General features: G+C 65.6%; 48 protein-coding genes and 1 tRNA gene. 11 read left to right on the top strand and 38 right to left on the bottom strand.

All coding sequences use genetic code 11. The features are described 5' to 3' along the window. Positions 1 to 355: 355 nt before the first annotated feature. Positions 356 to 1,513, top strand: coding sequence for an MFS transporter (locus tag DM373_RS22400; RefSeq protein WP_110995660.1), 1,158 nt, complete (start codon positions 356 to 358; stop codon positions 1,511 to 1,513). Between the two features lie 105 nt (positions 1,514 to 1,618). On the opposite strand, the gene DM373_RS22395 is transcribed toward DM373_RS22400, so the two are convergent. The 3 genes from DM373_RS22395 to DM373_RS22385 all read right to left on the bottom strand — a co-directional run bounded on the left by DM373_RS22395 (position 1,619) and on the right by DM373_RS22385 (position 5,648). Then, entirely contained in the window at positions 1,619 to 4,093 is a 2,475-nt protein-coding gene (locus DM373_RS22395; protein WP_110995659.1) for a TonB-dependent siderophore receptor, read from the bottom strand. A 96-nt stretch (positions 4,094 to 4,189) separates the two neighbouring features. Beyond that, the gene (locus tag DM373_RS22390; RefSeq protein ID WP_110995658.1) at positions 4,190 to 5,146 is read right to left on the bottom strand and encodes a FecR domain-containing protein; all 957 of its coding nucleotides are present in this window, start codon (positions 5,144 to 5,146) and stop codon (positions 4,190 to 4,192) included. After that, the gene (locus DM373_RS22385; protein WP_110995657.1) at positions 5,133 to 5,648 is read right to left on the bottom strand and encodes a sigma-70 family RNA polymerase sigma factor; all 516 of its coding nucleotides are present in this window, start codon (positions 5,646 to 5,648) and stop codon (positions 5,133 to 5,135) included. Before DM373_RS22385 ends, DM373_RS22390 begins: the two co-directional genes overlap by 14 nt. Before the next feature lie 166 nt (positions 5,649 to 5,814). Between DM373_RS22385 and DM373_RS22380 the strand changes: the two genes are divergently transcribed. From DM373_RS22380 to DM373_RS22370, 3 genes are all read left to right on the top strand, one after another. Then, complete coding sequence (locus DM373_RS22380; RefSeq protein WP_110995656.1) at positions 5,815 to 6,441, top strand: DNA-3-methyladenine glycosylase family protein; 627 nt, start codon at positions 5,815 to 5,817, stop codon at positions 6,439 to 6,441. A 132-nt stretch (positions 6,442 to 6,573) separates the two neighbouring features. Next, positions 6,574 to 7,632 (top strand): bifunctional DNA-binding transcriptional regulator/O6-methylguanine-DNA methyltransferase Ada, encoded by a 1,059-nt coding sequence (ada, locus tag DM373_RS22375; RefSeq protein WP_110995655.1) that lies wholly within the window; start codon positions 6,574 to 6,576, stop codon positions 7,630 to 7,632. A 54-nt stretch (positions 7,633 to 7,686) separates the two neighbouring features. Then, entirely contained in the window at positions 7,687 to 10,089 is a 2,403-nt protein-coding gene (locus DM373_RS22370; RefSeq protein WP_110995654.1) for a DUF3772 domain-containing protein, read from the top strand. Positions 10,090 to 10,149: 60 nt separating this feature from the next. Here the strand turns inward: DM373_RS22370 and DM373_RS22365 are convergent, their stop codons facing one another. From DM373_RS22365 to DM373_RS22335, 6 genes are all read right to left on the bottom strand, one after another. Continuing rightward, positions 10,150 to 11,367, bottom strand: a complete 1,218-nt coding sequence (locus DM373_RS22365) for a DUF3422 domain-containing protein (protein WP_110995653.1) — start codon at positions 11,365 to 11,367, stop codon at positions 10,150 to 10,152. Between the two features lie 111 nt (positions 11,368 to 11,478). Beyond that, positions 11,479 to 12,615, bottom strand: a complete 1,137-nt coding sequence (fic, locus tag DM373_RS22360; protein WP_110995652.1) for a protein adenylyltransferase Fic — start codon at positions 12,613 to 12,615, stop codon at positions 11,479 to 11,481. 187 nt (positions 12,616 to 12,802) lie between these two features. Further along, positions 12,803 to 13,054, bottom strand: coding sequence for a hypothetical protein (locus DM373_RS22355; RefSeq protein ID WP_110995651.1), 252 nt, complete (start codon positions 13,052 to 13,054; stop codon positions 12,803 to 12,805). Between the two features lie 774 nt (positions 13,055 to 13,828). Beyond that, positions 13,829 to 15,259 carry an aldehyde dehydrogenase family protein gene (locus DM373_RS22345; RefSeq protein ID WP_110995650.1) on the bottom strand — a complete coding sequence of 477 codons (1,431 nt, stop codon included), beginning with the start codon at positions 15,257 to 15,259 and terminating at the stop codon, positions 13,829 to 13,831. A gap of 13 nt (positions 15,260 to 15,272) precedes the next feature. Further along, a complete protein-coding gene (locus DM373_RS22340; RefSeq protein ID WP_110995649.1) occupies positions 15,273 to 16,772 on the bottom strand; it encodes a purine-cytosine permease family protein in 1,500 nt (499 codons plus the stop codon). Between the two features lie 86 nt (positions 16,773 to 16,858). Further along, positions 16,859 to 17,248, bottom strand: a complete 390-nt coding sequence (locus DM373_RS22335; protein ID WP_110995648.1) for a YybH family protein — start codon at positions 17,246 to 17,248, stop codon at positions 16,859 to 16,861. Between the two features lie 307 nt (positions 17,249 to 17,555). Here DM373_RS22335 and DM373_RS29520 point away from each other — a divergent pair, with 307 nt between their 5' ends. The 7 genes from DM373_RS29520 to DM373_RS22305 all read left to right on the top strand — a co-directional run bounded on the left by DM373_RS29520 (position 17,556) and on the right by DM373_RS22305 (position 23,606). Beyond that, positions 17,556 to 17,753: a Fic family protein gene (locus DM373_RS29520; protein ID WP_341866395.1), complete on the top strand. Its 198-nt coding sequence runs from the start codon at positions 17,556 to 17,558 to the stop codon at positions 17,751 to 17,753. 174 nt (positions 17,754 to 17,927) lie between these two features. Next, on the top strand, positions 17,928 to 18,617 hold the full coding sequence (locus DM373_RS22330; protein ID WP_110995647.1) for a hydrolase: 690 nt from the start codon (positions 17,928 to 17,930) through the stop codon (positions 18,615 to 18,617). Positions 18,618 to 18,653: 36 nt separating this feature from the next. Continuing rightward, entirely contained in the window at positions 18,654 to 19,274 is a 621-nt protein-coding gene (ycaC, locus tag DM373_RS22325) for an isochorismate family cysteine hydrolase YcaC (protein ID WP_062572799.1), read from the top strand. A gap of 60 nt (positions 19,275 to 19,334) precedes the next feature. Then, positions 19,335 to 21,491 carry an FUSC family protein gene (locus tag DM373_RS22320; protein WP_110995646.1) on the top strand — a complete coding sequence of 719 codons (2,157 nt, stop codon included), beginning with the start codon at positions 19,335 to 19,337 and terminating at the stop codon, positions 21,489 to 21,491. Next, on the top strand, positions 21,481 to 21,687 hold the full coding sequence (locus DM373_RS22315; protein ID WP_110995645.1) for a DUF1656 domain-containing protein: 207 nt from the start codon (positions 21,481 to 21,483) through the stop codon (positions 21,685 to 21,687). The genes DM373_RS22320 and DM373_RS22315 overlap by 11 nt, the downstream gene beginning before the upstream one ends. Positions 21,688 to 21,696: 9 nt before the next feature. Next, positions 21,697 to 22,641, top strand: a complete 945-nt coding sequence (locus DM373_RS22310) for an HlyD family secretion protein (RefSeq protein WP_110995662.1) — start codon at positions 21,697 to 21,699, stop codon at positions 22,639 to 22,641. Positions 22,642 to 22,679: 38 nt separating this feature from the next. Then, on the top strand, positions 22,680 to 23,606 hold the full coding sequence (locus DM373_RS22305; RefSeq protein ID WP_110995644.1) for a LysR substrate-binding domain-containing protein: 927 nt from the start codon (positions 22,680 to 22,682) through the stop codon (positions 23,604 to 23,606). Here the strand turns inward: DM373_RS22305 and DM373_RS22300 are convergent. From DM373_RS22300 to DM373_RS22165, 29 genes are all read right to left on the bottom strand, one after another. Further along, on the bottom strand, positions 23,584 to 24,753 hold the full coding sequence (locus DM373_RS22300) for an MFS transporter (protein WP_157966877.1): 1,170 nt from the start codon (positions 24,751 to 24,753) through the stop codon (positions 23,584 to 23,586). The two genes, DM373_RS22305 and DM373_RS22300, sit on opposite strands and share 23 nt — an antisense overlap. Before the next feature lie 236 nt (positions 24,754 to 24,989). After that, the gene (locus tag DM373_RS22295) at positions 24,990 to 25,280 is read right to left on the bottom strand and encodes a cupin domain-containing protein (RefSeq protein WP_110995642.1); all 291 of its coding nucleotides are present in this window, start codon (positions 25,278 to 25,280) and stop codon (positions 24,990 to 24,992) included. Positions 25,281 to 25,356: 76 nt separating this feature from the next. After that, entirely contained in the window at positions 25,357 to 26,313 is a 957-nt protein-coding gene (locus tag DM373_RS22290; protein WP_110995641.1) for a LysR family transcriptional regulator, read from the bottom strand. A gap of 114 nt (positions 26,314 to 26,427) precedes the next feature. Then, positions 26,428 to 27,783: an FAD-dependent oxidoreductase gene (locus DM373_RS22285; RefSeq protein WP_110995640.1), complete on the bottom strand. Its 1,356-nt coding sequence runs from the start codon at positions 27,781 to 27,783 to the stop codon at positions 26,428 to 26,430. Positions 27,784 to 27,803: 20 nt separating this feature from the next. Further along, positions 27,804 to 28,859 carry a Rieske 2Fe-2S domain-containing protein gene (locus DM373_RS22280; RefSeq protein ID WP_110995639.1) on the bottom strand — a complete coding sequence of 352 codons (1,056 nt, stop codon included), beginning with the start codon at positions 28,857 to 28,859 and terminating at the stop codon, positions 27,804 to 27,806. A 143-nt stretch (positions 28,860 to 29,002) separates the two neighbouring features. Further along, positions 29,003 to 29,974: a hypothetical protein gene (locus DM373_RS22275; protein ID WP_110995638.1), complete on the bottom strand. Its 972-nt coding sequence runs from the start codon at positions 29,972 to 29,974 to the stop codon at positions 29,003 to 29,005. After that, the gene (locus tag DM373_RS22270) at positions 29,947 to 30,648 is read right to left on the bottom strand and encodes a hypothetical protein (RefSeq protein WP_110995637.1); all 702 of its coding nucleotides are present in this window, start codon (positions 30,646 to 30,648) and stop codon (positions 29,947 to 29,949) included. Before DM373_RS22270 ends, DM373_RS22275 begins: the two co-directional genes overlap by 28 nt. After that, on the bottom strand, positions 30,645 to 31,184 hold the full coding sequence (locus DM373_RS22265; RefSeq protein ID WP_110995636.1) for a baseplate complex protein: 540 nt from the start codon (positions 31,182 to 31,184) through the stop codon (positions 30,645 to 30,647). The genes DM373_RS22270 and DM373_RS22265 overlap by 4 nt, the downstream gene beginning before the upstream one ends. After that, positions 31,181 to 32,104: a hypothetical protein gene (locus tag DM373_RS22260; protein WP_110995661.1), complete on the bottom strand. Its 924-nt coding sequence runs from the start codon at positions 32,102 to 32,104 to the stop codon at positions 31,181 to 31,183. The genes DM373_RS22265 and DM373_RS22260 overlap by 4 nt, the downstream gene beginning before the upstream one ends. Beyond that, entirely contained in the window at positions 32,101 to 32,811 is a 711-nt protein-coding gene (locus DM373_RS22255; RefSeq protein ID WP_110995635.1) for a DUF4376 domain-containing protein, read from the bottom strand. The genes DM373_RS22260 and DM373_RS22255 overlap by 4 nt, the downstream gene beginning before the upstream one ends. Before the next feature lie 8 nt (positions 32,812 to 32,819). After that, complete coding sequence (locus DM373_RS22250; RefSeq protein WP_110995634.1) at positions 32,820 to 34,874, bottom strand: phage tail-collar fiber domain-containing protein; 2,055 nt, start codon at positions 34,872 to 34,874, stop codon at positions 32,820 to 32,822. Positions 34,875 to 34,882: 8 nt separating this feature from the next. Beyond that, positions 34,883 to 35,407, bottom strand: a complete 525-nt coding sequence (locus tag DM373_RS22245; RefSeq protein ID WP_110995633.1) for a phage tail protein — start codon at positions 35,405 to 35,407, stop codon at positions 34,883 to 34,885. Further along, entirely contained in the window at positions 35,404 to 36,576 is a 1,173-nt protein-coding gene (locus DM373_RS22240) for a baseplate J/gp47 family protein (protein ID WP_110995632.1), read from the bottom strand. The genes DM373_RS22245 and DM373_RS22240 overlap by 4 nt, the downstream gene beginning before the upstream one ends. Beyond that, positions 36,573 to 36,890: a DUF2590 family protein gene (locus DM373_RS22235; protein ID WP_110995631.1), complete on the bottom strand. Its 318-nt coding sequence runs from the start codon at positions 36,888 to 36,890 to the stop codon at positions 36,573 to 36,575. The genes DM373_RS22240 and DM373_RS22235 overlap by 4 nt, the downstream gene beginning before the upstream one ends. Further along, positions 36,890 to 38,998 carry a phage tail tape measure protein gene (locus DM373_RS22230; protein ID WP_110995630.1) on the bottom strand — a complete coding sequence of 703 codons (2,109 nt, stop codon included), beginning with the start codon at positions 38,996 to 38,998 and terminating at the stop codon, positions 36,890 to 36,892. The genes DM373_RS22235 and DM373_RS22230 overlap by 1 nt, the downstream gene beginning before the upstream one ends. Positions 38,999 to 39,004: 6 nt before the next feature. Next, positions 39,005 to 39,151: a DUF6890 family protein gene (locus DM373_RS29790; protein WP_425272606.1), complete on the bottom strand. Its 147-nt coding sequence runs from the start codon at positions 39,149 to 39,151 to the stop codon at positions 39,005 to 39,007. Positions 39,152 to 39,171: 20 nt separating this feature from the next. Beyond that, positions 39,172 to 39,459, bottom strand: coding sequence for a putative phage tail assembly chaperone (locus tag DM373_RS22225; protein WP_110995629.1), 288 nt, complete (start codon positions 39,457 to 39,459; stop codon positions 39,172 to 39,174). A gap of 51 nt (positions 39,460 to 39,510) precedes the next feature. Beyond that, on the bottom strand, positions 39,511 to 39,717 hold the full coding sequence (locus DM373_RS22220; protein ID WP_110995628.1) for a TraR/DksA C4-type zinc finger protein: 207 nt from the start codon (positions 39,715 to 39,717) through the stop codon (positions 39,511 to 39,513). After that, the gene (locus DM373_RS22215; protein WP_110995627.1) at positions 39,717 to 40,166 is read right to left on the bottom strand and encodes a phage protein; all 450 of its coding nucleotides are present in this window, start codon (positions 40,164 to 40,166) and stop codon (positions 39,717 to 39,719) included. The genes DM373_RS22220 and DM373_RS22215 overlap by 1 nt, the downstream gene beginning before the upstream one ends. 3 nt (positions 40,167 to 40,169) lie before the next feature. Further along, the gene (locus DM373_RS22210) at positions 40,170 to 41,285 is read right to left on the bottom strand and encodes a DUF2586 domain-containing protein (protein ID WP_110995626.1); all 1,116 of its coding nucleotides are present in this window, start codon (positions 41,283 to 41,285) and stop codon (positions 40,170 to 40,172) included. 96 nt (positions 41,286 to 41,381) lie between these two features. Further along, the gene (locus tag DM373_RS22205) at positions 41,382 to 41,858 is read right to left on the bottom strand and encodes a phage tail protein (protein WP_110995625.1); all 477 of its coding nucleotides are present in this window, start codon (positions 41,856 to 41,858) and stop codon (positions 41,382 to 41,384) included. 604 nt (positions 41,859 to 42,462) lie between these two features. After that, positions 42,463 to 43,563 (bottom strand): redox-regulated ATPase YchF, encoded by a 1,101-nt coding sequence (ychF, locus tag DM373_RS22200; RefSeq protein ID WP_110995624.1) that lies wholly within the window; start codon positions 43,561 to 43,563, stop codon positions 42,463 to 42,465. Positions 43,564 to 43,586: 23 nt separating this feature from the next. Continuing rightward, entirely contained in the window at positions 43,587 to 44,171 is a 585-nt protein-coding gene (gene pth / locus DM373_RS22195; protein WP_110995623.1) for an aminoacyl-tRNA hydrolase, read from the bottom strand. Between the two features lie 81 nt (positions 44,172 to 44,252). Further along, positions 44,253 to 44,846, bottom strand: coding sequence for a 50S ribosomal protein L25/general stress protein Ctc (locus tag DM373_RS22190; protein ID WP_110995622.1), 594 nt, complete (start codon positions 44,844 to 44,846; stop codon positions 44,253 to 44,255). A 120-nt stretch (positions 44,847 to 44,966) separates the two neighbouring features. Next, entirely contained in the window at positions 44,967 to 45,908 is a 942-nt protein-coding gene (locus DM373_RS22185) for a ribose-phosphate pyrophosphokinase (protein WP_099773531.1), read from the bottom strand. 47 nt (positions 45,909 to 45,955) lie between these two features. Further along, a tRNA-Gln gene (locus tag DM373_RS22180) sits at positions 45,956 to 46,030 on the bottom strand. 20 nt (positions 46,031 to 46,050) lie between these two features. Beyond that, on the bottom strand, positions 46,051 to 46,911 hold the full coding sequence (gene ispE / locus DM373_RS22175) for a 4-(cytidine 5'-diphospho)-2-C-methyl-D-erythritol kinase (RefSeq protein WP_110995621.1): 861 nt from the start codon (positions 46,909 to 46,911) through the stop codon (positions 46,051 to 46,053). A 5-nt stretch (positions 46,912 to 46,916) separates the two neighbouring features. Next, positions 46,917 to 47,534 carry a lipoprotein insertase outer membrane protein LolB gene (gene lolB, locus DM373_RS22170; RefSeq protein ID WP_110995620.1) on the bottom strand — a complete coding sequence of 206 codons (618 nt, stop codon included), beginning with the start codon at positions 47,532 to 47,534 and terminating at the stop codon, positions 46,917 to 46,919. A 2-nt stretch (positions 47,535 to 47,536) separates the two neighbouring features. Next, complete coding sequence (locus DM373_RS22165) at positions 47,537 to 49,261, bottom strand: tetratricopeptide repeat protein (protein WP_110995619.1); 1,725 nt, start codon at positions 49,259 to 49,261, stop codon at positions 47,537 to 47,539. Positions 49,262 to 49,911: the final 650 nt, after the last annotated feature.

Raw genomic sequence — 49,911 nt, 5'->3', positions numbered from 1 at the left:
CGATGCGACTTGCCCCGCGATTGACGGAACGCCCACCCCTGGCCTAGAGTGCCGCCTCCATTCTTCCACCTGCGTAGTTCAAGCAATGCGCCGTACCGATGTCTTCAGTTCCCCCCGCCAGCCTGTCGTCCCGACAGCGCGCCGCGCGTGGCCGAGCGACACGGTGCTCAAGCGTCGGCGCAGCGTGCTGTTTGCCTTCACCTTCTCGCCACACCTTGCCCTGAACTGATTCACGCCCCTGCGTTGCGCGCCTTACCCGGCGTGACGGCGGGCGTTTGCGTTCGATCATTTTTCAGTGGATTCAACTGCCGGCCAGGGCCAGAGCACCTGTGTGTCGGCGGGCAAGGAGTGGTACATGAACATGCGTTTGTTGGCGGGCCTGTTGTTCGCCGTGTCGGTGGTGGGTTTCAGCCTTGGGGCGAGCCTGCCGCTGGTGTCGTTGCGCCTGCACGAGGCCGGGGCGGGAACCCTGGAGATCGGCATCATTTCGGCGATCCCCGCGGCGGGCATGATGCTCTCGGCGTTCATGGTCGATGCCTGCTGCAAGCACCTGACCCGGCGCACCATCTACCTGCTCAGCTTCAGCCTGTGCACCCTGAGCATCGCCCTGCTGGAGTGGGCCTTCGACTCGATGCTGTGGCTGGCGCTGCTGCGCCTGGGCCTGGGCATCGGCATGGGCATCGCGATCATCCTCGGCGAGTCGTGGGTCAACGAGCTGTGCCCGGACCACAACCGCGGCAAGATCATGGCCCTGTACGCCACCAGCTTCACCGGCTTCCAGGTGCTGGGCCCGGCGCTGCTGGCGCTGCTCGGCGCCGACAGCCCGTGGCTCACCTACATCGTCACCGCCTGCTATGGCCTGGCCCTGCTGTGCATCCTGTTCACCGTGCCCAACGACCATGTCGAACACGAGGAAGGCGAGAAGAGCTTCGGCCTGGCCGGCTTCTTCCGCGTCGCCCCGGCGCTGTGCATGGCGGTGCTGTTCTTCTCGTTCTTCGATGCCGTGGTGCTGTCGTTGCTGCCGGTGTATGCCACCAGCCATGGTTTTGCCGTGGGCGTGGCGGCACTGATGGTGACCGTGGTGTTCGCCGGCGACATGATTTTCCAGTTGCCCCTGGGCTGGCTGGCCGACCGGGTCGAGCGTACCGGGCTGCACCTGGTGTGCGGGCTGGTGGCGATGAGTATCGGCATCGGCCTGCCGTGGCTGCTGCAGATGACCTGGCTGCTGTGGCCGCTGCTGGTGGTGCTGGGCGCCGTGGCGGGGGGCATCTATACCTTGGCGTTGGTGCTGATCGGGCAGCGCTTCAAAGGGCAGGACCTGGTCACGGCCAATGCCAGTGTCGGCTTGCTGTGGGGCGTGGGTAGCCTGGTCGGGCCGCTGGTCAGTGGCGCGGCGATGGATGTGGCGCCCCATGGGTTGCCAATGGCGCTGGCGCTGATGGCCGGGCTGTTCGTGTGTTTTGCCCGGCAGGCGTACCGGCGGGTGGGGCGGTTGGAGGCAGTGGCGGACTGATCCTCTTGTGCTGGCCTCTTCGCGGCTGAAGCCGCTCCCACAGGACATGCGCAGGCCCTGTGGGAGCGGCTTCAGCCGCGAATACGATCGCTCAGGCAGTGCAAGTCAGAACGTGCCGCGCAAGGTCACCGACACATTGCGCGGATCACCCCAGTAGTACCCGGTCGGCGTCGGTGCCACCTGGCGATAGTACTTTTTGTCGAACAGGTTGTTGGCGTTCAACTGCAGCGAATAGTTGTCGTTGAAGCGGTAGTTGACCATCGCGTTGTACACCGCATAGCCCGACTGCGAGGCCTCGGCGGTGCCGCTGCGGTTGTAGATGTCGCTTTGCGCCTGCACCCCGCCACCCACGGTCCAGGCCTGCAGCTCGCCCGGCAGGCGGTAGCTGGTGAACAGGCGCAACAGGCGCTTGGGGTCGGTGGTGCGGATCGGGTTGCCGTTGTTGCCCGTGGTGTCCTTCAGGTATTCGGTGGTGTTGTAGGTGTAGCCGCCGCTGAGGTTCCAGCCTGGCAGCACTTCGCCGGAGATTTCCAGCTCGAAGCCCTGGCTGCGGTTCTTGCCCGCGGCCACCTTGCAGTAGCCGCTGGTGTAGTTGGGCAGGCACGGGTTGGGGCCGCTGATGTCGTCCAGCGCGTTGCCCACCTGATAGATGCGGAAGAACGCCAGCGAGGTGTTCAGGCGCCCGTCGTAGAACTCGCCCTTGATCCCGGTCTCGTAGGCTTCGCCGGTCACAGGTTCGAGCACCGAGCCTGCGGCGTCGGTGTTGGTCTGCGGGTTGAAGATCTCGGTGTAGCTGGCGTAGGTGCTGAAGTTGTCGTTCAGGTCGTAGATCAGCGCGGCGTACGGCACGATCTTGTTGTCGACGCTGAATTTGCCATTGGCCTTGGTGTTGTTTTCCTGCTCGTAGTCATACCAGTTGGCGCGCGCGCCGATGATCGCGGTGAGCGGATCGGCCAGGGAGATGCGCCAGGTGGCGTAGGCCCCTTCCTGGGTGGTGCGGGTGCGCACCGGGTGGGCGGTGATGTTGATGTCCGGGTTGGCCAGGCTGGTTTTCGGGTCCCAGGTGCGGATGTCGAACACCCCGGAGGTCACGAAGTTGGTGGCCGAGGCATAGGAGTCGTTGCGGATGCGCTCCACGCCGAGCATCAGCTCGTGGCTGCGGCCGAGCAGGTCGAACGGGCCGTTGAGCGTGGCGCTGAGGTTGTTCTGCAGGCTCTCGCCGCCATCGCCCTCGGTGACCTGGTAGTTCATCAGGTAAGGGTTGCGGCTGGGGTTGGCGGCCCCGGTGGCGCGGGTGAAGTAGGTCTGCTTGAAGCCGTTGTCGTCCAGCTCGAAGTGGGTGCGCTGGGCCATCAGCTTGAGGGTCCAGTCGTTGTCGAAGCGGTGCTCGAGCTCGGCGAACGTCTGCAGGTTGCTGCGGTTCCAGCGGTTCCAGTCGGCGCCCAGGTAGGTGCTGCGGCCGAACGGCAATGGCGAGCCATCGTAGTCGGCGGGCAGGTTGCCCCAGGCGCCAGTGGCGTCGAGCTGGGTCCATTCAAGGCCGGTGGTCAGGGTGGTGCTGTCGTTCAGGTCGAACGCCATCACCCCGTACAGCACGTCCTTGCGCTCCTGGCGCGATTGCTGGAAGTGGTCTTTCTCGTCATGCACCGCGATCACCCGGCCGCGCACGTTGCCGGTCTCGGTCAGCGGCCCGGAGATATCGGCGACGTAGCGCTGGGCATCCCAGGTGCCCAGGGTGACGCTGCCTTCGCCCTGGAATTCGTAGGTAGGGCGCTTGCGCACCAGGTTGACGGTGCCCGACGGGTTGCCGGCGCCACGCAGCATGCCGGTGGCGCCCCGCAAGATCTCGGCGCGGTCGATGATCGCCGAGTCGCTCTGGATGAACGAACCGCCGCCACTGCTCTGCACCACGGTTGCGCCGTCGTACTGGATGGCGTCGATTGCGTAGCCGCGGGCGAAGTACTGCACCCGCTCGCTGTCGGTGAGGTTGACCACCACGCCCGGGGTCTGTTCCAGCAGGTTGGTGAGGTTGGTGATGTTCTGGTCGTCGATACGCTGGCGGGTGACCACGGTGACCGACTGTGGGGTGTGGCGGATGCTCTGTGGGGCCTTGCCGATGGTCACCGCGCCGGTGGTGTAGGAGCCGCTGTGCTCGGTGGTTTCACCCAGGCGGTCGCTGGAGATGCTGGTGGCGCCCAGCTGCAAGGCATCACCGGCGTCCAGCGCCGGGATCAGCAGGAAACTCTGCTCGCTTTGCTGCTGCATCTGTACGTCGCTGCCATGCAGCAGGATCTGCAGGGCCTGGGCGTTGTCATAGTGGCCGCGCACGCCGTTGGTGGTCCTGCCCTTCAGGCCGTCGGCGTCGAACGACAGGTTCAGCCCGCCCTGGCGCGCCATCTGGTCCAGCGCGACGGCCAGCGGACCGGCCGGGATGTTCCAGTCGCGCTGTTGGCTCTGGCTTGCCGGCGCGGCGCTGGCCTGTGCCGGCAGCAGGCCGACGGTGGCCAGGCCAAGGCCAAAGGCGGCGCCGCGCATGGCGTTGCGCAGGGTGTCGTTGCGGGGGGCACACGGGCGAATCATGAAGCGCTCCTGAAGGTTGTGAAGACCACTTTGCGGGCTTTGTTCCTTCAGGCCGGACGAGAATGAGATTTCACCTCATTTATTTTCACGATTTTTTCACGCGGCATCGATGCTCACCCAGTAACGCGTGCGGTAGTCGATGCGCACCGGCAGGTTGCGCGCGATCAGCAGCAGAATCTGATCGGTATCGGCCAGCTGGTAGGTACCGGACACCTTCAGCCCGGCCACCGCCGGCGCGCAGCGCAGCAGGCCCGGGCGGTAGCGCGACAGTTCGTCGACGAACTCGCCCAGTGGCATCTGCTGCACGCTGAGCACGCCATCGGTCCAGCCCCACGGGTCACCGTGCAGCGTGGCCGGTTGATAGCCCCCCGTCGCCAGCACCTGCACCACCTCACCGGGCTTGACCTGATGGGCTGCGGCAGAGGCGGGGAACAGCGTCACGTCGCCCCGCCGTACTGCCAGCAGCAGGCCCCGGGTGTTCTCGCGCAGCAGCAGTTGGCCGCCCTGGGTGGCCAGGGCGGCGAAGGGGGTGGCGATGCGGAACGGGCGATTGTCGCTGGCATTGCTGTCCAGGCTCACCTCGCCACGTATCAGTGTCAGCTGGCGCAGATCGGCGCTGTAGCGCAGGTCGATGGCGCTGGCGGTGTTGAGGCGGATGCGGCTGCCGTCACTGCCCTGCAGCTCGCGGCGCTGACCCGTTGCGGTGCTGCTGTCGGCCAGCAGTGCCGGTAGCCCCAGCGGCTCGCGCGCCACCCAGCCCAGCGTGCCACCCAGCGCCAGTACCGACAGCAGCTTCAGCTGGTCGCGTCGGTTCATGCGTTGACGTTCGCTGCCCTCCAGGGTACGACGGCTCAACTCCACGGGCAGGCTGGCCAGTTCGTCACTCAGTTCGCTGACCCGTTGCCAGGCCTCGGCATGTTGCGGGTGGCTGGCCAGCCACAGCTGGAACTGTTGCCTGGTACGCGGGCCGGGGCTGTCGTAGCGCAGCTTCACCAGCCAGTCGATGGCCTGGTCGACCTGGGCCTGGGTGGGCTGTTGGTCAGAGGTCGGCATAGCGCAACCGATAGCAGACGCCCAGGGCCTTGGCCAGGTCGCGTTCGACCGTGGCCCGCGACACGTCCAGGCGCAGGGCGATCTGGGCCAGGGGCAGGCCGTCGAGCTGGGCCATGAGGAAGGCCTGGCGCGCGCGGGGCTTGAGGCTGTGCAGGGCGCTGTCGAGGCGTTCGAGGGTGTCGAGGATGACCAGGCGCTGCTCTTCGCTGGGCGCTTGCAGTTCCGGCAGGTTGGCCAGGCTTTCGAGGTAGGCTTTTTCCAGGGCGCGGCGGCGGAACTGGTCGATCATCAGGCCACGGGCAATGCTGCTCAAGTAGGCACGCGGCGCTTTCAGCGGTGAAGCCTGGCGCGCCTTGAGCAGGCGCACGAAGGTGTCCTGGGCGAGGTCGGCGGCGTTGTCCCGGCAACCGGTGCGGGCGCTGAGCCAACCGCGCAACCAACGATGGTGGGTGCGATAGAGCAGATCGACTTCGGCCGGTTGCAGCGTGTCAGGGATCTGCATCGTCTGGAGAGCCTTGCCCGGTTAATGTGATTGTGAATTGTTCTCAATTCTATGCGGGCGACACGGTCAGATCAACGGTATACCAAGGATTCGAAGCGCAAGATTGAGCGTTTCGCCGATGAACGGTTGCGCTAGGCTGAAGCTTTCAGCCTGTTCGAGCTACCCGATGATCCTTGCAGACCTTACGCCCCAGGCCTTCGCTGCCGCCGCCGAGCACCTGGCCGGGCAGGATGCGGATTGGGCGCGGCATATTGCCGTGACCGGCCCGTGCCTGCATGCCGCCACCCCGGGGCGTGAACCCTACGAAACGCTGGTGCGGGCAATTGCCTACCAGCAGCTGCATGCGCGGGCGGCGGAAGCGATTCTTGGGCGATTGCTGGCGCTGTTTCCCGGGCAGTGCTTTCCAGCGCCCGAGCAGTTGCTGCGGGTCACGCCGGAGGCGATGCGTGCCTGTGGGTTTTCCGCCAGCAAGACCGCGACCCTGCAGGGCATTGCCCAGGCCAGCCTGGGCGGCATCGTGCCCAGCCGCGACGAAGCATTGACCCTGGCCGATGATGCACTGATCGAGCGCCTGGTAACGCTGCGCGGCGTGGGGCGCTGGACGGTGGAGATGCTGCTGATCTACAGCCTGGAGCGCTCGGATATCCTGCCGGTGGATGACTTTGGCGTGCGCGAAGGGTATCGGCGGATGAAGGGCCTGGAGAAGGCGCCGACGCCTGCGCGGATGCGGGCCCTGGGAGACGTGTGGAGCCCATACCGGACGGTGGCGGCCTGGTATCTGTGGCGCGCATGACCAGGCAAGACGCATCGGCGCGTGGGAGCGGGCTTGCCCCGCGATGGGGCCGGTGTAATCACCGCAAGAATCGGAGTTCGGCGCTCTGCCTGTCCAGGCAAGGTAACTGCAGCGAATCAAAGGAGCGACGCCATGACCCTCGTCCCCAGCTACACCACCGACGCCGAGCGCTGGCACGCCGTGCAAACCCGCGACAGTGCAGCCACCGGCCATTTCGTCTACGCCGTGCGCACCACTGGCGTGTACTGCCAGCCGGCCTGCTCGTCGCGCCTGGCCAAACGCCAGAACGTCGAGTTCTTCAATGACGCCCATCAAGCCGAGGCGGCCGGTTACCGTGCCTGCAAGCGTTGTGCGGGAGGCACCCAAGCGGTACGACGCAGCGAAGTGGTGGCCCGCGCCTGCCGCCTGATCGAAGCCAGCGACACGGCACCTAACCTCGACCAACTGGGCGCTGACCTGAACCTCAGCCCCTTCCACTTGCACCGCCTGTTCAAGGCCGAAACCGGCCTTACCCCCAAGGCCTATGCCTCAGCCTTTCGCGCCCGGCGCCTGCGCGAGGGGCTGGAGGCTGCCGGCAGTGTCACCGAGGCCATCTATGACGCCGGCTACAACTCCAACAGCCGCTTCTATGAAAGTGCCGCCGAGCGCCTGGGCATGCGCCCCCGTGAGTACCGGGCCGGCGGGCAGGGCGCGACCATCCGCTTTGCCCTCGCCCAGTGTTCACTGGGGGCGATCCTGGTGGCGCAGAGCGAGCGCGGTATCTGCGCGATCCTGTTGGGCGATGAACCCGAGCCGTTGCTTCAGGACCTGCAGGACAAATTCCCCAACGCCCAGCTGATCGGTGGCGACGACGCCTTCGAGCGCCTGGTCGCCGAGGTGATCGGTTTTGTCGAAGCCCCGGCGCTGGGCCTGGCGCTGCCATTGGATGTGCAGGGCACGGCGTTCCAGGAGCGGGTCTGGCAGGCCTTGCGCGAAGTGCCGGCGGGCAGCCGGGTCAGCTACACCGACATCGCCGAGCGCATCGGCGCACCCAAGGCCGTGCGCGCCGTGGCCCAGGCCTGCGCGGCCAACACGATCGCGGTGGCCATCCCTTGCCACCGCGTGGTGCGCCGCGATGGCGACCTCAGCGGTTACCGCTGGGGGGTGGAACGCAAACGCCAGCTGCTGGCCCGAGAAACGGCACCCTCCTGAGCGGCCGGACCGCGTAGAATTCACGCCCTGTCGAGTTGTATAGAGGAACATTCGATGAGGCGTGTCAGCCTTGACCGATTTTATGTGGGGGTTCTGGCCCTGCTACTGTGGGTGGCCGTACCCGCCTGGGCTGCCACAGTCACCCCGGTGTCGCGGCTGGCCGTGGCCGAGCAGCAGGTGCTGGACGAGAACGCTGGCCTGGAAGAGCTGAGCGAACGGCTCGACCAGATCCGCCAGGGCGTCACCAGCAACGCCAACGACGACTTGCTCGCGCAGTTGCGCCAGTCGGCCCTGCAGGTGCAGCGACAGGCCGATGTACTGGTCACCGCGCGTACCGCCGATGTGCAGCGCCTGGACGACCAGCTCAACGTGCTCGGCCCGCCGATGCCGGAAGAGGCCGAGAGCCTGACCCGCCAGCGCAAGCAACTGAACGATGAGAAGAACGCGGTGCTTGCCGAGCAGAAGGACACCATCGCGCTGGCCCAGTCGGCCCGTGACCTGTCCACGCAGATCGTCAACCTGCGCCGCAGCCTGTTCAACTCGCAGATCACCAGCCGCGCCGCCAGCCCGCTGAGCCCGGCGTTCTGGTCGAGCCTGATCCGTCCCACCGACGACGACGTGGCCCGCCTGCGCGACCTGCGCGCAGAGGCCGCCGATGCCATGGCCAGCGCGTTCAGCGCCGAGCACCGCTGGTTGTTCATCAGCGCCCTGGTGGCCGCCGTGCTGGTCTGGACCCTGGTGCGCCGGGTGCTCGAGCGGTTGCTGGCTGACGCCATGGTGCGCTGGCTGCCCGTAGGCCGGCTGCGCCGCAGCGCCCTGGCCGTGAGCGTCAGCCTGGCGACCCTGGGCACCATCTCCGGCTCGGTGTCGTTGTTGCGCTGGGCCCTGGAAAGCAGCGCCGAGCTGGGCACCGACCTGGCCAGCCTGACCAACCATGTCCTCGCCCTGGTGGTGTTCAGCGCCTTCATCTCGGGCCTGGGCCGCGCCATGCTGATGCTGCAGCGCCCGTCGTGGCGCCTGCCGCCGATTGCCGACGAAGTGGCCAGCGCCCTGGGCTGGTTCCCCAAGGTGCTGGCCCTGACGCTGATGGTGATGCTCACCATGGAGCGCATCAACAGCGTGATCGGTACCAGCCTGGCGCTGACCCTGGCCACCAACGGCCTGACCGCGCTGGTGGTGTCGCTGCTGTTCGTGGCTGCGCTGGTGTGCTACCGCCGCGCCCGTCGCCAGCACGGCCTGGAACGCCCCAAAGGCCTGACCGGGCTGATCCCGTTCGTGATCGTGGTGTGGGTGGTGGCGATCCTGCTGGCGCTGGTGGCCGGCTACCTGACGTTGGCCTACTTCCTCACGGCCAAACTGCTGTGGATCAGCGTGGTCACCGTGTGCGCCTACTTGCTGGTCACGGTGTTCGGCGATCTCTGCGAAACCTTGCTTTCGCCGCGCCAGCCCGGTGGCCTGGCGCTGGCTTCGGCGTTGGGCCTGCAACAGCGCCACCAGGCCCAGGCCAGCACCATCCTGGCCGGTATCGGCCGCACTGTGCTGCTGTTCGCCGCCGCCTTGCTGGTCTTCATGCCTTCGGGCACCAGCCCGGGCGAGCTGCTGCTGAGCCTGGCCGACTGGGACGGCACCGGCGGCAAGGTGCTCGGCAACCTGAACATCGTGCCTCAGGACATCCTGATGGCCGTGGCCATCTTCATCGGTGGCTGGTTTGCCATTCGCGTGGTCAAGCGCTGGCTCAGCGATCGCCTGCTGCCCGAAACCGACATGGACGCCGGCATGCGTGCGTCCCTGGTGACCCTGGTGGGTTACCTGGGCTTCCTGTTCCTGGCCATGCTGGTGATGTCCACCCTGCACATCAACCTGACCAGCCTGACCTGGGTGGTCAGTGCGCTGTCGGTAGGTATCGGTTTCGGCCTGCAGCAGATCGTGCAGAACTTCATCTCCGGCCTGATCCTGCTGACCGAGCGCCCGGTGAAAGTGGGCGACTGGGTCAGCCTGGCGGGTGTGGAGGGTGATATCCGCCGCATCAACGTGCGCGCCACCGAGATCCAGATGTCCGACCGTTCGACGGTGATCGTGCCCAACTCGCAGTTCATTTCGCAGAACGTGCGCAACGTGACCATGGCCAATGCCCTCGGGGTGGTCGGCATCACCCTCACGCTGCCACTGGAGACCGACCCGGCCAAGGTGCGCGAAGTGTTGCTGGCGGCCTACCACGAGCATGAGTCGATTCTCGATGCGCCGGCCAGTTCGGTGACGTTCAAGGACCTGACCAGCAGTGGCATGGTGATTGGCGTAAGCGGTTACGTGGCCTCGCCGCGGCAGGTCTCGGGCACCCGCAGCGACTTGCTGTTCACCATCCTCGGGCGCTTGCGCGATGAAGGCATCCCCTTGTCCTCGCAGCAGACCATGGTGCTGGTGCAGGACAATGGCCGGCCGGCCGACGAGCCGGCGTAACGATCATCGCGGGGCAGGTCGCATCGGCGCACCGATGCGACTTGCCCCGCGATGGGGTGTTCAGTGCTGCTTGGCGCGCCTGATGCGCAGCAAGATCACCAGCAACACCAGCAGCACCGGCGGCGCCATCCCCAGCAACGCCTCCCGCGCCGCCAGCCCCGCGCCCAGCACATTCAGCCCGCCATACAGCAGCTTGAACAGGTTCAGCAGGTAGTAGGTGATCGCAATGATCGACAAGCCTTCCACCGCCCGCTGGATCTTCACCTGGGCATCGGCCCGGGCATTGAGGCTTTGCAGGATCCCGGCACTCTGTTCTTCCATCTCCACCTGCACCCGCGCCTGCAACAGGTCGCCGAGGTTGGCCACGTTCTTCGCCAGTTGCTCCAGGCGCTGCTCGGTGGCCGCGCAGTAGCGCACGGTCGGCTTGAAGCGCCGCTCGATGAACACCCCCAGACGCTGGCAGTCGCCCACATGGCTTTCGCGCAATTCGCCCAGGCGCTCGAACACCAGTTGCGCATAGGCCTGGGTGGCGCCGAAGCGGTGGCGGGTCTTCACCGTGCGGCTGACCACCTGGCGCGACAGCAGGGCGATGGCTTCGAGCAACGCCTTGGAGTCGTGCCCGGCGGCGCTGGCGCCGCGTTCGGACAGGCTCACCAGGGTCTTGTCGAAGGCGTCCAGATCGTGGCTCAGAGTTTTCGCCGTGTCCAGGGTCAGCGAGGCCATCATGCGGTAGGTCTCGATCTCCAGCAGGCGGCGGATCATGCGGCCCTGGCGGTAGGCGTTGAGGCGGCGGTTGATGAACAGGAAACGGTTGGTGCCGTCGGCGGTCAGGCGAAAGTCGCTCCACACCGCAGCATCGCCGCCGCCGACGCAGGAGCCGCAAGGGTCCTTGAAACCGTAGCGGGTGAGGTCCAGGCCCTGTTCATCGCGCACCAGCACCTGCACCGCGTTGATCACCTGCGCTGCCTGCGGGGCGATGGCCTTGGCCAGCGCTTCTGGCAGCACCTGCCAGTCGCTGTCGCTGTTGGCGCAGGGCACGACCAGGGTCAGGGTGAAGAACTCGGTATGCCGTTCCCATTTGAACGGATGGCCGTCGAGTTGGGTGATGCCCTGGGCCGCGTACGGGTCGGGCGCTTCGGGGCAGCAGCGTTGCAGCAGCGACTGGCAGGCCGCGTCGCCGCCGAGCAGGGCGAGGTGGAAGACATGGGCCGGGCCGTCGAAATACAGCGACGGGCGGGCGTGCAGTTCGTTGTGCAGGGTGGTGCGTTGAGGGTGCATGGAAGGCTGGCCTGGTGTTGTGGTTATGGGGCTACCAGGGAGTGGGACTTTGCGGGGCGGGGGGAAAGTCACGGGGGCGCGTTGGTTTCGTCGCGATAACCGGCCTGGGCGCTATATCGAGTCAACTTGACCGTATGGAATGAGTTCGTTGCTGTCTCGGATCAACAGCTGCATCAACTTGGGATGAATGAACAGTTTTTCCCGGCCAACCTGGATTTCCCGCAGTACACCGATGCCGACAAGTTCTTGAAGGTGGCGAGAGGCGGCCTGACGCTGAGCAATCTGTTTCTCTACGATATTGCCGATTCGACAGTAAGGTTGCTCGAAGATCACATCCACCAACTCGCGTGAGTAGAGCTTGGGCAGCTGTTCACGGACAAATCGAGCGGTGTGCTCAGAAAGCGAGCGAATGGCATTGATCTTGGCGCAGGTCCATCGGGCGGTTTGCTCGATGGCATTGAGCATGAACACGATCCAAGGTTCCCACGCCTGGTGCTGCGTGACCTCAAGCAGAAGACGATAATAGTCACCGCGGTTGGCAATGATGAAGCGGCTGAGATAGAGAATAGGGAGATTGAGCAACCCTTGTTCAATCAGGAAGAGAATATTGAGCACTCGTCCGGTGCGGCCATTCCCGTCCGAGAACGGGTGAATGGCTTCGAACTGATAGTGTGCGACTGCCAGGCGTACCAAGGGGTCAAGGTCTGTTTCGTTATGCAGAAAGCGCTCCCAGTTGGAGAGCAGCTCTCGCAGGTGTGACTCCCCTTCAGGTGGCGTGTAGATGATTTCTCCGGTGCGATCATTGGCAAGCTGAACGCCGGGCACCTTACGGATATCCATGTCGATGCCTTTGAGCGTGCGGCAGATTTCCACCGCCGTATTGGTCGAGAGCGGACGCTCGCTGAGCGACTGGAAGCCCCGATACAAGGCGGTCCGATATCGCAGTGCTTCCTTGGTGGCTGCATCCGCATGGCCGTCATTGGACTGGGCGTGCTGAAAAAGCAGATCGGTGGTTGTGACAATACTTTCGATCTCGGAACTGTCTTTGGCCTCCAGAAGCGGAATCGTGTTGATCAGCATCGTTTGGTTGGGGATCAGTTCTGCTGCTTGCTTCAACTCCCCTAAGGCCGTGCGTGCCTCAATGCAGTGCTTGAGCACTGTCCGGGTTTCAAGCTCTATAGCCGGTGGCAGAGCAGGTATCTGGTTGAAAGGTTTTGTAGCCTGCCACCCTTGATTGGACGTGTTCATGAGTAAACGCCTGACGGCAGAAAACATGTCGTCATTTTTGCTTTTTTGCGACACGTATTGTCAACATGTCGCTGGCAACGACATGTGTACGAAACATGTTTCTGGCGGCGGGCGTCGCGCAAGCCAAACTTAAGGTGGCGCAAAAGGGCTGCACAGCAGCCCCACCACTCAATTGCCAACCTCCAATTCAGCAGGTGCGCTTCATCACATGCTCCGCCAGCGCCCGCCCCATCTGCACGTTGTGCGCCGCATTCACCAGCATCCCCAGCCCGGGTTCCCCGGCCAGGGCGCAGCAGTACTCGTCGAGGGTGTCTTCGACGCCGCGCATAAGCTGGATCGCGTGAAGCAGCGCTTCGGCTGGGGGCATGTCGTCGTTGATGGTGAAGAAAGGGCGGGCGAGCGGTTTGGCGGGTGGTGGATCAGGAACGATCTTTTTCATGGTGAATCTCCCAGGGTTGTCAGGAGCTGCACGCGGATCCCTCTCACAGGATTGGGTGGCAGCTGTACGCAGGGTGAGAGACCGGAGACCTGGGAACCCGGCCAGGACGAATCCTGCCCGCGCACAGCTGCCGCAAGGCTGCAAACCAAATCTCAGGCTCTCACACCCGGTCGCCATAACGACGACCCGGGGAAGTTAGTCCTGCTGATGAAGATCGACAACGCAGACACGTCCGCAGCGGGCGTAGGGTAATTCCCAAGCGGATGGGCTTTGAAGCACTTTGTTTCAGGTTCGGAAATGTCTTACGGCTGAAGAGGGGCATTGGATCGTCGTGGGAGCGGCGGTGCGCCGATGCGACTTGCCCCGCGATTGGGTTCTGCATGCGATCGCGTGAAGGCTGCCAGGTGTTCGCCGAGAGCCTTGCAGCGCCTATCAGATCGAGCGCCGCCCGCGCGGCGCTTCGCGGGTAAACCCGCTCCCACATCTGTTTCGGGCCAGTCTCTCCTGTGCCATCACCTGGTCCGCCTTGTTGGCTTGACACAATTTCAGCGTGGGCGTTGCTGTCGCCCCACATGACTCCAGGCATGCACCAAGGCAGGCGCTGGTACTTTCACAGGACTCATTGGCCCGAAACAAACTGTGGGAGCGGCGGTTCGCCGCTGCGATTTACCCGCGAAGCGCCGCCCGCGCGGCGCTCGATCTCACAGGCACTAAAAAAACTTCGCCGAACACCTGCCAGCCTCACCGCCCCCTTGGAAAGGAATGCCTACCCAATCACCCCAAACACCGCGTCACATGCTTCACCGACAGATACCCCGACAACCCCCAAGGCCCGAGTTCGCGCCCAATCCCGCTGCCCTTGGTCCCGCCCCACGATGTCTCGACGAACACCGCCTGCACCGAGTTGATCCACACATGCCCCACCTCCAGCGCATCGGCCACGCGTTCGGCGCGTTCCAGGTCGGCGCAGCACACGGTGGCGACCAGCCCGAAGCGGCTGTCGTTGGCCTGCACGATGGCCTCGGCTTCGGTGGCGAAGCGCCGCGCGCACAGCACCGGCCCGAAAATCTCCTCGCCCCACAGGCGGCTGCTCTCAGGCACATCCACATACAGCGTCGGGCTGACGAACCAGCCGTCGCGGTCCAGCGCCTTGCCGCCGGCCAGGCACTTCAAGCCTTCCTCGCGGGCCTTGGCGAAGTAGCTGGCGACCTTGAGCCATTGCGCCTGGCTGGTCAGCGGCCCCATGTCCACTTCCTCGCTCAGCGGGTTGCCGACGCGCAGCTTCTCCAGCGCCTCCTGCAAGCGCGCCAGCAACGCATCGGCGATGCCGTCCTGCACCAGCAGGCGCGAGGTGGCCGAGCACATCTGCCCGGCGTTCCAGGTGATGCCGGCGACGATCCATTCCACTGCCTGATCGACGTCGCAATCGTCGAACACCACGATGGCCGACTTGCCGCCCAGCTCCAGTGTCACCGGCCGGCATTGCGCGGCGGCTGCGCGCATCACCTGGCTGCCGACGCCGTTGCTGCCGGTGAACGACAGCTTGTCCAGGCCGTTGTGGCCGCTCAGGGCGGCGCCGGTCTCGGCCTTGCCGTTGACGATGTTCAACACGCCGGCCGGCAGGCCCAGTGCTTCGGCGATCTGGCCGTAGGCCTGCTCGATCAGCGGGGTCACTTCGGAGGGCTTGAGCACCACGGTGCAGCCGGCTGCCAGGGCCGGGGCGAGCTTCCAGGCGCTGGTCACCAGTGGGAAGTTCCACGGCACGATCAGGCCGACCACGCCCACCGGCTCCAGGCGGGTGCGGGCGGTAAAGCCCGGTGCGGCCAGCGGCACATCGCGGTTCTTTTCCGGCAACTGTTCAGCCAGGTCGGCGTAGTAGGCGAAGGTGGCGATGGCGTCGTCCAGGTCGATCTCGGCCTCGTGGCGCGGCTTGCCGTTGTTGCGCATCTGCAAGGCGATCAGCTCGTCGCGGCGCTGGCCCAGTTGCTCGGCAAAGCCGCGCAGGTAGCCGGCGCGTTCGCTGGCGGGCACGGTTTTCCAGGTGCTCAGCGCACGGCGTGCGGCGCCCACGGCCTGGTCGACCTGGCCCGTGCTGGCGGCCATCAGTTCGGCGAACGGCAGGCCGTCGGACGGGTTCTGCACAACGATGCAGTCGCTGCCCTGGCCTTCGACCCAGCGGCCGTCGATGTAGTGAGAGGTGGTCATGGTCGGTTTCCAGTCAGGCCATTTCGGCGGTGGTCACGGGCTTCACCGGCGTGCTTTTGCAACGCACCCAGCGCGGGCCTTGCGGGCCGTACACGCCAGCCGGTTCAGGGAACAGGTTGAGCAAGATCAGGTACAGCACGCCGGCGATACCGAGGGTGACCGGCAGGCTCAGGTCGATGCCGCCGGCCAGTTCACCCAGCGGGCCGACGAACTGCCCAGGCAGGTTGACGAAGCACAGGCCGACCAGCGCACTGGGGATCCATGCGCCCATGCCGCGCCAGTTCCAGCCGTGGCAGAACCAGTAGTGGCCGCCTTGCTGGCCACGGGTGAACACCTGCAGGTCGTCGGCGTGGTAGAAGCCGCGGCGGGTGATCAGGCCGAGGATCATGATCACCATCCAGGGGCTGGTGCAGGTGATGATCAGCACGGCGAAGGTCGAGACGCTCTGCACCAGGTTGAAGGTGAAGCGGCCGATGAAGATGAAACCGATGGCCAGCACGCCGATCAGCAGCGTGGCAGCGGCGCGGCTGAGCAGGCGCGGGAACACGCTGGACATGTCCAGGCCGGTGCCGTACAGCGCCGTGGTGCCGGTGGACATGCCGCCGATCACCGCAATCAGGCACACCGGCAGGAAGAACCAGCCCGGCGAGATGGCCAGCAGGCCACCGACATAGTTGTTGGCGGCGATGTAGTCCGGCGCCTGGCTGGCCACCAGGGTGGCGGTGCACAGGCCGAACAGGAACGGGATCAACGTGGCCACCTGGGCCAGGATCACCGCCAGCATGATCCGCGATTTCGGCGTGGCACGCGGGATGTAGCGCGACCAGTCACCGAGGAAGGCACCGAACGACACCGGGTTGCTCATGGCCAGGATCGCCGCGCCGACGAAGGCTGCCCAGAAGCCTGCCTGGCCGAGGTTGACGCTACCGGCGTAGCCCGCGTCGAACGGCCCGGCGAAGGCGAAGATGCCCAGCAGGAACAGTAGGCTCGATGCCCACACCGCGATCTTGTTGACCCACAGCATGAAGCGGAAGCCGAAGATGCACACCACCAGCACCAGCACCGCGAACAGGCCGTAGGCCAGGCCCAGGGTCAGGTCGGTTTCCGGCAGGCCGGCCAGGCGCTTGGCGCCGCCGACCAGGGCATCGCCCGAGCTCCACACCGACAGCGAGAAGAACGCCACCGCAGTGAGCAGCGACAGGAACGAGCCGACGATGCGCCCGTGCACGCCGAAATGCGCGCCGGACGATACCGCGTTGTTGGTGCCGTTGAGCGCGCCGAACAGGCCCATCGGCGCAAGGATCAGCGCGCCCACGCCGACGCCGAGCAGGATCGCCCACACGCCAGCCTGGAACGACAGCCCGAACAGCACCGGGAAGCTGCCGAGCACGGCGGTGGCAAAGGTGTTGGCACCGCCGAAGATCAGGCGGAACAGGTCCAGCGGGGCGGCGTCGCGTTGATCGTCGGGGATCTGTTCGACGCCATTGGTCTCGATACCGGTCGAGTGGCTCATGGTGGTGCTCCAGCGCGAATGTTGTCGGCCTCAAGGGGCCTTGTTGTGGGTGCGATGGCAGTGCGGCAGGGCCGCTTGAAAGGGGATCAGGCCGGCGAGACGACCGACAGGTGCTCGTGGCAGGCCAGCCAGCGTTCGCCGTGCTGGCGGAAGACGATGGTCTCGCGCTCGTTCAGGTCGAGGGTTTCGCCGGCGACGCGCAGGCGTGTGGCCACGTCGTGCATGAAGATCGCCACGTCACCTTGCAGGCTCACCTGCACATTGCTGGATTCGCAGCCGAGCACGGCGAAGCCCTCTGCCTGCCAGGAGGCCCAGAGTTCTTCGTAGGCGCGGCGCGACAGCAGCGGTTGTGCCAAGGTGTGGAAAAGGAAGGTGGCGTCTTCGCTGAAGCAGGCGAAGTAGCGGGCGGTGTCATTGCTGGCGAAGGCGGCAACGAGGTCGGCGGCGGCCTGCCGTACCTGGAGTGTCTGGTCCACGGGAGTGGCCTCACGATTATTGTGATTGTTGGTGAAGCGATTCTGGTGGGGGCGGCGAAGGGGACAAATCGCTGCGCGCAAATAATCAGTTCAGGAAATTGTGAACTGATGGATAGATCACCCGACCCTGCGTTCTCGAGCCGAGCACTGGCCGTGGGAGCGGGCTTGCCCCGCGATACCGGCGCAGCCGGTGCCATCCATCGCGGGGCAAGCCCGCTCCCACGCGTTCAGGTAAACCAGTTAGTTAGCGTATGTCGCTAAGAGCGACCGACCAGGTAACCGAACAAGTAACCGACCAAGTAGCGCGATGCTGGAGGTTCTGAAGCGGGGTATAGCGCTGCGCGCCAATGAGCTGATGGCGCGTCTCGAACTGTCTCATCGGCATACCTTCAGAGCGAACTATCTCAAACCGGCGCTGGCGGCGTGCGCTTCACTGTTCTCCAGATGGAACTCTGAGGGTTCACCCATGGGCCTACCGGCCCGCATCTCTCCTCTCTACCGTTAGCCCTGTCGCCCGCCTGGCCACAGGCCGCACGGGCATTTGCCACGGCCCGCCGACTGACGGTCGTTTCGTTCAGCCTGTGTTGCCTACTCTCATAGTCCCCACTGTGGATGTGTGGGGCGCGGCCCGACCGCAGCGGCCAGGATGGCCTGTTCTCCACACCAAGAGGAGAGAACGATGAGCAATTTCTCGCAAGCCGCCAACTTCGACGGCCAGGTGCCACGCATCGACCCCGACAACGCCACGATGCTGCTGATCGACCACCAGAGCGGCCTGTTCCAGACGGTCAAGGACATGCCCATGACCGAACTGCGGGCCAATGCCATTACCTTGGCCAAGGTCGCCAGCCTGGCGAAGATCCCAGTCATCACCACCGCCTCGGTACCCCAAGGCCCCAACGGCCCGCTGATCCCGGAAATCCACGAAGCCGCGCCCCATGCGCAGTATGTCGCCCGCAAGGGTGAGATCAACGCCTGGGACAACCCTGAATTCGTCGCCGCGGTGAAGGCCACTGGGCGCAAGCAACTGATCATCGCCGGCACCATCACCAGCGTGTGCATGGCCTTCCCCAGCATCAGCGCGGTGGCCGCCGGCTACCAGGTGTTCGCTGTCATCGATGCGTCAGGCACCTACTCCAAGATGGCCCAGGAAGTGACCCTGGCACGGGTGGTCCAGGCCGGCGTGGTACCGATGGACACCGCCGCTGTCTGCTCCGAAGTGCAACGTACCTGGAACCGCCCGGACGCCGCCCAGTGGGCCGAGGCCTACAGCGCGGTGTTCCCGCACTACCAACTGCTGATCGAGAGCTACGCCAAGGCCCAGGCCGTCGTCACCGGTCATGAGCAACTAGACTCGCAACGCAACTGAACCTGGCTGTTCCCCATCCAAGCAAGGAGATCCACCATGGCATTCCAATACAAGCGTCTGGACAAGAACAACGCCGCGGTACTGCTGGTCGATCACCAGACCGGGCTGCTGTCGCTGGTGCGCGACATCGACCCGGACCGGTTCAAGAACAACGTGCTGGCGCTGTCCGACCTGGCCAAGTACTTCAAGCTGCCGACCATCCTCACCACCAGCTTCGAAACCGGCCCCAACGGCCCGCTGGTGCCCGAGCTCAAGGAGCAGTTCCCCGACGCGCCCTACATCGCCCGCCCCGGCAACATCAACGCCTGGGACAACGAGGACTTCGTCAAGGCGGTGAAGGCCACCGGCAAGAAGCAGCTGATCATCGCCGGCGTGGTCACCGAGGTGTGCGTGGCCTTCCCGGCACTGTCGGCGCTGGAAGAGGGCTTCGACGTATTCGTGGTCACCGACGCCTCCGGCACCTTCAACGAACTGACCCGCGACTCGGCCTGGCGCCGCATGGAGGCCGCCGGCGCCCAGCTGATGACCTGGTTCGGCGTGGCCTGCGAGCTGCACCGCGACTGGCGCAACGACATCGAAGGGCTGGGTACGCTGTTCTCCAACCACATCCCCGACTACCGTAACCTGATGACCAGCTACAGCAAGCTGGCCAAGTGACGCGGTGCCCGGGCCCCGGTAACGGGGCCCGGGCCGGTCCTGTCGGTTACGAGGTAACGGATGGCTCCACTGATTGCCTATTTCAGGCTTGCCCTGCGCCCCGGGCGCGATGTGCTGCTGTTCGCGCTGCGTACGGTGGTGGCGGGCCTGCTGTGTCTCTACCTGGCGTTCGTGTTCGACCTGGAACAACCGAAATGGGCGCTGATGACGGTGATCATCATCAGCCTGCCACTGGCCGGCATGACCCTCAAGCGCAGCCTCGCGCAGGTGCTCGGCACGGTGGTCGGCGCGGCGGTGGCCGTGCTGCTGATGGCGTTGTTCGCGCAGATGCCGTACACCCTGGTGGTCAGCCTGGCGCTGTGGCTGGGGCTGTGTACCGCCGGTGGCACCTTGCTGCGCTACACCGATTCTCATGCCTTCGTGCTTAGCGGCTTTACCGCGGTGGTGGTGACCATGCTGGCCGTGCCCGAGCCCGAGGGCACCTTTCTGCTGGCCGTCACCCGGGTCACCGAGACCTTGCTGGCGGTGGCCTGCGTGGCGGTGGTCAGCCTGCTGACGGCCCGCCCGCAAGCCGTGGCCAACAGCTATTTCGCCAAGGTCGACAGCCTGCTGAAATTGCTCGCCAGCCATGCCGCGCAGGTGATCCGCACCGAGGAGGACGAAGCCGCGTTCGGTCAGCGTCAGGCCCGGTTGATCGCCGAGGTCAGTGCGCTGGAAGGGTTGCGTCGGCACCTGTATTTCGACGCGCCGCACCTGCGCAGCGGCGACGGCTTGGTGCAACTGTTCGCCAACCAGTTGGTGCTGCTGGTTTCACGGCTGCTGGTGCTGCGTCAGCAGCGCGAACTGGTCAAGGCGAACTGGCTGGGGCCGCTGCCGGTGGATATCCAGCTGCTGCGCGACGCCGAACTGCTGAGCCTGGAGGCGCTGGCACGGGACGGCATGGCGCTCTCGGCAGCGGACCGCGAAGCCCTGCGCACCTTGCACCAAGGCTTCGATGACGCCGCCGACCGCGCCGAGTTTCTCAACGAGCCACTGCCACCGCACCTGCGCGCCCTGGCCTGGGCCTTGCGCTGGGAGCAGGCGCGGCTGCTGCAGCAACTGGACGAGCTGATCGAGTTGAACGAGGCGATCCAGCAGGGCCGCCTGGCCAGTTGCCCCCAACGGCAGGGCCGTGCCAGCGCCTTGCACCTGGACTGGCCGCTGGCGGCGATGAACGCCGTGCGCGCCTGCCTGGCCCTGTTGCTGATCGGCGGCTTGTGGATCGAGAGCGCCTGGGATGGCGCGCGTTCGGCGGTGATCCTGATGGGCGTGATGTGTTCGCTGATGGCGACCTTGCCGCGCCCCCTGCTGGCCAGCCAGAACTACAACCGCGGGCTGCTGGTGGGCATGGGGCTATCGGCGCTCTATCAGTTCGCCCTGCTGCCACTGTTCACCGACTTCGAGATGCTCGCCCTGTGCCTGGCGCCCCTGCTGTACCTGGCGGCGGTCGGGCTGGCCAACCCGATGACGGCGGGGATCGGCATGGGCATCGGCCTGATCGGCCTGTTGATGATCGGGCCGCAGAATGTCGGGGCCTATCACAACAGCGACATCCAGTGGTTCGAGTTCGCCGGTGGCTACCTGGTGGCCGGCGTGCTGGCGATGGCCGTGTTCTCGCTGGTGTTTCCGTTCAATGCGCAGAAACGCATCGCCCGACTGTTTCGCCAGACCCGTGAGGATGTGCGCCGACAGGTGCTCGAGAACGGTTCGCTGGCTGGGCAGTTCGCCTTCGAGAGCCTGCTGCTCGATCGCCTGTCGGCATTGATCGGTCTGCTGCCGGCCGCCCCGGACATGGCCTCCCGCGAGCGTGTCGAGTGTGCGCTGGTGTGCCCGGCGTTGGCCATCGCCGTGGGGCAAGCGCGCGCCTTGTGCGACGGTGACCTGGTATTACCGTCACCAGCCCGGGCTCGATTGCGAGAAAGCCTGCAGGGCGTTGCCGACTTCATCGGTGGCCAGGGGGTGGTGGACCTCGACCCGCTTCTGCGTGAGCTGGACGACCACACGCGGGTGCTCGATGCCCTGCATGGCGCGCCTGGGCCACTGGGGCGCGACGCCTTGCGTCGGCTGTTCATCCTGCGGGTGGCCCTGGCGGTGGCCGGGCAGTTGCTGGCGCGCTATCGCCGGGTGCTGGAGCCTGTGCGTGCGCGGCCGATCCCGGAGGTGGCCAATGCCCATTGATTTTGAGGTGGGCGGGGTCTACCTGCCGCCCATCGCCCAGGCGCTGCTACTGGCCCTGCCGTTGTTTCTGCTGGTCGATGCCTTGTTGCGTCGAGTGGGCGTGCTGGCCTTCGTCTGGCATCCGGCGCTGTTCCAGGGGGCCGTGTATACCGCGATTTGCGCGGCCTTGCTGTTGTGGATGGGAGTGAGTAGGTAGATGTCGTCGATCAAGCCGCTGTTGTCGCGCAGCCTGACCCTGGCCATGCTGGTCGTTGCCATCGTGCTGGGCTGGCTGGCCTGGACGCACTATACCCAGGCGCCCTGGACCCGTGATGCACGGGTGCGGGCCGATGTGGTCACCCTGGCGGCGGAGGTCAGCGGCCGGATCGTCGCCCTGCCGGTGCGGGACAATCAGTTCGTGCACAAGGGCGACCTGCTGTTGCGCATCGACCCGGCGCGCTATGAGCTGGCCGTGTTGCATGCTCGGCGTGCGGTCGAGGTGGCACGGGCAGCCCTGGGGCAGTCGCAGGCGAACATCGTCGCCAACCAGGCGTTGCTCCGGCAACGGCGCAGCGAGGAACAGCGCCGCAGCAAGCTGCAGTCGCTGTCGGCCATTTCCGCCGAGGAGTGGGAAAAGTCCAGGACTGATGTCGCTGTGGCCCAGGCCGACCTGCTGCGCGAGCAATCCAGCCTGGGCCTGGCGCAAGCCAATGTGCAACTGGCCGAAGCCACGCTGGAACAGGCACAACTCGACCTGCAGCGCACCGAGGTGCTGGCGCCGGTCAATGGTCATGTCACCAACCTGCTGACCCGTCAGGGCGACTTCGCGCAACCGGGCGCTGCGTTGCTGGCGTTGGTGGACAGCGATTCGTTCCATGTCAGTGGCTACTTCGAGGAAACCAAGCTGCCGCGCATCACCGTCGGCAGCCGGGCGCGCATCGTGTTGATGAATGGTCAGGCTTTGCAGGGCACGGTGGAGAGCATCGCCTACGCCATCACCGACCGTGAGAACCAGCCGGGCAATCGCCTGCTGGCCAACGTCAATCCGAACTACACCTGGGTCAAGCTGGCCCAGCGCGTGCCGGTACGCCTGCGCCTGGACCCGCAGGATGCCGAAGCGCCTCCTTTGCGGGCCGGGACCACTGCCACTGTGACGATCCTCGAGGAATGACGGATGATGCAGCGGTGAGCCGTGGACGAGTGTTGCCGATGTTCGACCTGAACGACCTCTATCTCTACGCCAAGGTGGTTGAGCACGGCGGCTTCGCGCCCGCCGGGCGCATCCTTGGTCTGTCCAAGTCACGCCTCAGCCGGCGCGTGGCCAAGCTCGAGGAGCGCCTGGGCGTACGCCTGATCCAGCGCTCCACGCGGCAGTTCCAGGTGACCGAGGTGGGCCTGGAGTATTACCGCCATTGCCTGGGCATGCTCGAGCAGGCCGTCGCCGCCGAAGATGCCGTCGAGCGCAACCGCGGCGAGCCCCGTGGCATCGTGCGCCTGGCCAGCAGCACCGCGCTGCTCGATTCGCGCCTGGCGCCGATGCTGGCGCGGTTCATGGCGCAATGCCCGGTGGTCGAGCTGCTGGTCAAGAGCTACAACCGGCGGGTGGATGTGATCGGCGAGGGCTTCGACCTGGTCTTGAGCGTGCAGCACCAGCCACTGGAAAGCAGCGAGCTGGTGATGCGCCGGCTGGCCCCGAGCCGGCAGTGCCTGGTGGGTGCGCCGGGCCTGCTGGCCGAACACGGGCGCCCGCTGTCGCCGGAAGGGCTGCAGGCCCTGCCGAGTCTGAACTGGGGCGCCAATGTGCAGGATGCCACCTGGATGCTGGTGGGGCCTGCGGGCGCCGAGGCTACCGTGCGCCATCGCCCCCGCGTGGTGTCGGACGACCTGGCGGTGCTGCGCGAGGCCGCCCTGGCCGGCGTAGGGCTGGTGCTGCTGCCCGAGGAGGCGGTGCGCGCCGACCTGGCTGCCGGGCGCCTGGTCCATGCCCTCGACGATTGGGCGCCACGGGAAGGGGAGGTCGTGGCGCTGTTCCCCTCACGGCGCGGTTTGATGCCAGCGGTGCGCAAGTTGATCGACTACCTGGCCGATGCCTTCGAGCAGGAGCAGCAGAACGCTACGCCGGTTCGCGCTCGCTGAAGCCAGGTTCGGCGGGTGGGCGGGCAGACCAGCATGCCATGGCCGCCGCCAACGCCGTCAGCGCGGCGCCCGCCCAGGGGGTGGCCGACAGCGTCGCCCCGGTGATCACCACGCCACCGATGGCCGAGCCCAGCCCGACCCCCAGGTGCATGGCCGACATGTTCAGGCTCATGCCCGCCGGGAAGGTATCTTCCCCACGCTTGGCCAGGTAGCTCTGCACCACCGGCGAGGTGGTCCAGCTGAGCCCGCCCCACAGCATCATCGCCGGCAGGAACAGCCACGGTGTGCCCGCGCACAACGGCAGCACCAGCAGGCTGGCGAGGTAGAGCAGCGGAGCCAGCACGATCGATCTGCCGGCGCCGAGCCGGTCGGCCATCCAGCCGCCCACATAGCCCCCCGAGACACCGGCGATGCCAAAGGCCGCGAACACTGCCGGCAACCAGTGCGGCGGTACATGGGCGACCTGCTGGGCATAGGGGGCGAGGTAGGCGAACACCGTGAAGTGCCCGGCGATCATCAGCAGCGACACCGCTTGCGCGGCGCACAGGCGGCTGTCACGCAGATGGCGCAGGTAGCTGCCCAGCGCGATGCGCTCGTTGCTGCGCACCTGTGGCAGGCCACGCCAGGCCAGCAGCAGCACGGTGACCGCCAGTGCGGCCTGGCCGATGAACACGCCGCGCCAACCCAGCAGGTCGCACAGCAGCATCCCGGCCGGCACACCCAGTACCAGCGAGCTGCAGATACCCATGAAGATCGCCCCGATCGCCCGCCCGCGCAGGGCTTCGGGGGCCATGCGCGTGGCCATCAGGGTGCAGGTCAGGCAGGTCAGCGCGCTGGTCGCCGCCATCACGATGCGTGCGACCAGCAGCGCGGTGTACCCCGGCGCCAGGGCGGCCACGAGGTTGCACAGGGCGAACAGCGCCAGTGCCGCGCACAGCAGGCGACGCAAGGGCAGGCGGGTGGTCAGCAGGGGAGAGAAGGGTGCAGCGAGGGCGAAGCTCAGTGAGAACACCGTGGTCAATTGCCCGGCGATGCCGAGCGGTACGGCGAGGCCATCGGCCAGTGCCGGCAGGATGCCGACCGTGATGTTCTCGGCCATGCCGGTGGCGAAGGTCGCCAGGGCCAGCAGCCAGATACGCGGGTTCATGTGTTGCCTCCGATAAACAGGCCGGCCAAGGTCCGGACCCATTAGTCCCGACGGTTGACCAGCGGTGGTCAGGTCCATCGGGTTTCGAGGCAGTGCTTCGGTTATCCCGGTTCAAGCAGGGAGGGAGTGTAGTCGGTTGTGCAGTTCTCGTCTGTAGGAGCGGCCTTGCCGGGGCCGCTTTGCGGCCCTTTCGCGACGCAAGGCCGCTCCTACACCGGTGTCGTGTGCATCCTGAACTATTTAAGCTCGGTCTCGATGAACACCACTTCATGGTCGCTGGCATTGATCACGTTGTGCTCGACGCCGGCCTTGCGGAAGTAGCTCTGGCCCGCCACTAGCGGCGCACGCTTCTCGCCCTCCGGGGTTTCCAGCAGCAGGGTGCCGTCGGTCATCGGCACCACCACGTAGTCATGGCCATGCAGGTGGCGACCCGTCTCGGCGCCAGGGGCGAAGCGCCATTCGGTGACGATGACTTCGTCGGTATTCACCTGCACGGTGGGGACGGCCTGGGGGCGAGCGTGTTTCATGAGCGAATCCTGTTGTGCGAAAAACGCCTAGCCTGGGCCGACGCCAAGGGCGGGATAAATACAAATCTGCTGGCAGTCAGTCGCGTAAATGCTCACCCATGTCGGCAGGCCTTGGTGCAATGGCCCGGGCGGCGTCCAGCACGATGCCGCGCAGCCATTTCGAGGCCAGCGAGCGGTGCTTGCGCGCATGCCACAGCTGGTAATAGCGCAGCGGTTGCGCGGGCACCGGGAACGGCTCGATGCGCAAGGGCAGCAGCTCGGCATAGTGCCTGGCGAAGGAGCGGGTGGTGGTGAAGATCAGGTTGGACTTCACCAGCACGTAGGGGGCGATGCAAAAGTACGGCAAGGTGGTGGTGACGCGCCGGACCAGGCCGTTGCGTGCCAGCTCCGCGCCGATGGTGCCTTGCCCGGTGGGGTTGTGGGTCATCACCCCGAGATGGTCGGCCGCCAGGTAGGCCTCGCGGGTCAATTGCCCGGGGCCGATGGGGTGTTCATCGCGCACCAGGCAGACCAGGTCGTCGTCGCACAGCGGCTGCAAGTGCAAGTGCTCGGCGGGGGTGCGCCAGTTGCCGATCACCAGGTCCAGGAAGCCATCCTCGAGCCCTCGCGAAAAGCCGCCCTCGGCCTGCAAGTGCTTGAGCTCCAGGGTGGCGAACGGCGCCTGGGCGTTGAAGCGCTCGATGATCGCGGGCACGAAGAACACGCTCAGGTAGTCCGGGGTGCTGATACGGAAAGTCTGGCGGGTGGTGGCGGGGTCGAACAGGTCGACCGGGTGGAGGATCTGCTCGATGCCGTCAAGCGCCTGGGCCACGGGGTCGATCAGCGACAGGCCGTGGGTGGTCAGCACCATGCGGCTGCCGCTGCGCACCAGCAACTGGTCGCCGGTCAGCTCGCGCAGCCGGCGCAGGGCGACGCTGATCGCCGGTTGGGACTGGCCGAGCAGTTCGGCGGTGCGCGACACGCTGCACTCGGTGAGCAGGGTGTACAGGGTGCGGATCAACTGCGCATCGCAGTTGGGCAGGGAATTGGACACAACGCTCTCATTGTCGGTGGATGGGTAATCGCTATTTACAAAAATATATAGCGATGGCCCCGAAGGCGTCGATAGGGGCCTGGCTCTTCCGGCCCAGGCCCCCGATCGATGGGTTCAGCGCCAGTCCGGAATCGCCTTGAGCAACTGGGCCTTTTCCTGGGTCGCGGCGCCCATCAGGACGAAGCCGAGCATCTGGCTTCGCGGGTCGTGGTACAGCGACCGGAGGTTGGCGGTGCCTTGCTCGCAACGTCCTATCAGCTCGGTGGACCACTGCCCGTCGGCCTCTAGCGGCGTGGCGACGATGGTGGGCAGCACGCTGGTCTTGATGGTCACCGGCATGGCTGGGTACGCCACCACTGTTGGCGTGCCGGCCAGGGTCTGCGCCAGGGCGCGGGCCTGCAGCATGATCGGCATCACGTAGGGCAGCACCAGGCCATGCACTTGCGCGCAATCGCCCAGGGCATACACCTGGCTGGCGCTGGCCCGCAAGCAGGCGTCGGTGACGATACCGTTGTCCACCGCAAGCCCTGCCGAGCGGGCCAGTTCGACGCGCGGCTGCAAGCCGACGGCGCAGAGCACGTAGTCGACGTCGAGGGCGCTGCCATCGGCCAGTTGCAGGTTGTACCCGTCATCCGTGCGCTGCAGGGCGACCGGGGCGTTGCCGAAAGCCAGTTGCACACCGATGGAGGCCAGTGCGTTGGCCATTTCCTCGCCGGCCGCGCTGGGCAGCAGGCGGCTCAGCGGCCAGTCGGCGCGGTCGACCAGGCTCACCCGGTGCCCGGCGTGGCGCAGGTCGTTGGCGAATTCGCAGCCGATCAGCCCGCCGCCGAGGATGGCGATGCGGCTGTGGGCACCGACCTGCTCACGGAAGGTTCGGTAGTCTCCCAGGTCGTTGACCGTGACTATCGCCTGGGCCCCGTCGCCGTCCAGCACCAGGCGCCTGGCATCGGCGCCCAGGGCCAGCACCAGCGCGCTGTAATCCAAGGCCTGGCCATCGACATGGACCTGCTGCGCCACAGTGTCGATGCGCGCTACCGTGGCGCGGGTGATGACTTGCGCTTGCAGTTGCTCGGCCATCTGCGCGGCGCTGGAGGTGGCCAGTTGCTCGGGCAGCCGCCCGGTCTGGAAGGCGTTGGACAGCGCAGGCTTGGAGTAGAACTCGCCACCGTCGCGGGTGACGATGACGATCGCGACGGTGCTGTCCAGCTTGCGCAGTTCGCGGGCCACGCTGTAGCCGGCCAGACCCGAGCCGACGATCACCACCGGGGCAGTGGTTGGCGCGGCCGGCTGAGGCTCGGCCTCCTGCGCCAGCCGGACCATCTCGAAGTCGGCCTTGCCCACGCCGCACTCCGGGCAGTACCAGTCATCCGGCACATCCTCCCAGCGGGTGCCCGCCGGGATACCGTCCTCCGGGCGGCCTTGGGCTTCGTCGTAGAAGAAGCCGCACACCAGACATTCCCATTTGTACATGCTCGTCACTCCCGTCGAAGTCAGCTGGTGAAGGCGCGGCCCAGGCCCAGGGCGCTCAAGGCGCGGCGGTAGGCGGTCGAGGAGCGGTCGGCGGGAATGTGGATCTCCATCGACAGGTCCAGGGGCAGGTCTTCGGGGCGGCACAGCTCGACGATGTCGCGGTCCTCCTCGAAGACCTGGCGGTTGAAGGCGTATACATCGTCCAGCGGCAGGTGCTGGTCGAAGTTGCGGGTGATGGCGCAGAACATGCGGGTCTTGCGCGCCGAGATCGGGCTGGCGGCGTTGAGGATCACCAACTGGTGTTCGGGTTCGGGGAAGTTGACGGCCAGGCGCGCCGTGAAGGGGGCGAACACGTCGAACGAGCGCTTCCATTGGAAGCCTTCCGGGGCACGGTGCTGCAGGCTCTTGGGGAAGTTGCTGACGGTGCTGACGTACTCGGCGTGCACGCCATAGGGCGTGACCTCGGCCCGGTAGGTCGGCACGACCGGGTTGTCCCGTTCGGCGAAGGCTTCGTGGTGGATCCAGGCGAAGTGCGCGACATCGATGAAGCCTTCGACCTGGCGTCCGGCCGAGGCTTTGATGTCGATCGACGGCGGCAGGATGCGCTGGTAGCTGTCGTCGTGCCAGGTCGGCATCTGCGCGAACGGGGCGTCGGTGCCGGCCATCAGCACCCAGACCAGGCCGTATTCCTCGCGGGCGGCGTACATCTGGATGCGGTGGCGTTCGGTGAGGTTGGCGTTGGGTTCGGAGGGGATGCGCGTGCAGCGGCCGTCGGTGCCGAAGTGCAGGCCGTGGTAGGGGCAGATGATGTTCTCGCCCTGCACCCAGCCCTTGCTCAGCGGCGCGCCGCGGTGGCTGCAGATGTCGCGGGCGGCATTGAGCTTGCCGCCGGCGCGGTACAGGACGATGGGCTCGTCGAGCAAGGTGACGGCGTAGGGCTGGTCACCGACGTCGGCCGAGAAGGCGACGGGGTGCCAGTGGCGGGTGAGGACCTCGCGATCCTGTGGGGAGAAGGTGCTGGTGCGGGTGATGGGGTTCCAGGTGATGTCCTGGCAGGCAATGGCGGCGGTGGTCATCGTTGTTCTCCTTGGACGGCAGCCCGGCGCTGGGAGGGCCGGGCCGCGTGTGCAGGGTCGATGCTAGGCAATCGACGCTGCACCGCCCATGGCGGGGAGAACATGTTGGGTATGTGGGATTCGATATGTTTGCCGGCGGGCGGTCAAAGCGTGATCGGCTTGAGCTTCAGGCCCAGGGCCTGGGCCTGGACGGCCGCGGTGCCGAAGGCCGCCGCGTTGCCGGGTGGTGGCGTGGGGCCGTGCACGTGCCCGGCCAGTTGGCTGTTCATCTCCTGCACCAGGTCGAGCAGGTCGCAAAGCACCTGCAGCACGTTCACCGCTTCGGAGCCCAGCCAGGTCTTCGGTGCCTGCAAGCGCTGGCCGAGTTTCGCCACGCTCTCGCGCATGCCTTCGATGCGTTCCTGGGCATCGCCGCCGATCGCCGTGTTGAGCTTTTGTCCCACGGCCAGGTTCAGGTCGCGCCCGGTGGCCTGGTGCAGGTCGTCGAGGGCGGCCAGGCTGACCGAGCCGCCGGACAGCAACTTGAGTGCACCCAAGGCCTCGACCGTCTTCACCCCGCCCACCGTCTCGGTCGAATGGTCGTCCACATTCAGGCGGTGGGTCTGGAACTGCTCGGCATTGGTCAGTGCCTGCACTTCGCGTTCGATGGCCTTGTCCAGCAACTTGCCGTCGGTCTGGCGCAGCCAGTTGCCAGCCGCATCGGCGCGTTGCTGGCAGGCCTCGCTGTGCTGCCACACCAGGTCGCCCTTCGCCACCCGGGGCAGGCTCAGCCCATGGGGCAGAACCTGCTGGATGAAGGGTTTGTGAGGCAGGCCGTAGGCGAACGACACCACCACGGTGGTGCCCTCTTCGGGGAAGCCGAACATGCCCCGTTCCTGGCCGCCCATGGGCGCCGGCAGCGGCAGGCTGGTGAACAGCGGGAGCGCCGGATCCGGTTCTCCGTCGGGCAGCAGCACCTGGACATCGACACCGAAGCGCGGGCGGAAGTCGTCGCACAGGCCGGGCGCCGCCGGCGCATCGGGCACCGCGACCACACGCCCGAAGCGTGGCAGGTGATAGCCCCCGGTGATCTCGGGGAACTGGCGTTCTACGGTACGGCGGATTGCGTCTTCCATCGGATGGCCATCTGGTTGCCGGCGAGCGCGACATGGGTCACGCGCTCGCCGTGGTTGATCGTTGCGCCGGGGCGCAGCCCGGGCAGGGCTGCAATCGTGGCGCTCTGGTTGCCCTGGTAGTTGTCGAGCAGCTCGACCGGCAGTTGCAGCGCCGGGCGCACGCCGAAGTAGCTGTCTGCCCAACTGCCCACGTACACCTCGCCATTGCCCTGCTGCTGCCAGATGAAGTCCGGGATGTCGAACACCCTGGCCAGGCTTTCCATGGCCTGGAAACCCGCGGCCAGGCTGTAGAAGAATGGCGCCCGGATCGACGCGTAGGGCCGCTCGGGCACGCGAAAGCGCAGGCCGGTCTGCTGGCTGATCTGCGCGAGCACGCCGCGCAAGTCGACGTGACGCAGGTTCATGGGCAGTGGCTTGGCCAGGATCGCCGCCAGTTCCCGGCAGAACAGCACCTGCTTGCCGTTGGCGGCGGTGCAGCGTTCCACGTAGCCGATGAAATGCCGCTGCAGGGGGCTGTCGTTGTAGCCGACGTCGAAGGTGACCAGGCCCTTGAGAGGCGCGCCGGCCTGCACGGTGAAGGTTGCCCGCCCCGGATTGCGCAGCTCCAGGCGTACGTCCGAGCTGACCAGCTCGTAGCCCACGCCTGCCACGCTGAGTACCTGGTGCAGCTTCATGGCTTGTCTCCCAACCAGTCGTCGAACTTTTTCAACAGGGTTTCGAAGCCACTGAGCTCCGGGTCCTTGTCATCGTCGACTTCCTGCGCGGCGACCGTGGTGCCAGTGCCGGTCTGCGCCTTGACAGGCTTCTTGGCGCGGCGCTTTTCGACCTTCTCCGGGTTGGACTTCTTCTCGGCCAGGCCGAACTGCACGCGCCAGCACGCCAGCGTGTCGTCCTCGCGGGCGTTGACATTCTCGGCGAACTGCACCTGGCGGATGCCAAAGGCCTCGGCCGTGTCGTTGACGATGCGATAGGTCTTGAGCTGGCCGCCGCTCTGCGTGGCTTCGGCCAGGCGCATCAGGCTGCGCAGCCAGGCACTGTTGACGTAGGGGATGGTCAGGTTGACGGCGAGGGTCTTGGGTTTGAAACCCTTGTGCGCGGTCTCGGTGTTGCTGGTCTGGCCAGACAGGTCCTCGGCTTCGATGCGCAGGTTGCCGGTGACTTTCAGGGTCTTGCCTTCGACGGGCTGGCCGTCCAGGAGTAGCAGTGTCATAGGCCCACCATTTCACGTACGAAGCTCAGGCCCGAGGCCGAGCCGACCAGGATCACGCCGGCGCACATCACCCATTCATGCCCAGGGGCATCGCTGTCGAGCAGCAGCCGGCGCAACGCTGCGTTGTTGCCCGGGCCGAGCATGCAGGCGCGCACCGCGCTGTCCGCCTGGCTACCCTCGAGCAGTTGCCGCAGCTCGGCCAGGCGCTGGTCGCGCGCTTGCTGCTGGGCGGCTTTGCGTGAGGCCAGCTCGGCCAGGTCGATCAGTGGCGCACGGTCGGCGGCGTAGCTTTCCAGAACCGCGACCTGCCCTGCGATCGACTGCCGCGCCGCCTTGAGCACAGTGCAACGCTCCAGGGGCAACGCCTCCCAGCGCGGCAGGGCAGCGGCCTGGGGAATCTGCCACTTGTCGGTTTCGAGCCTGGCCAGGTGCTCCGCGCGCCGCTGTGCGCGGACCAGTTCGGGGATCGGCAGCAGTGCGTTGAAACGGCCCAGGGCGGCGGCCAACTGTTCGTGGCGGGTCCCCAGGAACAGCAGGCACAGTGCGTGCTGGTTGCCCTGGGGGGCAGCGGCGTCTGTGGCATCGGTCAGCTTGTTGGCCAGCAGTTGCAGCAGGTTCGGCGCCGACAGGAAGCGCTGGTAACCGCGGCCTTGGCCGATGCCGCTCTGGAAGGGCGTCACCACCAGGCACTTCGGCGCTTCGCCCAATTGCTCGGCGAGCGCCTGTCGCCCGGCCTGGATCGCTTCTATGGCGGCGGCCCCGACCGGGCCGGGGCGGGTGCTGGCCAGCCCTTGCAGTGCGAGCAGCCGTTGCCCGGTGCTGGCCAGCTCGCTGCCGGCCAGGGTCTTGGCAGCGTCCATCTGGCCCATCCACTGGGTCGCCTCGGCGGGCCAACGCAGGGCGACAGGCGCCCAGCTCATGTCGGCACCGTCCACTGGATGGCGCGCAGGGCCTTGAGTTGCTTGTCCTGCAACGCCTTGGCCGCGTCACGCTTGAGCTGGTCGGCGTGTTGCAGCGCGGCCTGCTTGAACCGCACCAGGTCCGTGTTCACTTGCAGCAGCTGGTCGCGGCTGTGCGCCAGGAACTGGCGCGCACCGTCGCTGGCGGCGCATGGGTAGGCGCTGTCCAGGCCGCTGAACACCAGGCCGGTCAGGTTGACCTGGTCTTCCAGCGCGCTGCTGTAGCGGTGCGCCTCGCCCAGGGCGGTGGAGTCGAAGCCGGCCTGGATGTACTGCGCGCAGCTGGCGTTGATTTCGGCGAGCTTCTGCTGATGCACCTTGGCCAGCACGGCGTTGGTGTCGTCCACCCATTCGCCGTTTTTCCACACCTGGTCCGGGCCTGGCTGCTTCAGGGTGTACCCGGAAGGGATCGGCCCCATGCCGTTGAGGGTCAATGGCGCTGCGGTGGTGATGCTGTAGACCACCAGGCCGTTGTGGTAGTCCACCAGCGACCATGCCTGGCCGTTCCAGTAGGCCGCCTTGTTTTCTGGAATGGCGGGCGGGGCGGTCTCCACGCAGCCGCCGGGGATCAGGAACACGCCGGGCTCCAGGGGGGACTCGTCCGCCTCGGTGGTCCCGGTGTAGAGCCCGAGCGAAGAAGTTTGATAGACGGTCTTGGTCGTTGCCATGGGGCACCTCAGTATTTGATGAAGCAGTACAGGGCCATGTTCACCGGCCGCGATTCGTTGCCGCCGTCGCCGCCGATGCTGATGGCGTGGCTGTGCACGCCATCGCCGACCATCGACAGGCCGTGGGTGTGCGAGCCGGCGGCATGAGTAGCCGCGGTCACGCCGTTGGTGTAGTTCGCGGTGGTGAAGTTGGGGGCGCCGTTGCCGACGTCGTTGTTCATGGCGCGGGGCGCGGTGTGGGTGTGCTCGCCTGCTGCGGCGATGGAGCTGCCCGGGTGGTAGTGCCAGCCGGCCTCGCCTGCCGTGGCCGAATGCGCGTGCCACAGGTTCTGGCTGGCCTGGACGGAGCCCTGGACGCGGCCCGGGTCGAAGCCGCGCCCGTCGTCGACGTCGCGGGTGAACAGGCCGCGGGTGTCGGGCAGGTTGAAGGTGGTCGCGCCATCGCCGGCGCCGTACAGGATGCCGATCGCGGAGAACAGCGAGGCGAACGTGGTGCGGCTGACGGCCGCGCCATTGCAGCGCAGGGTTCCGCTGGGGGCGGTGCGGCTGAAGGTCTGGATCAGCGTGCCAGCGGGCACGATGGCCGCAGGGTTGAGGTTGCCGGTGTGGTACATCTCGACCGTCGGGGTCCACTGCCATTGGTTGGTCGTGGCACGGGCAAAGACTTGCACGCCAGGACCGCCCTGCTTCACCGCGATCTGAGCCGAGAACTTCTCGGAGTAGTACGGCATGTTGAGCACGGTGCAGTAGTTCGCCAGCGAAGTCGCGCCGTCGGCGATCGTGTGGAAGCCGCCTGGCAGCCCGATCGTGTCGATCGGGCTGAGGGGGGCGAAATTGGACGCCAGCCCATGGTCGCCGCGCTTGATGGCATCAGTGATCCCGTACCCCTGCAAGGTGGTCGGTTTGCCGCTGGTGATCTTGCTCCAGTCCAGGTTGGGGATGTCGATCTGCTGCAGTGCCTGGCTGCCGATAGCCTGCCCCTTGGCATTGATGACCAGTTTCGAATAGGCCCCAGGCACTACGCCGAGGTCGGGAAGGGTGGCCTGGATGACCACGCTCTTGCTGCCGTCGAAGTCGACGCGGCCGGTGATATCGCCCTGCAAGGCGATCTGCTGCGCCTCGGCCAGGCGGCGGGCCTTGCCGGCCGGCGTGGTGCCGTCTTCGAGGTCGCTGACCGATTTGCGGGTGGCGAAGTGCTTCAGCAAGGGGCCGTCGATCGGCTCGACCGTGCGCCGATCGACGATACCGGTGCTGGTCACGTCGGCGATCGCGACACAATAGTGAAACTTGCCCGCCGAGTCCCAGTAGTCGGGGCGATCCGTGCCTGTTACCAGCTTGGAGTGGGGGTAAACGTCGTTGCCCTGGCGCTCCAGTGCCACATCCAGCCAGACGGTGGCAGGCAACGAGGAGATGAGTACGCTATCACCGCCGCTGGCGCCCAGGTTGCCGATACGCAATCCCTCAACGTAGGCCAGGCCACCCTTGGTTCGATAGCGACCGAATTCGTTGCCCTTTTCCAGCTGCCAGGCCGTGCCGAAGAAGCAGGCCCGACCGAAGATATCCCGGTTACTCGCACGCTCGCGGTCATCGATACTGGCCAGGCGAATAGTGTGATCGTACTGCCAGGTGCTGGAGTCGATGGTGATGCCGGTCACGGCCTGGGCGCCGCTGAACTCGACCAGGATGTTGCGCGTGATGTTGTTGCCGATCTGCAGGGGCGGGATGTTGCGGCGCTTCTGCTGCAGCGGCACGTAGGCCACTGCGAACAGGACGCCGTCGGAGGTTTCCAGGCCGAGCCAGTTCCAGTCGAAGTCGCCGACGTCACTGCTGAGCATCGAGCTGTACACCACCTGGTTGGGGTTGACGAAGCTGCGGTTGGTGTAGGGCACTTCATAGCGGTGGACGATCTGCTCCGCCGGCGGCATGGCCTCGGCGCGGTCCACCGGCTTGTAGGGGTCGAGCCCCGGAACGTTGGCGTAGATGAAGCGGGTGACCGTCAGAAAGTCATCGTAGGCGATCTTTTCGGCGATCAGTCTTTCACCGGCGAGCGTGATTGTAGCCATGCTGGCTCCTACAGGCTGGCGACCAGCGTCTGCTGGTCGTCGTTGAAATGAACTGCGCCGATGCGCAGCGAAACAGGGGTGATCGACACGAAGTCGTAGCGGCGGCAGGTGCGGCCGTATTGCTGGACCAGCACGCGCAGAAGCTCGGGGTTCTCCGACAGTTGCGAATCGGAGAGGCGCAACAGGACGACGTCCCAGTCGCGGTCCGGCATGCGCTCGTCGATCTCGATGTAGCCCACGCCAAGGCGCTGCAGGATGCGCTTGAGGCCGGCGGTGCTGCCGGCGTCGACGGCATTGACGAAGGCGAACTTCACCCGCAGGCGGTACAGGCTTTCCGGCTCGTCCTTGAAGCGGGTGATGTCCCGCTGCCAGGCGAGCAGGTCGAGGACGGTGAGGTGGCAGGTCTGGGCGTCCATCTGCTGCAATGGCCAGCGCAGCCATTCGGTCACCCTGGCCCACCAGGCCTGTGCGGCGTCCTTGAGCTTGGTCAGCTCGGTTCCGGCGAGCCAGAACGGCAGTTTCAACGGGCTCATACCAGGTCCACCTTCAGTTCGGCGATGCGGGCGATGCTCAGCTGCGAGACGATGTCGTCGTTGCCGAAGTGCAGCGACTGGATGTCGGCGAACGTCTGGTGCAGCTCCTCGGCCAGGCGGCTGAAGGAGAACCGCGACTGCGGAAGGGTCAATGTCGGGCGGTAGTCGCTCAGGGTGCTTTCGCGAAACGCCGCGCGGATGAACTGGGTGATCCCCTGCTGCAGCGCTTCGCGCCGCTGGGCCGTCAGGTTCGCCTGCGGCCAGACCGTCAGCGCGATGTCGTGGCGCGTCTCGGGCATGACCATCACCATGAGGTCGTCGCCGTGGCCGTGGTTGCCTTCGTCGCGCACGTGGGCGTTGATCTGCTGCAAGTAAGACTCGGCCGGCACGTCGGCGTCGAACAGCACATAGGCGTTGGCACTGCCCGGGCCGCGCGGGGCGTCATGACGGAAATACACGCCGTCGGGGCGCACGCCCGGGAAGGCGGCGATCATGGCGCGATAGACCGCGTCGGTGTGCCACTGGTTGACGGCGCTGAACTGGTTGCGGGTGCGCAGGCGCAGTTGCTCGTCCGGCTCGGGGTCGGCGCCGGGAGCACTCATCCAGCCGTCTGTGTTGACGACCTGGACGATCCCGGTGACCGGCTCGGGCAGGATGGCGTAGTACCCGGGCGCCAGGTTGTAGCCGCTGCCGACTTGTTGCGCCTGGACCTTGACTGACAGTTGCAGGCGGCCGTCGGGGAACAGCGCATCCTCGGTGGTCACCAGCTGGTAGACGTGCCCGTTGATCGCGGCGGACTGCACCACCACGCCGGCGCGCATCAGCAGCTCGCCGGCGCTGTTCTCACGGGTGAACAACAGCAGGCCCTGGGCCTTGGTCGCCCCTTTGCGCTCAACGTTCACCGCCCAGGCCAGGCTGTCCAGCCAGGCGCCGCTGGCGGTCTTGACGAAGAAGTTGGGCAGCACGGTGTCGCTGATGAAACCGAGCAGCCAGAGCACCGGCTTGGTCACCAGCGCCGTCACCACGCGCCAGAACGGCGAGTAGGCGCTGGTGTTGCTGAGCTTGCTGCCCTGGGCGGCCACTTCGGCCTCCCAGGCCTTGTGCAGGGCCGCCTCGGTGGTGGGAATGCCGGCGTCGGCCAGCACTTTGCGAAAGTCCAAGTCGCTCACAGGTATACCTCGATATCACCGAATTTCAGGGTTTTCGCCGTGACCAGGTAGCGGCCCGGGCGCTCTGCCAGGACGCGGGCGGTACCGGGCAGCAGGCGTTCGTCGTCCTCCACCAGCAGCTCCAGCTGCAGGATGCAGTCGGCCTGGCGTTGGCGGCTGCGCTCGGCCACCAGGTTCACCAGCAGGCCGCTGTCGCGAATCATGTGGGCGATGTCCTGGGCGATGCTGGCCCGGTCTTCGATCAGCAGCGGTTGGTGGGAGGGGTCCAGGACCAGGTCGTTGTCGTGGATCAGCAGGTCGATGTAGTCGCTCATCAGGCCACCGCCATTTCCATCATTTGCTCGAGCTCCAGCGGGTTCATGGCTTTGCTGGTGTTGATCTCGACCTTCTCGACGTGCAGGCGACGATCCTGGGTCTGGGTGGTGTTCTGGATCTGGGTCATCAGGCCTCCCTGGGGAACGCTCGTCGGGTTGGCCGGCGAGAGGTTGAGTGCGGTCTGGGCCAGGCGCTGGCGCTGCTGCTCGAGCTGTTCGGTCGCAACGCTCGGCGCCGGTGCGGCGAGCGCGGCCGGCGAGGGCATCAGCGGTGCCGGCGATGGCACCTGCATCAGGGTCTTGAGGGGCGAGGGCGTGGTGGTCATGGGCAGCACGCCGATGGGCACGGTCGGGCCGGGAAGCTCAGGCACCTTGGGTGCTTGCGACGGTTCGGCGAAACGCGTCTGGATGTTCACCCCCGGGATCTTGTTCAGCCATTCGATCACCTCGTTGATCGAACGCCGAACGATGGCGACGATGCCGTCCCAGGCGGCCGTGGCCATGCCGGTCCAGCCACCCATCTTGTCGAACCAGTCGCCCAGCGCTTGCAGTTGCCCGCTGATCCACTGGAAGGCGGCGCTGTCCATGAGTGCGGCCTTGAGTTCATCCCAATAGGCGATCACCAGCACGACCGTGGCGACCAGGGCGACGATGCCGGCGATGATCAGGCCAACGGGGTTGGCCATCATTGCGGCGTTCACCAGCCAGATGGCGCCCTGCCAGGCGAGCATGGCCAGGCGCGCGATGCCCAGGGCGGTCACCATCAGCAGTACCCGGGCGACCAGAAGCACGCATTGGATGGAGTGGGCAATGAACATCGTGATGCTTTTCCACCCGGTCCAGGTGAGCAGCGCCCAGATCAGGTTCAAGCCGGTCATGGCGATCCTGGCGGCTGCGACCAGCACCGTCAGGGCGGTCAGTGCGGCGCTGATGCCAAGGACCGCCAGGGTGGCGATGGCGATCACGCGGGTGATGTTGGGGAACAGCTTGATCCAGCGGACCAGGGTCTGGCCGATCTCGACCAGGCGTGCCATCAAGGGTTGCAGGATGGGAATCAACGCCTGGCCGAAGGCGATGCGCAGCGCGGTGACTGCGGTTGTGAACTGTTGCCAGGGGTCGACCATGGCCTGGGCCATTTTCTCTGCCTGTTCCAGGCCACGGACCTGGCCCAGCTGGTCGATGCCGTTCTTCAGGCGGTCGGTGTCCTGGGCCAGTGTGCCGATGAGCCGGGCCGCCTCGCCGCCGAAGGCCTCGGTGATCTCGGCGTTGGCCGCCGCACCGCGCAGATCGCCGAACTTGCCCTGCAGCTTGGCCAGGATGTCCAGCATCGGCAGGACCTTGCCATTGGTGTCGGTAAACGTCATGCCGAGCTTGCCCGAGGCTTTCTCGATGTTCTCGAAGAACGCCTTGTACAGCCCGCCGGCCGCGCTGGCGTCCATGCTCCCGGACAGGCTGCCGATGACGACCATCTGCTCGGCCAGGTCGACGCCGGCGGCGGTGGCCTGTGCACCGGCTTCCTTGAAGCCATCTTTGATCTGCGCGCCGCTGGTGCGGAACAGCTGGACCGCCAGGGCGGTCTGCCCGGCCAGTACCTTGACCCACTGGCCCTTGCCCATGGCGTCGGCCTGCTGTTTCTGCAGGTTGTACAGCGTGCCGACGTACTCGGCCATCACGCCCTGGTCGGCCTTGGTGGCCTTGGCCAGCACGCTGCTGGCGTAGGTGAAAGTGGCCAGCTGGGAGCCGGCCAGGCCTTTGATCGCGCCTTCGATCTTGTAGGCCGAGGCGACGAAGTCCCTGGCGTTCTCGCCATAGGCGACAGAAAACTTCAGGGCCTTGTTGTTGAGGGCGTCCAGGGCCTCGTCGGCCACACCGAGCGAGCGCACATCGCCCAGGGCGCGGTTCATTTCCAGGGCAGGCTGCAGGAAGGTCCCGAAGCCGCCCGCCGAGCTTTTCAGTTTCTGCGTGCCATCGGTGATCTGCTTGATGGCGGCCTGGCTCTTCTCGGTCAGGCTGTTGAATCCTTGGGTCATCCTCGCCAGCGGCGCGGTGACCTTGTCGGTCAGCGACAGGATGAAATCCAGCCGGCTTGATGCATTGTTCGCGCTCATGGGATGTCAGCTTCCGTTGAATGCACGTGCGATGCCGTTGGCAATGGCGATTTCCATGCGTCGCCAGTGCTCGTCCTCCAGCCACTTGGCGGTGCCCAGGTTTTCGGGCGTGGCAGGTGCGCCGGGCAGCCAGCGCTCCGCCAGGGCCAGCAGCTGGCCGAGGCCGTCCTCGGTCAGTCGCTCGGCGTGGCCGAGCGCTTTTTTACGGTGACCTCGACGGTCGGGGCGTATTCCTCGACCAGCGCGCCGGCCAGCTGGATCACGGTCATCGGGTTGGCCAGCAGCGGCTTGAGCTGCTCCTTGTGTTCGGCTTTCACGGCGGTGACCAGCAGGTTGTTGGCCGGTGCGACCTTGTTGGAGGGGGTCAGGGCGTTGATGTACTTGGTCATCAGGGCCGGGTCGATGGCGAAGTCCAGGGACAGGTCGCCGACTTCCAGGGTGATTTCGGTGCGTTGGGTCATGGTGTCGTTACTCCGTTGGAAGGGGGGATGCAAACGTGCAGGGGGCGGCGCTCAGCGGCCGCGTTCGTGAAGGTGCTGGCAGGGGACGCAGCGGGTCTTGCCGCCCAGGGCGCGGCGCGCCTCGGGGATCTGGTCGGCGCAGTCCACGCAGTGGCTGAGGCTCGGCCCAGTCGCCGCGCCCCGGCCGCGAGCGGCGGCGATTGCCAGGTCGCGCCTGAGCTGCTCCAGGGCCTGGGCGCGGTCGAATGGGCACACCATCAGATCAGGCCCTCGACCTCTTCGAAGGACAGGTACGGCACGCCGTTGATGTGGATGAAGTCCGGGCTGGTGACGTCGAAGTGCAGCTTGTGCTTGGTCTTCTCGCCGCCCTTGGCGTCGATGTTGAGCAAGTTGGAGATCTTGAAGCGGCAGCCGAAGGCCTCCACGCGGATCTCGTCGGTAGGGGTCTTGGCGTAGAACAGCTGGTCGAAGGTGCCCAGCTGGCGGAAGCTGCCGGCCTTGGCGGCGGCTTCGATGATCAGGTTGAAGTTGGTGGTGTCCACTTCCAGCTCGCCGCTGGCGGTCACGTTGCCGGCGACCCAACCGTCCGGCACGCCCCTGGTCTGGGCCACGGCGCTGTTGTCGGTGATTTCGAGGTTTGCGTTCTCAACGTGGATCTTCAGGTCGCCCACGTTGATGTCGAAGTTCAAGCCACTGATCTTGGCCATGGGTTACTCCTGGTTGTCCTGGGAAAGGTCCAGCGCGATGTTCGCGGTGATGTCCTTGGGGCAGTTGTGCGGGCGGATGCGGATGAACACTTCCACCTGGGTGTTGCTCTTCCAGACGATGACCAGGTCGCCGTCACGGGGTGGCTGGATCTCGCCCGGGAACACTTCGCCGGCGAACTTCACCGCCTTGGCCATCCTGCGCAGCGGCGCCATCAGCGCGCTGGTGTTGGCGGCCATGCTGGCGGGGCTGTTGTTCAGGCGGCGATCGCCGATGCGGCGGATCAGCAGCGGGCGTACCTGGCGGGCGGCCTTGTCGGCCAGGCGCAGGTGTTCCAGGACCTGGAAGTCGCTGGCGGCGGTGTCGAGCAGGTTGGCGTCGCCCCAGTACACGCCCTCGTAGTCGGGGTAGGTCTGGGAGACGGAGAAGCGCGCCTTGTCCAGCTCGCTGCGCACCGACGAGGGCAGGGGGATGCCGTCCTTGTCGACGGGCACCAGGCCCAGGCCACGGAGCGGGCCGCTGGCGACGCGCATGGGGGTATCGGCGATGCTGCAGGCCGCGTTGGCCAGGCGCCCGGCCAGCACGCCCAGGTCGTTGCCGTGCAGCAGTGGCACCACCGCCACACGCGGGGCGGCAAAGCCGTTGGTGATCGCTTTCTGCTCGGTGAGGTAGTCCGACCAGGTCGCGCTCGGCAGGATGCCGGCGCTCGCGGCCAGGACGAACGAGCGGCGGCCGTAGCGGGCGCCCAACTGTTCGGCTGCGTCGCTCATGGCCAGCAGTTCGGGGCCCGTGGTCACCGGTTTGGTGATGACGATGCCTTCGACCGAATAGCCTTGTTGCTGGGCGTGTTCCAGGGCGGGAGCCCAGTCGCCCTCGGCGCCGATCGGCGCGGCCAGGCAGGCCCAGCGGTCGCCGCCGTTGGCCCGGGCTGCGATCAGCTGGGTTTTGAGGTCGCTGTCCGCCGCGCCCAGATCGTTGTCCAGGTCGCTGTCGGTGTTCAGGGTCAACAGCTTGCCGACGTTCTTGGCGGCGGGGCCGATGAAGAGGAAGTAGCGCTCGATCTCGGTCACGGCACCTTGGCCGAGGTTGAGATTGTTCACGCTGATTTTACCGAGTGCCATAGGTTGCCTCGTTAGCGGGGGGATTGAAGGGTTGGGGGCCAGGGCCTGCATGAGCGGGCCACTGGCTGCCTGGGCGTTGGTGCCCAGGAAGTCGAGTCAGGGGAGGGTGTTGCTCTGTTGCAGGCCTGCGAGGGCCACCTCGCCTTGCTCGGCGATCCACAGTGGGTGTGGCTGGAAGGACCAGGTCTTGCCGAAGACCTCGATTTCTCCGGCACTGTCCTCGGTCAGGTAAAGGGGCTCGACAAACTCCAGGGCCAGCGACACATCGAACAGGTCGTTGTCTGCGGGCGTGCGCTTGACGCTGAGCGTCGGTGTCGGCAGAGCGAACAGGTGCCGCCCCGGGTCATGGGCTTCCAGCCAGCTGCCGGCCAGTGCCATGAGGCGTGCGGGATGGTCGCTGAAGCCGGTGAAGTCGAACTGGGCGCGATAGCGCAGGTTGCCCATGTGCAGGCCTTGCTCGTTTTGCGTCCAGGCCAGTTGCAGGTCCAGCTGCTGGGCCCAGGCTTGCAGCTGTTCGGGCGGCACCAGCCTGCGGTCGAGCAGGTAGGTGGTCAGCGCCTTGAGCTGGTTCATGGGGAGGCCTCCGTACAGGGCCGGGTGGCTGAGAAATTCATCGTTGAGTGCTCGCGGGTGAGTGCCCAGCCTTGTCGGACTGGACTGTCATGCCTGGAACCGTCGCCCTGTGGGAGCGGGCGATGCGTTGTGTGGCACCGGCTGCGCCGGTGATCGCGGGCAAGCCCGCTCCCACAGGGATGGGTGAAGCGCCGAAGCCATGCTCGGCATTCCAAAAAGCCCGCGGTGCAGGCTCTTCAGTAATGCGTTGTCCAACCGCTGGCCACGACTGGTGGCACGGCGCGGTTGCGCTTCGAATTGTTGACTCCGACCGCGGCCGCCTGCCCGCCGGATAACTGATCGTGGTGCTTTACGCTGCACACCCGGGCCAGTTGCCAACCCTCTGAACTGTCGAGGCCAGTTCATCGCTGCCTGTGTAACAACCGGTTGCTGCCCGGCTTGAGACACAGGCTATGCATTGATGCATATGCAGTCAATGCATTTATGGAAATATTTGCGCATAAGAATTTGCGCAAATGCATGGAGGTCTTTGCTGGTGCTGGCTGTAGGGCTTTTCTGCAGGCGAAAAAAAACCCGCCGAAGCGGGTCTTTTTCAAGGGGAGGATCAGACGTTGAAGCGGAAGTGCATCACGTCGCCATCCTTGACGATGTAGTCCTTGCCTTCCAGGCGCCACTTGCCGGCTTCCTTGGCACCGCCTTCACCCTTGAACTGGATGAAGTCGTCGTAGGCCACCACTTCGGCGCGGATGAAGCCTTTTTCGAAGTCGGTGTGGATCACGCCCGCGGCCTGTGGCGCGGTGGCGCCGACGCGTACGGTCCAGGCACGTACTTCCTGCACGCCGGCAGTGAAGTAGGTTTGCAGGTTGAGCAGCTCGTAACCGGCGCGGATCACGCGGTTCAGGCCAGGCTCTTCCAGGCCCAGGGCCTCGAGGAACATGTCTTTCTCTTCGCCATCATCCAGCTCGGCGATTTCGGCTTCGATCTTGTTGCACACCGGCACCACCACCGCGCCTTCTTCCTCGGCGATGGCCTTGACCACGTCCAGGTGCGGGTTGTTGTCGAAGCCGTCTTCGGCCACGTTGGCGATGTACATCACCGGCTTGCTGGTCAGCAGGTGGAAGCCACGGATGACGGCTTTCTCGTCGGCGCTCATGTTCTTCATCAGGCTGCGCGCAGGCTTGCCTTCGGTGAAGTGGGGGATGAGCTGCTCGAGGATGGCTTTCTGCGCCAGGGCGTCCTTGTCACCGCCCTTGGCGTTGCGCGCGACCTTCTGCAGTTGCTTCTCGCAGCTGTCGAGGTCGGCGAAGATCAGTTCGAGGTCGATGATCTCGATGTCGCGCTTGGGGTCGACGCTGTTGGAAACGTGAATCACGTTCTCGTCTTCGAAGCAGCGCACCACGTGGGCGATGGCGTCGGTCTCGCGGATGTTGGCGAGGAACTTGTTGCCCAGGCCTTCACCTTTCGAGGCACCGGCCACCAGGCCTGCGATGTCGACGAACTCCATGGTGGTCGGCAGGATGCGGTTTGGCTTGACGATTTCGGCCAGCGCATTCAGGCGCGCGTCGGGCATCGGCACGATGCCGCTGTTCGGCTCGATGGTGCAGAAGGGGAAGTTCTCAGCCGCAATACCGGACTTGGTCAGGGCGTTGAACAGGGTGGACTTGCCGACGTTGGGCAGGCCGACGATGCCGCAATTGAAACCCATGGGTATTCCCCTTACTAGAGTTGTCAGGCCTTCTGGCTGTGCAGCTCGCGCATCGCCTTGGCGAAATCGCCAGCGAGCACGTCCGGCAGCACGCCGAGGGCATAATCGATGCTGGCGTCAAGCTTCTCCTGTTCGGCGCGCGGTGCGCGGCCCAGGACGAAGTTGGAGACCAGCTTGGCGTCGCCCGGGTGGCCAATGCCAAGCCGCAGGCGGTGGAAGTCGTTCTGATTGCCGAGCTGCGCGATGATGTCGCGCAGGCCGTTGTGCCCACCGTGGCCGCCACCGCGCTTGAGCTTGGCGACGCCGGGAGGCAGGTCGAGTTCGTCGTGTGCCACCAGAATGGCCTCCGGCTTGATCCGGAAGAAATTGGCCAAGGCCGCCACGGACTGGCCGCTACGGTTCATGTAGGTGGTGGGGATCAGCAAACGAACGTCGTTGCCCTGATGGCTGAATTTAGCCGTCAGGCCGAAATATTTGCGGTCAGCGGTCAAGGAGACACGCTGGGCGCTGGCTACGCGTTCAACGAAAAGAGCCCCTGCGTTATGCCGGGTCTGTTCGTATTCGGGGCCGGGGTTACCCAGGCCAACGATCAACTGGATGGCGGTCACGTCAGGGGCTCTTCCTTGGAGTTGGTGGGTTACAGGGCGCGGGGCGCACTGTAACCCGGTCAACACCGGCGCGCGAGTGGATTACTCGGCAGCGCCTTCTGCTTCTGGAGCAACGCGTGGAGCGTGAACGTTGGCAACAGCTTTGTCATCACCGTGGGCCAGAGCAACGAACTCTACGCCTTTCGGAGCTTTCAGGTCCGACAGGTGGATGATGGCGCCGACTTCGGCCTTGCTCAGGTCAACTTCGATGAACTCAGGCAGGTCTTTGGCTTCGCAGGAAACTTCGATCTCGGAAACAACGTGCGAGATTTCGCCGCCTTTCTTGATCGGGGCTTCTTCGCCGACGAAGTGAACTGGAACCTTGGCGGTCAGCTTCTGGCCAGCAACGACGCGAACGAAGTCGGCGTGCATGATGAAGCCTTTGGCTGGGTGACGCTGCATGGCCTTGACCACGACGTTTTGCTTGGTGCCGTCGACGTTCAGTTCGATAACGTGGCTGAAGGCAGCTTCGTTTTCGAACAGCTTGGCGATTTCCTTGGCCACGATGGTCAGGGATTGGGCTTCTTTATCGCCACCGTAAACAACGGCAGGGATGTTCAGCGTGTGACGCAGGCGGCGGCTCGCACCTTTCCCCAGGTCAGTACGCGCTTGGGCGTTCAGGATGAAGTCAGTCATTTTGTTTCTCCAAAATAGCCTCCCGCAAGGCGTTTGCGACCAGCGCCAGACGGGGATGGCAAAAAAGCCCCGCCCCAACACAGGTTGGGGCGGGGCGCTTCACATCAACACGTGTCCCGCTTAGCGGAACATCGCGCTGATCGATTCTTCATTGCTGATGCGGCGTACCGCTTCAGCTACTACCGGTGCGATATCCAACTGGCGGATACGGTCACAGGCTTGAGCAGCGGCGGACAGCGGGATGGTGTTGGTCACCACCAGTTCGTCCAGTACCGACTTCTCGATGTTCTCGATCGCGCGGCCCGACAGGACAGGGTGCGTGCAGTAGGCGTAAACCTTGGCAGCGCCGTGTTCTTTCAGGGCCTTGGCCGCGTGGCACAGGGTGCCGGCGGTGTCGACCATGTCGTCTACCAGGATGCAGGTGCGCCCTTCGACGTCGCCGATGATGTGCATAACCTCGGAGTGGTTAGCCTTCTCGCGGCGTTTGTCGATGATCCCGAGATCGACACCCAGGGACTTGGCGACGGCACGGGCACGTACCACACCACCGATGTCCGGGGAGACGATCATCAGGTTCTCGAAACGCTGGTCTTCGATGTCGTCGACCAGTACGGGCGAGCCGTAGATGTTGTCGACGGGGATATCGAAGAAACCCTGGATCTGGTCAGCGTGCAGGTCGACGGTGAGTACACGGTCGATACCTACGACAGTGAGCATGTCAGCGACGACTTTGGCGCTGATGGCTACACGTGCCGAACGCGGACGGCGGTCCTGGCGGGCGTATCCGAAGTAAGGAATCACGGCGGTGATTCGGGATGCTGAGGAGCGGCGGAAGGCATCGGCCATCACTACCAGTTCCATCAGGTTATCGTTGGTCGGGGCACAGGTCGGCTGAATAATGAAAACGTCTTTACCGCGGACATTTTCATTGATCTCAGTGCTGATCTCGCCGTCGGAGAACTTACCGACAGAGACGTCACCGAGAGGGATATGCAGCTGACGTACGACACGCCGAGCCAGATCGGGGTTAGCGTTCCCCGTAAAGACCATCATCTTGGACACGCGCAGTACCTGAAGGCTGAGGGTATACCTGGATGAGTATAGGAAAATGGCAGGGGCGGCTGGATTCGAACCAACGCATGGCAGGATCAAAACCTGCTGCCTTACCGCTTGGCGACGCCCCTGTATCTGTTGCTGCGAGCTCTTATGAACTCGACTTCTTGAGCAGACTTTGCAGCTTGCGATGCAACATCGAAACATTGCTTCCTTTCGCCACAAACCCTGTTTGGGTCGCTGAAAGAAGGGCCAGAACTTTATCAGCTTCGGCTTTGCTTGGGAAGGCCCCAAACACACAACTTCCAGTGCCGGTCATTCGAGCTTCCGTATATTTACCCAATGAAATCAGCGCGTTGCGAACTTCAGGATAACGTTGCTCTACTACCGGTTGGCAGTCATTTCGACTGTTTCCCTCGGGAACGGGGCGCATCTTAAGGGGGAGGGAATCACGTGTCAACTCTGGATGCGAAAAAATTTCCGCTGTGCTGACAGACACTTGCGGCACCAGTACGACGTACCAGGGTTCGCTGGGGTAGACCGGGGTCAGCTGTTCGCCGACGCCCTGGGCGAATGCGGCATGGCCACGGACGAACACCGGCACGTCGGCGCCCAGGCTCAGGCCCAGGCTGGCCAGGCGATCTTCGTCCCAGTCCAGTTGCCACAGGTGGGCCAGCGCCAGCAGGGTGGTCGCGGCGTCCGAGCTGCCGCCGCCAATGCCGCCGCCCATGGGCAGTACCTTGTGCAGCCAGATGTCGGCGCCCAGCGAGGTGCCGGATTGCTGTTGCAACTGGCGCGCCGCGCGAACGATCAGGTTGCTGTCGTGGGGCACGCCCTCGATTTCGGTCTGCAGGCGGATCTGGCCGTCGTCGCGCAGCGCGAAGCTCAGCTCGTCGGCGTGATCGAGGAACTGGAACACGGTTTCCAGCTCGTGGTAGCCGTCCGCGCGGCGGCCGGTGATGTGCAGCCACAGGTTGAGCTTGGCCGGGGCGGGGAGGGTGAGCTTTTCCATCAGTGTCAGTGCCCCAGCTGGCGCGGCTGCCAGTCCTTGACCACCAGGGTCACGTCGATGTTCTCGCCATGCAGCTTCAGGCGCTCGGGCAGCCAGTAGCCGTTCTGTTCGGTATAGCTCAGGTACTGCACCTGCCAGCCGTCCTGCTTGAGGCTGGCCAGGCGGCTGTCGCCGTCGAGGGTGAGCTGGCTCTTGCTGTCCGGGGCGGGCAGGCCACGCACCCACCACACCAGGTGCGAGACCGGCAGGCGCCAGCCAAGCTGTTCTTCCAGCAGGGCTTCGGGGTTTTCGGCCTGGTAGCGGCCCTGGTTGGCCACTTCCAGCACCACGCCACCGGGGCGCCCGGTCAGGCGCGCGGCGCCGCGGCCGAGCGGGCCGGCCAGGCGGATGTCGTAGTAGTCCTGGCGTTGCAGCCAGAACAGCGTGCCGCTGCCGGAGTCACGCGGGGCGCGGATGCCGACCTTGCCGTTGATCTGCCAGCCATCGAGGCTGGCCAGCTGCTGCTTGTGCTCGCGCCACAGTTGCGGGCTGCCCTGGCCTTGTACGGCCTCTTTGCTGCCGAAACCGGCGCAGCCGGCGAGCAGGGCGATGAGCGAGAAGGTGATGCAATGACGCAGAAACATGTTTACAGGCTCTCGGATCCGGTCAGGCGCAGGAGGGTCTTGCGCAGGATGGGGCTGTCGGGCTGTGCTTCGAAGCCCTTGGCCCAGAACTGTTTGGCCTCGCGGCGCTTGCCGTTGGCCCACAGCACTTCGCCCAGGTGGGCGGCCACTTCATGGTCGGGGAAGCGCTCGTAGGCCTGGCGCAGCAGGCGTTCGGCTTCGTCGAGCTTGCCCAGGCGGTAGTTGACCCAGCCCAGGCTGTCGAGCACCGCCGGGTCGTCCGGGGTGAGCTGGTGGGCCTTGTCGATCAGCGCCTTGGCCTCGCCGTAGCGGGTGGTGCGATCCGCCAGGGTGTAGCCCAGCGCGTTGAGCGCCATGGCGTTCTCCGGCTCGCGGGCGATGATGGCGCGCAGGTCTTTTTCCATCTGCGCCAGGTCGTCGCGTTTTTCGGCGAGCATGGCGCGGGTGTAGAGCAGGTTGAGGTCGTCGGGGTAGCGCTTGATCGCCTGCTGCAGCACCTGGTCGGCCTGGGCCTCCTTGCCGTTGTTGCCCAGGCTCTCGGCCTCGATCAGGTACAGCTGGATGGCGTAGTCGGGCTGCGCTTCACGGGCCTCGGCGAGCAAACGCGAGGCTTCGGCGCTGCGGCCGTTGGCAATGAGGATGTCGGCCTGGCGCAGTTGCGCCGGCAGGTAGTCGTTGCCGGCACCCACCAGGGCGTACTCGCGCAGGGCGGCGGCGGGCATGCCGCGCTCTTCGCGCAGGCGGCCGAGGTTGAAGTGGGCGGCGTCGACGTTGGCGTCGCGCTCGACCATTTCCTGCAGATAGCCTTCGGCCTCGTCCCAGTGCTTGGTTTCCAGGCAGACCAACGCCAGCGAATAGCGGATCTCGTCGTCTTCGGGGTATTGCTGCAGCAGGCTTTCGAACTCGGCCTTGGCGTCGTCGATGCGGTCCTGCTCGACCAGGGTGCGCGCGTAGGTAAGGCGCAGGCGCTTGTCTTCCGGGTTGTCGCGGATCGCGCCGCGCAGCAGCGGCAGTGCTTCCGGGCCGCGGTCCAGCGCCTGCAGCAGGCGGGCACGCAGCAGCACCGGGGCGATCTCGCCGTTCTGTGGCGGGTGGCTTTCGAGCAGCTCCAGGGCCTGTTCGGGCTTGTTGTCCTGGTTCAGCAGCAAGGCCTTGCCGAACACCAGCTGGCTGTTGTCGGGGTACTTCACCAGCAGGCGATCGAAGCTCTGCATCAGGCCGTCGCGGGTGCTCTGGTCGGTCTCGGCGGCCGACAGGGCGAGGAAATCGAAGTGGGTGTCGCCCTGGCCTTGCAGCACCTTTTCCATATAGGTCATGGAATCGTCGTAGCGCCCGGCACGGGCCAGCTGGATGGCGGCGGCGCGCTGGGCGTCGAGGTTCTGCGGGTCGTTGCGGGCCCAGATCAGCGCGGTGTCCAGGGCCGGTTCGTCGGCGCCGAGGTATTCGGCGATGCGGTAGGCGCGTTCGGAAACCCCAGGGTCCTGGGTTTTCTCGGCCTGGTCGACGTAGTTCTTCAGGGCGATGTCGAAGCGGTTGCGCTGGCCGGCCAGCTCCGCCACCAGCAGGCTGTAGACGGTCTCCTGCTTGAACGATCCGTACACCACGGGCTTTTCCGCGCTCTTGCCGGCATCGGCGGCGGGTGTCTGGCCGCCCGAGGTGTTCGGGGCCAGGCTCTGGCAGCCTTGGAGCAGGGCGAGGGCAAGCAGCAATGCGTAGGATTTGTTCATAGAGGGCTTTGGTGGCTAACCGGCGGTCGGAGCATGATGACACAAGCGCAGTGGCAAACCCACCTGCGAAGCGTTCGGATAGCTGCGACCTTCGCGGGGCGCCACAGGTTCCGTAGCGGCGTGGCGAGCAGAGGGTTGCAGGGCGGTGCAGCGCCTGTCGTCAGCCGCTGTGGTGTTTATCCGGCCCTGCTATTTGTAGGTTTTTTGCCGCATCGATGCCAGAACAATCCTTCCTTCTGACTGAGAAGTGCCTGACGCCTTCCTCCTGTACCGCTTCGGTATCGTTCTTCCCTCGGCGACTCGGCAGATCTGACCTCAGGTTCAACTGCGCAAGAAGTTGCGCACTTGGCCAGTCAAAAAATGCCGCCTGAAGCGCTGCAGCCCTTATGGCACGGGCTCTTCAGCCAAGTGCGCAACTTTTTGCCAGCACTGCGCAAGAAGTTGCGCAACTTTTGAGTGGCGATCGCTGAAAAACCGATCCAAACGAATGCCTTGGCCATTTAAAGCATTGATTTATAAGCATAAAAATTCTCTGGCACAGCTTTTGTAAGGATGCGCACCCCCCGTTCGGCAACTTTCTGCCACCGGGTGACTTTCTCAACGCATGGAGAGCAACACGCATGGCAACTCCCGCCTACATGTCCGTCACT

The sequence above is a fragment of the Pseudomonas sichuanensis genome, assembly GCF_003231305.1.
Taxonomy (GTDB): domain Bacteria; phylum Pseudomonadota; class Gammaproteobacteria; order Pseudomonadales; family Pseudomonadaceae; genus Aquipseudomonas; species Aquipseudomonas sichuanensis.
This window is presented reverse-complemented; position numbering and strand designations above follow the sequence as displayed.

Excerpts from the sequence above, each read along its gene's own strand:
- DM373_RS22295 (WP_110995642.1), bottom strand. The coding sequence starts at position 25,280 with ATGAAACACGCTCGCCCCCAGGCCGTCCCCACCGTGCAGGTGAATACC.
- DM373_RS22235 (WP_110995631.1), bottom strand. The coding sequence starts at position 36,890 with ATGAGCGACTACATCGACCTGCTGATCCACGACAACGACCTGGTCCTG.
- DM373_RS22385 (WP_110995657.1), bottom strand. The coding sequence starts at position 5,648 with ATGCAGATCCCTGACACGCTGCAACCGGCCGAAGTCGATCTGCTCTAT.
- DM373_RS22380 (WP_110995656.1), top strand. The coding sequence starts at position 5,815 with ATGATCCTTGCAGACCTTACGCCCCAGGCCTTCGCTGCCGCCGCCGAG.
- DM373_RS22285 (WP_110995640.1), bottom strand. The coding sequence starts at position 27,783 with ATGTACAAATGGGAATGTCTGGTGTGCGGCTTCTTCTACGACGAAGCC.
- DM373_RS22230 (WP_110995630.1), bottom strand. The coding sequence starts at position 38,998 with ATGAGCGCGAACAATGCATCAAGCCGGCTGGATTTCATCCTGTCGCTG.
- ychF (WP_110995624.1), bottom strand. The coding sequence starts at position 43,563 with ATGGGTTTCAATTGCGGCATCGTCGGCCTGCCCAACGTCGGCAAGTCC.
- DM373_RS29520 (WP_341866395.1), top strand. The coding sequence starts at position 17,556 with ATGCTGGAGGTTCTGAAGCGGGGTATAGCGCTGCGCGCCAATGAGCTG.
- DM373_RS22245 (WP_110995633.1), bottom strand. The coding sequence starts at position 35,407 with ATGAGCCCGTTGAAACTGCCGTTCTGGCTCGCCGGAACCGAGCTGACC.
- DM373_RS22365 (WP_110995653.1), bottom strand. The coding sequence starts at position 11,367 with ATGCACCCTCAACGCACCACCCTGCACAACGAACTGCACGCCCGCCCG.
- ispE (WP_110995621.1), bottom strand. The coding sequence starts at position 46,911 with ATGGAAAAGCTCACCCTCCCCGCCCCGGCCAAGCTCAACCTGTGGCTG.
- DM373_RS22265 (WP_110995636.1), bottom strand. The coding sequence starts at position 31,184 with ATGACACTGCTACTCCTGGACGGCCAGCCCGTCGAAGGCAAGACCCTG.
- DM373_RS22345 (WP_110995650.1), bottom strand. The coding sequence starts at position 15,259 with ATGACCACCTCTCACTACATCGACGGCCGCTGGGTCGAAGGCCAGGGC.
- DM373_RS22225 (WP_110995629.1), bottom strand. The coding sequence starts at position 39,459 with ATGACCCAACGCACCGAAATCACCCTGGAAGTCGGCGACCTGTCCCTG.
- DM373_RS22280 (WP_110995639.1), bottom strand. The coding sequence starts at position 28,859 with ATGACCACCGCCGCCATTGCCTGCCAGGACATCACCTGGAACCCCATC.
- ada (WP_110995655.1), top strand. The coding sequence starts at position 6,574 with ATGACCCTCGTCCCCAGCTACACCACCGACGCCGAGCGCTGGCACGCC.
- DM373_RS22355 (WP_110995651.1), bottom strand. The coding sequence starts at position 13,054 with ATGAAAAAGATCGTTCCTGATCCACCACCCGCCAAACCGCTCGCCCGC.
- fic (WP_110995652.1), bottom strand. The coding sequence starts at position 12,615 with ATGAACACGTCCAATCAAGGGTGGCAGGCTACAAAACCTTTCAACCAG.
- DM373_RS22305 (WP_110995644.1), top strand. The coding sequence starts at position 22,680 with ATGTTCGACCTGAACGACCTCTATCTCTACGCCAAGGTGGTTGAGCAC.
- DM373_RS22190 (WP_110995622.1), bottom strand. The coding sequence starts at position 44,846 with ATGACTGACTTCATCCTGAACGCCCAAGCGCGTACTGACCTGGGGAAA.
- DM373_RS22315 (WP_110995645.1), top strand. The coding sequence starts at position 21,481 with ATGCCCATTGATTTTGAGGTGGGCGGGGTCTACCTGCCGCCCATCGCC.
- DM373_RS22215 (WP_110995627.1), bottom strand. The coding sequence starts at position 40,166 with ATGGCCAAGATCAGTGGCTTGAACTTCGACATCAACGTGGGCGACCTG.
- DM373_RS22340 (WP_110995649.1), bottom strand. The coding sequence starts at position 16,772 with ATGAGCCACTCGACCGGTATCGAGACCAATGGCGTCGAACAGATCCCC.
- DM373_RS22165 (WP_110995619.1), bottom strand. The coding sequence starts at position 49,261 with ATGAACAAATCCTACGCATTGCTGCTTGCCCTCGCCCTGCTCCAAGGC.
- DM373_RS22260 (WP_110995661.1), bottom strand. The coding sequence starts at position 32,104 with ATGAGCTGGGCGCCTGTCGCCCTGCGTTGGCCCGCCGAGGCGACCCAG.
- DM373_RS22210 (WP_110995626.1), bottom strand. The coding sequence starts at position 41,285 with ATGGCACTCGGTAAAATCAGCGTGAACAATCTCAACCTCGGCCAAGGT.
- DM373_RS22205 (WP_110995625.1), bottom strand. The coding sequence starts at position 41,858 with ATGAACCAGCTCAAGGCGCTGACCACCTACCTGCTCGACCGCAGGCTG.
- DM373_RS22300 (WP_157966877.1), bottom strand. The coding sequence starts at position 24,753 with ATGAACCCGCGTATCTGGCTGCTGGCCCTGGCGACCTTCGCCACCGGC.
- lolB (WP_110995620.1), bottom strand. The coding sequence starts at position 47,534 with ATGTTTCTGCGTCATTGCATCACCTTCTCGCTCATCGCCCTGCTCGCC.
- DM373_RS22270 (WP_110995637.1), bottom strand. The coding sequence starts at position 30,648 with ATGAAGCTGCACCAGGTACTCAGCGTGGCAGGCGTGGGCTACGAGCTG.
- DM373_RS22390 (WP_110995658.1), bottom strand. The coding sequence starts at position 5,146 with ATGCCGACCTCTGACCAACAGCCCACCCAGGCCCAGGTCGACCAGGCC.
- DM373_RS22320 (WP_110995646.1), top strand. The coding sequence starts at position 19,335 with ATGGCTCCACTGATTGCCTATTTCAGGCTTGCCCTGCGCCCCGGGCGC.
- DM373_RS22395 (WP_110995659.1), bottom strand. The coding sequence starts at position 4,093 with ATGATTCGCCCGTGTGCCCCCCGCAACGACACCCTGCGCAACGCCATG.
- DM373_RS22255 (WP_110995635.1), bottom strand. The coding sequence starts at position 32,811 with ATGGCAACGACCAAGACCGTCTATCAAACTTCTTCGCTCGGGCTCTAC.
- DM373_RS22275 (WP_110995638.1), bottom strand. The coding sequence starts at position 29,974 with ATGGAAGACGCAATCCGCCGTACCGTAGAACGCCAGTTCCCCGAGATC.
- DM373_RS22400 (WP_110995660.1), top strand. The coding sequence starts at position 356 with ATGAACATGCGTTTGTTGGCGGGCCTGTTGTTCGCCGTGTCGGTGGTG.
- DM373_RS22250 (WP_110995634.1), bottom strand. The coding sequence starts at position 34,874 with ATGGCTACAATCACGCTCGCCGGTGAAAGACTGATCGCCGAAAAGATC.
- DM373_RS22220 (WP_110995628.1), bottom strand. The coding sequence starts at position 39,717 with ATGGTGTGCCCATTCGACCGCGCCCAGGCCCTGGAGCAGCTCAGGCGC.
- DM373_RS22330 (WP_110995647.1), top strand. The coding sequence starts at position 17,928 with ATGAGCAATTTCTCGCAAGCCGCCAACTTCGACGGCCAGGTGCCACGC.
- DM373_RS22370 (WP_110995654.1), top strand. The coding sequence starts at position 7,687 with ATGAGGCGTGTCAGCCTTGACCGATTTTATGTGGGGGTTCTGGCCCTG.
- ycaC (WP_062572799.1), top strand. The coding sequence starts at position 18,654 with ATGGCATTCCAATACAAGCGTCTGGACAAGAACAACGCCGCGGTACTG.